Raw genomic sequence first — 57395 nt, forward strand, 5'->3', positions numbered from 1 at the left:
ACCATGGAACTGGGAACTAAATGGGATCTTCTGGAAGATAAACTGAATCTGACGGCCGCCATTTTCCGTACTGAAAAGACCAATACCCGCTACACCGATGCTGATGGTACCACCCGTAATATTGGTGAGACCCGTGTCGATGGGATTGAGTTGGGTATCAATGGAAATGTCACCGAGAAATGGGCAATTTCCGCAGGCTATACCTATTTGGATAGTGAACTGATTGATGGCGGCTTTGAAAATATTGGAACTACAGCAGATCCCGTCTATGTACCAAGCTCGAACAATGGCAATCAGGTTCAGAATGTAGCAGAAAACAGCGCAACTCTATGGACGACCTATCAGATCATACCTCAACTAACATTGGGTGCCGGTGCTATGGCAATGGATAAAGTTTATGGCAATGCCGCCAATACCAAATTTGTTCCCGGTTATGTGCGTTACGATGCCATGGCACGTTATCAGGTGAACCCCAATGTGGATCTACAGCTAAATATCAATAACCTGTCCGATACACGTTATTTTACCAAAGCCTATTCTTCCCACTATGCCACTGAAGCAGAAGGCATCAGTGCCGTTTTAGGCCTGCATTTTAAATACTGATCTGAGCAATCTTCATGATATTAAGGGCTAGTCTGGATTCATCAAACTAGCCTTTATTTTTTGATATGAAAGATTTCATGTATGCATTGCTTAAGAACTTCCAACAAAGCTATTATATAAAGAAATATTTTAGCCTTATCGCTTAATTACAGGAAAATCCAACAAAATTAAAATAGATTATAAAAATATTTTTCCAATTAATAACTTTATAAGAAAATCTTTTTTAAGATACGACTAAAATCCATAGAAAAAGCAAAAACTTTTCACGTTTTCTGGACTAAAATTTAATTATAGGTTCACCATGCAGGTGTCTGGTTGATCCTGATGATCAAAACTTAAAAAATACAGGATTGATCTAATTTATCCTCACCTGCATGTAAACGAATATATAGACAAAATCTATGCTGTAGACCGAGCAACTGCTACACCAAGCGAGTATGCCAGGCTACCTAAGGAGCTCTCTCATGATGTTGGCTGATCCAAGTAAAAAATACCGTCGCATGTATCAACGTGTGGACTTACCAGACCGTCAATGGCCGAACAATGAAATTACTAAAGCGCCAATCTGGATGAGTACTGACCTGCGTGATGGTAACCAGGCGATCTTCGAGCCAATGAACATCGAGCAGAAGTTCAAAATGTTCCAGATGTTGGTAAAAATCGGTTTCAAACATATTGAAATCGGCTTTCCATCTGCATCGCAAATTGATTTCGACTTCACTCGTAAATTGATCGAAGAAGGTCATATTCCGGATGACGTCTACATCGAAGTATTGGTTCAGGCACGTGACCATTTAATCGCACGTACTTTTGAATCTTTACAAGGTGCGAAACGCGCAATCGTGCATATCTACAACTCTAACTCACCGACATTCCGTCAAAAAGTGTTGAACGTAGACGTTGAAGGTGCAAAACAGTTAGCGATAAATGCAGCGCAAAAAGTGAAAGAATACGCAGCAAAACAGCCTGAAACTGAATTTGTCTTCCAGTACAGTCCTGAATGTTTCTCTGCAACTGAATTAGAAGTTGCCAAAGATGTCTGCGACGCTGTGACTGAAATCTGGGAAGCATCTCCAGAAAACAAAGTGATCTTGAACTTGCCAGCCACTGTCGAAGTCTCTACACCAAACGTATATGCCGATCAGGTGGAATGGATGCACCGTAACATCGAGCGTCGTGACGGCGTGATCATTTCAGTTCACTGCCATAATGACCGTGGCTGTGGGATCGCAGCGTCTGAATTAGCAATTATGGCCGGTGCTGACCGTGTTGAAGGTTGTGTATTCGGTAATGGTGAGCGTACCGGTAACGTGGACGTAGCGGCAATTGCCTTGAACATGTATACCCAGGGTGTTGCACCAAACTTGGATTTCTCGAATATCAACGAAATCATTGCGACTGTTGAAGAATGTACGGGCTTGCCAGTCCACCCACGTCATCCATATGCGGGTGACTTGGTGTTCACAGCATTCTCTGGTTCACACCAGGATGCCATCAAAAAAGGTTTCGAATTCCAGAAAAACGAAGAAATCTGGGATATGCCGTACTTGCCGATCGATCCGAAAGACTTGGGCCGTGACTATGACGCTGTCATTCGCGTGAACTCACAGTCTGGTAAAGGTGGTATCGCTTACTTGTTAGAATCGAACTACAACGTGACCTTGCCACGTCGTTTACAGATCGAATTCTCGCAAATCGTACAGCAAAAAACCGATGAAGATGGTACTGAGATTTCCGCACAAGCGATCTGGAGCTTGTTCAAAGAGACGTATGTTGCCGCGAAAGATGCTCATTACTCTGCCAAAAACTACAAATTGTCAGATGAAAATGGCAATCAGGTGATTGAGTTGGATATTGAAGTCAATGGTGAAACTCAGCACTTGCGTGGTGAAGGTAACGGTCCGATCTCTGCGATCTTGGATGCATTACAATTGCCGATTGATGTCTTGAACTATGAAGAACGTAGCATCAGTTCAGGTGCACATGCCAAAGCCTTGGCATTGGTTGAACTTCAAGTAAAAGGCACAGGTAAATCTGCCTTTGGTGCGGGCGTGCATGACAACATCGTGACCTCTTCGATTGAAGCAATTATTGCATGTACCAACCGTCTGATCGATCAGGATGTGTTAAGCACTGAACAGGTGATTGCTGCTGCCGTCTAAATCCGGTATTTGAATTAGCAATAATTCATAGCATTAAAAAGACTTTAGAAGGATACCTGCAAATGGTATCCTTTTATTTATTCATACTAAAGATTTAAGGCGAATCATTCCCGTGTCTTTTCCAGCTGACTCAGTGGGCCTTGTTGTCCCACAAAAGTTCCAATTCGAACAGCCGTTAGAGCTTGAATGCGGTCGCATCCTCCCACGTTTTGAACTGATGGTAGAAACTTATGGCGAACTGAATGCCGATAAGTCCAATGCCATTTTGATCTGCCATGCCCTGTCTGGCCATCACCATGCTGCCGGTTATCATCATGAAGATGACAAAAAACCAGGCTGGTGGGATGCCTGTATTGGCCCGGGCAAGGCAATCGATACCAATAAATTCTTTGTGGTGGCGCTGAATAATATCGGCGGTTGTAATGGTTCTACTGGTCCTACCTCTCCTAATCCCGAAAATGATAACCGTCCATATGGTCCAGACTTTCCGCTAGTCACTGTGCGTGACTGGGTAAAAACACAGGCGATGCTGTCTGACCGTCTGGGGATTGATGTGTGGTATTCCATCATTGGCGGCTCACTCGGGGGCATGCAGGCCTTGCAATGGTCGGTAGATTATCCGGACCGTCTGCAAAAATGTGTGATTATTGCCAGCGCACCAAAACTGTCTGCACAAAATATTGCCTTTAACGAAGTCGCGCGTCAGTCGATTCTGTCAGATCCGGACTTCCATCATGGCCGTTATCTAGAAAATGACAGCTATCCAAAACGTGGCCTGATTCTGGCACGTATGGTCGGTCATATTACCTATCTGTCTGAAGAAGCCATGAAGCAGAAATTTGGCCGTGATTTAAAATCTGGCAAATTCATGTATGGCTTCGATGTAGAATTCCAGGTCGAAAGCTATCTGCGTTACCAGGGTGAACAGTTTAGCCGTAACTTTGATGCCAACACTTACCTGATCATGACCAAGGCACTGGACTACTTTGATCCTTCACGTGAATATCAGCAGTCACTGGTCAAAGCGATGGCACAAACCAAATGTAAGTTCCTAGTAGTTTCTTTCACGACCGATTGGCGTTTCTCGCCTTCACGTTCTGTTGAAATCGTGGATGCCCTCATTACCAATCATAAGCCGGTCAGCTATGTCGATATTGATGCTGAACAAGGCCATGACTCCTTCCTGTTCCCGATTCCCCTGTATGTAAAATCCTTGCGCGCCTTTCTAGGCGGTGAAGAACATCTGCGATCAACACCGAAGGAGGCTGTGTAATGCGTATTGACCAACAACTTGCTGAGAAATGGATCAAGCCCGGTTCACGTATCCTCGACCTCGGTTGTGGTGATGGCGAACTGCTGGCCCATATGAGCAAAAAGCACAATATTCGTGCATATGGATTAGAAATTGATCAAGAAAAGATTGCAATTGCGATCAGTCGCGGGTTAAATATCATCCAGCAGGACTTAAACCTCGGTTTAAGCCGTTTTGCTGACCAGTCTTTTGACTATGTGGTGATGGCACAAGCTTTGCAAGCTGTAGATGCACCAGACGTATTATTGCGTGACATGGTGCGTGTAGGGAAACAGGCCATTATTACCTTTCCAAACTTTGCGCACTGGAAGACTCGTTCTTTCTTGGCATTAAAAGGGAAAATGCCGGTTTCGGAAGCCTTACCCTATATGTGGTATAACACCCCGAACATTCACCTATGTACCTTCCGTGACTTTGAAGCATTATGCGCGGAAAACAACATAAAAATTATTAATCGACTCGCTGTGAATGGGAATCAAGAAGATAGTTTGCTGAGCAAACATCTCCCAAATCTATTTGGTGAAGTCGCAATTTATCGAGTGAGCGCTCTATGAAAAAATTATTATTAAGTACGACGCTACTGGCTGGACTTTTTGGCATGCAGGCCCATGCCGATTACGTTGCACCAACGCCTTCTGTGGCCAGCCAAGCAGCGCAATATTCAGTAATGGACATTCATAGTCTGACTAAAGCGGCTAAAGCAGGTCAGCCTGGTGCACAATTTTATTTAGCAACAAAATACCAGTATGGTAAAGACATTCAGAAAGATGAACGTCAGGCTTTTGCCTGGTATAAAGCAGCAGCAGATCAAGGTCTGGCAGTTGCTCAATTGAATGTTGGCCGTATGCTGGCAGATGGTATTGGCACCAAGAAAGATGAAACACTGGCTCGCCAGTACTTTGAAAAAGCAGCCAGCCGCGGTGATAATCGCGCCAGCTTTAACCTGGCGATGATGGAAGAGAAAAAGAAAAACTATATGGGTGCTTATCAGTGGTATGAACTCTCTACCCGTGACGGCATGCTGGACAATAAAGTGATTACTTTATCTGAAGGCAAAAAAACTGCATTGGCAGCCAACTTGACCCAGGAACAGATCCGTCAAGCACGTGATCGTGCAGACCGTTGGATTCAGGCACAATAAGCTGGATCTGCAAAAGAGCGCCTTCGGGTGCTTTTTTTATGGCCTAAAAACTGCAGCAAGTTGCTACACTACATATATGTAATTTGAAAGATGAGTAATTGATATGGCTTCAACTGACTGGTTATCCCAAGGCACACTGGTACTGGCAAGTAATAATAAAGGCAAGATTGCAGAATTTGAAAAGATGTTTGCAGAACTCAAACTTCCAGTTGAAGTTATTCCTCAAGGTAAGCTGAATATTGAAGACGCAATTGAAGATGGTTTGAGCTTTGTTGAAAATGCCATTATCAAGGCACGTCATGCCTCACGTATTTCTGGCAAACCTGCGATTGCTGATGATTCAGGGATTTGTGTACCAGTTCTGGGCGGTGCACCTGGAATTTACTCTGCACGTTATGCGGGTGAACATGGTGATGATGCAGCGAACAACGAAAAATTACTGGCTGACCTGAAACCACTGCGTAAAGACGGTGAACCGATTGAAGGCATGTTTGTGTGTGTACTGGCCTTAGTTCAACATGCCGAAGACCCATTACCACAAATCTTCCAGGGCATCTGGAAAGGTGAGATCTTGGAAGCAGCCCGTGGTGAAAATGGCTTTGGCTATGATCCGCTGTTCTGGTTACCTGAACTGGGTATTGCGAGTGCGGAAATGAGCAAGGAAGAAAAAAATAAAATCAGCCATCGTGGTCAGGCGATGAAACTGTTTAAGGCGAGTTTGGAAAAATAAATCTAATTCCTAAAGGAGTCCTCCCTCCTTTTAGGAGGGAGTTAGAGGGAGGCCATTTCCTCACCCTTGGGGAGAAGGAGCCCCTCCCTTTTTCAAAGGGAGGTTGGGAGGGATTTAAATAGTAAATTACCTCTCCCTAACCCTCTCCTACAAGGAGAGGGAACTTTCATAACGTTGGCACCACCGCATGTACCACCATCCCATACACCCCAATCAAAATTGCACTCGCAATCGTTCCTGAGGCAATATATTTCGCTGAATAACCTGTGCCCTGATAATGGGTTTCCAGTGCCACAATATTGGCTGCTGGCGGTAATAAAAAGAACATCAGCATGACGGCATACGTTAGAGTAAACTGTGGAATCGGCAAATAAAAATAAGCTGCACCACACAGTAACACCGCAAACAATCCCCGACTAAAAATTAGTTGTAGACTGCGCATTAAATCGAAGCGGCTGATCCGTACATTGCTTAGCCACATTCCTAGCACACACATGCCACTAAAAGTCACCAGCACTTTATTGGCTTGATACAGCATCTCTACCCAAGCCACTTGTTGCCAGTGACTCAAATCCCAAAATGACAATAAAGCTGCCATCGACAAAGCCACCACTGGCGGTGAGAGCAACACATTTTTTAAAATATAACGCGCGTCTTGTCTGGCTTCACTGACTGCCATGACTGCACAGACATTGCCAAACAAAGAACCACCAATGTACAGCGCCACCACGGTACTGGTCGCTTGTGGACCAAAAACGGCCAAGGCAAAAGGAATCCCCAGCCATGCACCATTTAAATAGCTCAGACATAAGGCACGCAGTTTATTTTTAAGGATGCAATAAAATACGGCAAAAAACAGGCAGGAACAAAAGAAGCTAAAGCTGATCAGCCACAAACTGCCTTCCTGGTAGAACACCATGTTGTAAATAATCAGCACCGGAATCAGGACCCGGGCCAGTAAAGCCGCCAAGAAAGGCCGAATCGGTTTTAAATATTGCACGCCCCAATAACCGGTCAGAAAAGACAGGAGCGGAAGAATCAAGGCCATGACAGTACTGCTGGGATTTCTATATCAGGCCATATGCTAGCACAGCATGGTTTTAATCGAATCGTAGATTTTTTGATATGAGCTATTCATCGCACTGATGCTGTGTCGGCAAACTGTCATTAAAGCGTCACTGCATTGTCATACAAGCCTGCTGAGATAGGTGCATGAAATATGGAGGATAAAATAATGGCAGGATTATCAATTTGGCATGTGCTGATTTTTGCAATTGTGGTGATTTTATTGTTTGGCACATCGAAACTGAAAAATCTGGGTAAAGATGTTGGCGGCGCAATTAAAGACTTTAAAAAATCGGTCAAAGATGAAGAAGCTGAACAGGCCAAGTTAGCAGAGCCACGCATCATCGAGGCACAAGTCAAAACCCCTGAAACCTCGATCAAGAGTTAAGAGTTCGCTATGCTCAATATCGGAATGACCGAGCTGCTGATTTTCGGGATTATTGCGCTTTTAGTCCTTGGGCCAGAGAAACTTCCTGAGGCAGTACGTTTTGTCGGAACATGGTACGGCAAGATCAAGCGTATGGTGAGCAATGTTCAGAATGATCTTGATCGTGAATTACGTCTGTCTGAGCTACGCGAACAAATGCAGGCTGAAATGCAGCGGATTCAGCAACTCGAAGCCAAGATGCAGGCACAAATGGCAGATTTACAGCAGCCGATCGCAACTGAGAAATCAAAAGCAAAGCCTCAGCCTGTTCAGGTATCGGTCAGCTATCAGCCGATCGTAGAGCCTGTATCCCCTGTGTATCTACCTAAACCGGCAATAACACAAGCTGCGATTTCCGAACAACGCTATACAGAAATGAAGGTGGCTGTATGACATCCTTACCGACCACACCAGCCTCAAATGATGCTGCAGTGGTAAATCTTGAAGAGATGCCAATTACCCAGCATTTGGTGGTATTAAGAAAGCATCTGTTTAAAGTAGTTGCTGTCCTGATTGGCCTGTTTTTCTGTTTATTACCCTTTGCCAATCAGACTTACCAGTGGCTGTCTGAACCGCTGCGTGCACAGCTACCCGCAAGCTCGACCATGATTGCCACTGATGTGACGGCAACCTTCATGGCACCGTTTAAGCTGAACTTTTTTGTGGCACTGATGATCGCGATGCCGTTCATCTTGTACCAGCTCTGGACCTTTATTAAGCCGGCGCTGTATGCCAAAGAAAAGAGTCTGGCTTTACCACTTCTGATCGGCAGTATCGTGCTGTTTTATACTGGCATCAGCTTTGCATACTTTGTAACATTGCCCTCGATTCTGCATTTTTTTATCAGTGTTTCGCCTGAAACCGTAGCCCCAATGACCGACATCAACAGTTATCTCAGCTTCTGTTTAAAGCTGTTTCTGGTCTTTGGTTTTACCTTTGAAATCCCGATTATTACCTTGGTTCTGATCTTGATTGGAGTGGTTTCAACCCAGACGCTGGTCGAAAAACGCCGCTTTATTATCGTTGGCTGTTTCTTTGTAGCTATGTTCGTGACTCCACCCGATGCCTTGTCGATGATCATGTTGGCCATCCCCATGTGGTTACTGTTTGAACTGGGTTTACTGGCAGGAAAACTGATCGAAAAACGCCGTTTAACCGATCAACAATAACAAGAACCCAAAAACAAAAAGAATGTATTTCACTCAGGCAGCCTTGGCTGTCTTTTTGTTTACATTTACACCAATATATTGATTTATTTAATTTTATTGAAATATAGACTTAACCATTTTGTCATACTTTAGGTCTAATTTATTTCTGACTTAATGAAAAGCAAGCCTTTCACCAGGATCAGAAAAAATGACAGATTATTTAGATTTTAATGATGATTATGACAGCAACAATTCGGGGAATGCAGAGTTCACTCAACTTTTGCAAAAAAATATTAACCGCCGTGAATTGATCAAAAAAACAGCTGGTGGTGCAGTTGCCTTAACTTTAGCAGCTTCTTTAACCGGTTGTAGTGATGACGATGATGAACCAAATAACTCAGACAATCCTACTCCACCATCAACTGAACCAGATTTAACAGCGAAACCAAGCTCGCTAAAATTTAAGGCAGTCGAGAAAAATACTTTAGAACAATTTTCGGTGCCTGAAGGCTACGATTTCAAAATCTTGCACGCTGTAGGCGATCCTCTGAATTCAAGCCTGCCAGTTTGGGATGAAAACAATATTCCAAGTGGTATTTCATATGAGCGTCGTGTTGGTGATAACCATGACGGCATGACCTTTTTCGGTATGAATGCCGCTAAGCAAAATTATGATGCAACAGTATCTGATCAAGGTCTGTTGGTCATGAACCATGAATATTTGCAACGTGGTGATCTACACCCTCGCGGCAATGCTTTTGATCCAAAAGATATTACTGAAGATGAAGCGCTTCGTGAAATATACGCGCATGGTGTTTCAATTGTTCATTTGAAAAAAGACCCAGTCACTCAAGCTGTTAGTGTGAATCTGGACTCACCATTTAACCGTCGTATTACTGCAGCAAGTGAAATCGAATTTAGAGGCCCTGTAAAAAACCATGCCTTGGTACAGACAGCATTTAGCCCAACTGGCTTGATCACACGCGGTACGATTAATAATTGTGGTAATGGTTATACTCCGTGGGGTACTTACCTCACCACTGAAGAAAATTTTAATCAGTACATCGCGCGTCAAACAGAAGATGATGCTGGGGATGTACGTGACGCCATGACTGAACATGCCATCTCTCGCTATAAAGTGAGCAATAAGGCAAGTGGTTATAACTGGCAGAGTATTACAACTCCAACACTTTCATCTGTAGATATGTTCAGCCGTTGGAACACTGCTGCTTTAGCGAACACAGCTCAAGAAGATTATCGAAATACAATCAATACCTTTGGCTGGATCGTGGAAATTGATCCATTCGATAACCGCAGTCGCCCAGTAAAACGTACCGCATTGGGTCGTTTTGCGCATGAAGATTGCCGTGTTAGCCGTGCGATTGAAGGTAAGCCACTTGCATTCTATATGGGTGATGACTCTCAGGGCGAATACATCTATAAGTTTGTATCAGCAACCAATTGGAATCCAAGTGATATCAATGGTGGCTATGCAGCTGGTGATAAATACATGGACCACGGTAAGTTCTATGTCGCCAAGTTTGATTTTAATGAAGCTACGGGTGAAGCGCGTGGTGAATGGCTTGAACTGTCCATGAATAACCCGAAAATTACTAGTTATGAAAAGTATCAGTTTAAAGATCAGGCCGATATCTTGGTACATGCACGTCTAGCTGCCGATGCAGCGGGCGCGACCAAAATGGACCGTCCAGAATGGGTTGCCGTAAATCCTGAAAATGGTGAAGTTTATGTAACTTTAACCAATAACTCGCAACGCGGTACCGGCCATGCCATTGATGCAGCCAACCCACGTCAGTACTCGGACGATGATGATACGACTAATCGCTTGCGCGGTAACATCAACGGCCATATCATCCGCTTCCGTGAAGATCAGGATGATGTCAGCTCGACTGGCTTCACTTGGGATATTTTCCTGTTTGGTGCAGAAGCAGATTCGATTCCTGGGGTTAACCTGTCAGGCTTGACCGATGACAATGACTTCTCTAGTCCAGATGGCATGTGGTTCGATCCACGTGGCGTACTGTGGATTCAAACCGATGATGGTGCTTATACAGATACCACGAACTGTATGATGCTGGCTGCTTTACCAGGTCAAATTGGTGATGGTAGTGTAGCTACAGCTACTGCAGGTGCCGGTACTCAGAAAACACCACTTGGCACTCAACTAGATGACTCCAAGTTACGTCGTTTCTTGGTCGGTCCAGCAGATTGTGAAATTACGGGTGTGACCATGACACCAGACTACAAAGCAATTTTTGTGAATGTTCAGCATCCGGGTGGTACTTGGCCATCAAACCAGCCTGCAAATTTAATCAGTACAGGCAAAGGCTCTCGCCCTCGTTCGGCTACAGTGGTTATTACCCGTAAAGATGGGGGAATCATTGCAGGTGAAGCCTTAGAAACGACTCAAGCTTAATTCTCAAGCAACTTCAAAACAAGGCTGACCTATGTCAGCCTTGTTTTTTGTCCAATGGAATAATTTTTTCAATCACCTGTCCTACATTTTCACCCTGCTGTGATTTTTCTAGCCAGCACCATTTATCATTGGTCATTCTCAAAAAATTAGAACAGCGGGTGCCATAGGCTGGGCTTTGAATAAATGTCGAAGACAGCAGATGTTCCATTTCCACCGAAATCCCTGTTTCAGGTAACAGTTCAGGAATCACTTTACGTTCATCTTCCAGAATATCCCACACGGCATAAGACAGATCAGCTTCCGAAACTGCCTGTTGTTGCAGCATCGGTAAAAATTCCTGAGTAAAGCGCTTGCGCAAATGCCTGGTCTTTTGCCAGTCTTCGCTCATTAGGCCATTTGAGACTACATATACCCCATGTGCCAGTACTTGTGGCGCCTCACCACGATTACTCATATAGACGGCTTGATCACGATCACCGACAAACAGGTTAAAGCCCGCATAATCACATTGACGTTTTTCCAACTCTTGAGCAAACCGGATAGGTTTCAATTCAGATTCCAGAAAATGCTGAATGATATGTCCACGTGAAGTTGGGTAGTTATTCTTGTCATTACCATCCCTGAAATTGGTAATCACTGCCCATCGTCCTGAAGCAGTTATACCCATCCAGGTACCACCAGACTGCAGATCCTGCCCGGCAATAATCGGACTGTTCTCCCATTCATATAATGCCTGTGTTGGACGTTGATAGAACTCATCACGATTTGAAATCAGACATAAAGGCGTTTCATCCAGAACTCGCCAAGCCAGTGCCACAATACACATAATTGATGCTCTCGATCTTTACACATTGAATGTACAACAATTTTCTTCGCTTTCAGCTAAAATCTGTGCAAAACAGAATCACAAGGAACAGGAATGCTCACCTATCCAAACATAGATCCCGTTGCAATTTCGCTCGGGCCTTTGCAAGTCCACTGGTATGGACTGATGTATCTCTTGGCTTTTTTATTTGCCTGGGGACTGGCGACTTATCGCGCTAAACAACGCGGCTGGACACCAGATATGGTCTCGGATCTGATTTTCTTTGGGGCTTTGGGTGTGATCATCGGCGGCCGGGTCGGTTACGTTTTATTCTACGGTTTTTCTCAGTTTTTGGAAAACCCACTCTGGCTGTTCCAGATCTGGACCGGTGGGATGAGTTTCCACGGCGGTTTCCTCGGCGTAATCCTGGCCATGTTATGGTGGTGCAAGAAATACAAAATGGCCTGGTTCCAGACGCTGGACTTTATTGCACCCTGCGTTCCGACAGGTCTGATGTTTGGCCGGATCGGTAACTTTATTGGCGGAGAGCTTTATGGCCGTCAGGTGACTGATCCAAACTTTGCTTTAGGCATGATTTTCCCAACCGATCCGCTGCAGCTGGTACGTCATCCCTCACAACTGTATCAGGCGCTCTGTGAAGGCTTGATTCTGTTTATCGTACTGTGGTGGTTCAGTAGCAAGCCACGTCCACGTATGGCAGTTTCTGCGGTATTCCTGACCGGCTATGGTCTAGCCCGTTTTATCGTCGAGTTCTTCCGTGAACCGGATAATGGTCAGCTATTTATTGGTTGGATGAGTAAAGGACAATTCCTGAGCCTGCCAATGATCCTGATTGGTCTGTGGATGTTGTGGTACGCTTATCAGAAGAAAGTTTATGACTGGGGTCCACAGAAAAATAACGGATAATTTTCCTAAATATTGCGAGGCCTCTGCCTCGCTTTTTTATATTTAAAATATGCTAAAGTGCTTTTTATCTTTTCTGTTCATACATCATCATGCTTGAGTTCTGGTTCAATCCGCAGGTGTCGCTCCTGAAAAAACTGCTGTTCTTTGTTGTGATTGCTGCAATTGCCGTAGGTCTGTACTGGATGGAACCTTTGCCTTTAGATGCCATCCTGATGTTTGCTGGTACTGGAATTATTTTCCTGATTTGTCGTTACTGCAAAATTCATTTCGCAGCAAAAAATCCGACTGGCCTGTTCTATCGTGTCCTGACCTGGATTCCGATTGCCTTATTAATCAGCCTGATTTTTATGAACATGAAACAGGGTGAAATTCTGCTACCGGGCGCTCAGGGAATTGCCTTTATGGCTTTGGCGATCTGCCTGTTTTCGCCTCTGTCTTTGCTTAATCAGAACAAGTCGGATTCAGGTTCCCCACATGCTTGAGTTCTGGTACTCCGAACGCTGCAACCGTCAGCTCAAGCTCATCATTATTATTGCGGTATGTATCGTAATTTACATAGCATCGACTGTAACGAAACTGGGTTCGATATTTGTTGGAATCAGTCTGGCGATTGGAATGCTGATGCACGTCTTGCGTGAATTCAAATTAAAGCTTGCTCCTGAAAATCCTTATGCCGAAGGTTTTCGTGCTTTAACGATGGCGATTCCGATTGTGGCAGTAATTAGCCTGATCGGTTATTTACCTAAAACGGGTGAGATCTGGGAAACTATAGCGCTAGGTCTACAATGCTTGGGCTTTGTGGCAATTGGACTGTTTATCGTGTCGATTTATAATAAACGTGCGAAACGCTTCGAAGATTGAACCATTTCGCGACTTTCATTTTTAAGTTCTGAAATTTTCAGCGTCTGATTTAAAGATATGAATCTAGACGGTAATACGTATATTTCACATCGGAATTACGATAGACCGCATAGCCATTCTGTTTAAAATCAGAAACCCAGGCCGAACCAGAATATGCTGCAATATGACCATACTGATGCTGTGAAGTCCGGTCGATAATGTAGATATCACCTTTTTTCGGACGGTCAAAAGACAGGTTGATTTTTCGATAGCCTAATTGCTGGAGGGTATTGCCCCAGTCAGCTGCGGCAACAGGATGATTCACAATTTTTGCGCCTGAAGACTGCAAACCGACGCGAATACTGCGTGCACATTTCTGTGTACTAGTACTGCGGGTAATGCCTTGCAGGTAGCTGGTGAATTTTTCAATATCGAAACGCTGGCCGTTCATTGCACCGAAAGTCTTGCGAGATTCAGAGCTTTTGTTACGAGCTGACACAGAGGTATAGCGCTGAGGCTGACGTTTGGAATTTTGTCCCGATTGGGAACGAATTATGACGTTCGCTTGAACAGGAGCATGCACTTCGCTCATATTCACTTGATGATCATAAATCATATTGGACCAAGTACTCCTCGCCTGTAAGTTTGGCTTTCAAATCTTCAACACGCGGTGAATACTAGACGGTTAAATGTTACTTTTCACGTTAAAAATGTAAATATATTTTTCCGCATTTGTTTAATTTTACTTAACTTGTTATTTCTTTTAGATTTATAAAATTTACAATTTTCACAAAAAAGTTATAAATTCACTACTTTTCAAATTAATTAGCAGTTCTGCTCAGACTATTTCTAAATCAATATTTGAGCGCCTTTCTGACTAAATCTGTAATTTTACTCACGATAATAAAGTCAACATTTCACTACAGGATTACATCATTCCGGCTAACAACTCTCGTATTAGACTGATTTAGTAAATTTAAATTGAGATGATGAGGAAGAAAAATATGAGTCATGATGTAAAGACTATTTCAAATTTCAATTTAGAACAATATTTAGGGATCTGGTACGAAATTGCCCGTCTGCCTATGAAACACCAACCTGAAGACAGTACTGATATTTCCGCAGCCTACAGCCTGAATGAAAATGGCACAGTCCGCGTCCAGAACCGTTGTCTGGATGGTGCGGGCAAACTGGATGAATCTATTGGGGAAGCCACCATTGTGGATGCTGAGCATGGGAAACTGGAAGTCAGTTTCTTGCCTGAAGGTTTGCGCTGGGTACCTTTTACCAAAGGGGATTACTGGATTCTCAAACTGGATGACAATTATGAAACTGCATTGGTTGGTGAGCCAAACATGAAATATCTATGGCTCCTGCATCGTAAGCCGACACTGGATGAAGCAACCAAACAGGAATATCTGGCCTATGCTAAATCTCTGGGTTATGACCTGTCTGATCTGATCCATACGGTACATACCGGTAAGCCAACAGCTTAAAAAAGATGATAAAAAAGCATCCATCATGGATGCTTTTTTATGCCCTTTTCTCTTATGTTTAATCATTTTCACTGCTATGCGGAAGTGCTCAAAAAAATGTTATGATGAGCGCAATTTTAAATTGCCCAATTCAAAGAAAAGCAATTTGCAACAGATTTTAAGAGAGACCTATGCGCCAATATCTTGACCTTTTACAACATATCCTCGACAACGGCGGCGATAAAGGCGACCGTACCGGCACAGGTACACGCTCGGTATTTGGTCATCAGATGCGCTTTGATCTTTCCAAGGGCTTCCCTTTACTCACCACTAAAAAAGTTCATTTCCGTTCGATCGTGATTGAACTGCTGTGGTTCCTGAAAGGCGATACCCATGTAAAGTATCTTCAGGATAATAAAGTGACCATCTGGGATGAATGGGCAACTGCGGAACAGACCGCGCGTTTTGGTCGTCCAGAAGGTGAACTCGGTCCAGTCTACGGCCATCAGTGGCGTAATTTTGGTGCTACTCAAAATACGGATGGCAGCTACAATCAGGATGGTTTTGACCAGATCAAATGGCTGATCAATGAGATCAAGACCAATCCTAATTCACGCCGTCTGATTGTGTCTGGCTGGAATCCAAATGAAGCGAGTCAGGTGGCTTTACCGCCTTGCCATACCCTGTTCCAGTTCTTTGTACATAATGGCAAATTGTCTTGCCAGCTTTATCAACGCAGTGCTGACGTTTTCCTTGGCGTTCCATTTAATATAGCCAGCTATGCCCTATTGACTCATATGATTGCACAGGTGTGTGATCTGGATGTCGGTGATTTTGTCTGGACGGGCGGTGATACGCATTTATATGCCAATCATTTTGAACAGGCCAAACTTCAACTCAGTCGTGAGCCTTTAGGCCTGTGCCAGTTGAAACTGAATCCTGAAGTTAAAGACCTGTTTGATTTCAAATTCGAAGATATTGAAATTGTCGGTTATGAATCACATCCAGGAATTAAAGCACCAGTTGCAGTTTAATTCTGGTTAAGCCCCGGAAAATATTCAAATCCCACTTTGCTTAAAGTGGGATTTTGCATTTTAATAGCAATAATTTTTATCTGTTTTTGAGTATGGGTATGGCATTTCAGGATTTAGAAGTCGTTCATGTCGTGGCAATGGATCAGCAGCGCTGTATTGGTAAAGACAATGATCTGCCTTGGCATATCTCAGCAGATCTCAAGCACTTTAAGGAAATTACCCAGGGTGGCGTGATTGTCATGGGCCGTAAAACGCTTGAGTCGATGGGCCGTGCGCTGCCTAAACGTGTGAACTGGGTGATTACCCGCGATCCTGACTGGTCTTTTGAAGGCGTCAAAGTCGCGCATACGATTGAAGATGCCCTGACTCAAGCCGTGGCCGATGTGCAGACTTCAGAAAAACCGAATGCTATTTTTATTATTGGCGGTGGTGAAATCTTTAAACAGACTCTGGAGATCGCTGATCGTCTGGAACTGACCCATGTTGAACTGGATGTGCAAGGTCACGCCTACTATCCGGAAATTCCGGCCCAGTTCAAAAAAGTTGCATCAGAACAACATATCGATGACAAAACCGGTATTGCATTTGAGTTCGCAACATACAGAAAATAAAGCCTATTTTCTATAAAAGATTGAACATGCAAGGACAAGACCATTCAGAAAAGCATTGGAGCCTGTGGTTATTAGGGAGTCTGTTTAGTGTATTTGTCCTGTGTTCAAGTCTTTGGCTGAGCCTGATGCTCTGGGTGCAACAACCCTTGGGTAAAATTGGCAGCATCATTCTGATCGGTCTCTGGCTTCTATTTGCCTGTGTGGTCTTGGGCATTTATTTCACCAAGCATCTGATTTCCCGCCAGGTGGATACAGTGCTTTATTTGCTGGCCTTTCTGGTCAGCTTACTGGCTTATTTAAGCATAGAACCTCGTCAGGATCGTGACTGGAATCCTGAAGTTTCCCGACTGCTCTCCTATGAGCAGCAAGGCAATCAAGTCACCTTGCACAATATCCGTAATTTTGACTGGCAAGCAGAGGGGCAATATACCGAACGGTGGGAAAGCCGGAGTTTTGATCTGAATGAAATTACCGGAGTAAACATTATTACCTCTTACTGGATGGGACCTAAAATTGCCCATACGCTGGTCAGTTTTGATTTTGCCAATCAGAAACCGCTCGCCTTCTCGATCGAAATTCGCAAAGAAAAGGATGAGAAATTTTCTGCTATTGGTGGCTTCTTCCGAAAATATGAACTGAGTTTGGTCGCCTCAGATGAGAAAGATATTGTATATACGCGTAGCAATATTCGTGGTGAGCAGGTTTACTTTTTTCCGGTCAAAATGCCGCAAGCAGAAGCTCAGGCCCTATTTAAAGAATATCTGCGTAAGGCTGATGAACTGGCCAAAGAACCTAAATGGTATAACACCTTGAGCAGTAACTGCACGACGCTGGTCTTTGATATGGCTCAGGCAGTATCTCAACAACAGCTTCCTTCAGATTACCGCTTGCTGGCTTCTGGGTATTTACCTGATTATTTATATGATTTAAAAGCGCTAGATCAACGCTGGGATATACAAACCTGGTATCAGCGTGCACACGTTAATCCACGAGTTAGAGATACCGGTCAGATTTCCAGTCAGGAGTATTCACAACGCCTGCGTCAGGGCCTACCTGAGCCGAGTTCCAGATAATTTTCTAAGCTATCCAACTTAAAGAAAGATACAAAATCAACTGGCATATATTGCATTTTTTTGTTTATATACAAATAGCTAACTCAGAATTAGAGTCTCTCTCATGCTAAAAAAATTAACAGCAATCATGATTTTAGGTTCAGTCTTTGCTATATCAGGTTGTGAAACCGTACCGAGTACTTCATCAGTCAAAACTGAAAATAATTTACAGCTCCTGCAAAATCGCACCTGGATTGTGAACCAGATTGGTAATACCGAAATTACTACAACACCGACAACACGCAATATTCCAAGTCTGCAATTCGATGCAGCGACTCAACGCGTGTCTGGCGCAGATGGCTGTAACCGTATAATGGGCAGCTACACTGCCGGCAAAGACACCCTTAACTTAAGCCAGATGGCGAGTACCGAAATGGCTTGTCTGGATAATGCAGGTCTGGATCAGAAATTTAAGGAGGCACTGAGCAAAGTGACTCATTATCAGGTCTATGGTAAAACCCTGAAATTAATGGACCGTCATGGCAATTTACTCATTCAGTTAGAAAGTGCAGTACAGCCTCGCTAAGTTTTGACTACAAAAAACCTGTGTCGTGCAGGCTTTATATCTTTCATACTCATATGAACATTCAATAATCAGCACTCTACAATGATGAGGACTTAACCATGCAACAAGCACTATTTGGTGGTGGATGCTTTTGGTGTACCGAAGCAGTATTTTTACAGCTTCAGGGCGTACAGAAGGTCGTCAGCGGCTATGCGGGTGGACAAAATCCTAATCCGACCTATGAGCAAGTCTGCGGCGGTGATACCAATCATGCCGAAGTGATCCTGATCGATTTCGATGAAAATCAGATTACGTATAGTCAGTTGCTCGAAGTCTTTTTCGCAACCCATGATCCAACGACATTAAACCGTCAGGGCAATGATGTCGGCACGCAGTATCGTTCTGTGATTTATTATTTTAATGATGAGCAGAAAGAAACTGCACAGCTCACAATAGACTCATTGAAAGCTGAAGGATTGAATATTGTGACTGAACTTAGCCCTGCACCGACTTTCTACCCTGCTGAAGAATATCACCAGAATTTCTTTGCCAAGAATCCGAATCAGGGCTACTGTAATTTCGCGATTCCGCCCAAGCTGAACAAATTACAACATAAGTTTATGACGCTGCTTAAAACCCATTAAACTGGTTCTGCTGAATTGAATGCCCTCTTAAATTAAGGCAATAAAAAAGCGACTGATCTCAGTCGCTTTTTTATTGAGAGCAAAAAATTAATTATCGGTTGCAAAGGCAATATCGCTGAGTCCGGCTCCACTCGCGCGTGACATCACTTGAGCAACGGTGTCATAACGTGATTCTTTATCTGCTTTCAATACGATGGTCGGTTGACGCTGTGCCTGGCTCGCCTCATTGAAACGGGTTTCAAGTTGTTCCAAGGTCAGCACATCGCCGTTCCATGCTACATCACCTTTCGCATTGATGCTGATGGTGACATTTTCCGGTGGCAGGTCAATAATTTCTGCAGTGGTTTGCGGCAAGGTTAATGGAATTGATGGGTTCGCAACGGTCGCTGTCACCAGAAAGATGATCATCAATACCAACATAATGTCGATCAGGGGAATGAGATTCATCTCATTCATGCCTGTATCGTTGTCTTCACCCAATTGAAAAGCCATTAAGCTTGACCTCCAACTAAACTGTCTTGTGCTACTTTTGCATCAGCCTTCTTTGCAGAAGAATCCTGTTGCAACATGGTGTCAATCAATAAGCTATGCGCATGGTCTTGCAGTTCATTGCTTAAAGTACGGTTAACACGTACACAGATGTTATATGCAAGTACCGCAGGAATCGCCACAGCCAAACCCAGACCGGTCATGATCAGCGCTTCACCCACTGGAGTGGCTACTTGTGCCAGACCTGCCTGACCACTCTTACCCACGGCAACCAGTGCGTGGAAGATCCCCCATACTGTACCGAACAGACCTACAAAGGGTGAAATTGAAGCGATGGTACCCAAGACAGATACACCTTTTTCTGCATTACCTTTTTCTAATGCGATCTGACGCAATAAAGCCTGCTCAGCTACAGCTTTACGTTGTTCAAATGCCAAAGGAGTCATTTTATTTTTCAATTGCCCTAATGCTTTAGATAATTGAGCATAGGCAATCTGTTTAAGTTGGCGAGTGCCCATCAAACGCAGCACAAAAATGGTCCATGTCGCAATCGACATTGCCAATAACACGAAATACAGTGTTTTACTGACTGCATCAGCGTGTTGCCAATAAACTGAAAAGTTCATATTCGAACTCCTAATGGGTTAGCCGTTATTTGGTAATCTGAAAATCGAAAGGCTGTTCCACACGGGTTGGATAAGCCACACCATTTTCAACATATTTGGTCAGTTGTGCACGACGTACTGCTGATTCGACTTTGCGCGTAACGGCCGGACTACAACTTGAATTTCGTGCGGTCGCAGAGACCACTTTCCCCTGCTCATTTGCAGATACATCTACCACTAGCGAACAGGCTGATTTTAATTCTCCTGCCGAGAGCGACACTTTTGGTGCACGCTGCCACGATACGCCGCCGCCAATTGCAACACTTTTCGGTGCTGGCGGTGCTGGTGGCGCAACCGGTGCAGGCGCAGGTGCCACTTTTTTAGTTTCAGTCACGACCGCAGGAACCACTGGACTTGGTGCCGGTTTGGCCTCAACTGGCGGTGCAGTAACAGGTTTAGGCGTTTCTGCTTTTTTCACCTGCTCAATTTTTTCTACTTTTTTGGGTGGCGGTGGCAGCGGTTTTTCTACAATTTTAACTTCTTTCGGCTTTGGTGGCTCTTGTTTAGGCTCTGGCGGCTTTGGCTTGGGTGGTAAAGGTTTTGGGGCTTCCTGAAGTTTGACAAAACGAACCTTTAAAGGTTCTTTATCGACCTGTTTCAGTTCAGGTGCTTCCATCTGGCTGACTGCCCATAAAAGACCCACGTGTCCAACCAGAACCGCCGCCAGAATAGAAACGACTTTCTTTTTCATCTGATTTGACGGTGGTGGTGTCATGGGAGCAGCAACTTGACTCATTAAATCTATTTACCTCGAAGAGATGATGCGAAACAAACTATCAAGCTCATCGGTTAGCACAATTAAAGTACGCCAATAATAAATGAGAAGTGTTTTCATTTGCAACTACTAATCCCACTTTTCTCCATTATTTTTGTTTCAAACAAAAAAGGCATACTTAAAGTATGCCTTTTTTAAACCGAGATGCAAGCGCTTATTGGAACACGACAGTTTTATTGCCGTCGACAATCACACGGTCTTCCAGATGCCATCTCACTGCACGTGCCAGCACATTACGTTCAACATCCTGACCCAATTCACGCAGCTGTTCAACAGTAAAGTCATGGTTCACACGCTCTACATCCTGCTCGATGATTGGACCCTGATCCAGATCAGCTGTCACATAGTGTGCAGTTGCACCGATCAATTTTACACCTTTGTCATAAGCTTGTTTGTATGGATTGGCGCCCACGAATGCTGGCAGGAATGAATGATGAATATTGATCACTTTCATTTCCCATTTACTTACGAATTCTTCATCCAGAATCTGCATATAACGGGCTAATACCAGCAGATCGTTACCCTGCATCAGTTCATCAATCTGTGCATAGGCCTCACGTTTGTTCTCTTTGGTCACCGGAACCACTTCAAACGGAATACCAAAGTTTTCTACTGATTCACGTAGAGTCTCATGGTTAGATACCACTTTAGTAATTTCACATGGCAGACCGCCGCGTGCATGACGCCATAGCAGTTCAAGCAACGCATGGTCGACTTTAGAAACCAGAATACCGACCTTTTTCACATCACTGACCAGTGCCAGACGCCAGTGCATGCCATAGCGCTCTGCAACATTGCCAGCAAAAGTCTGCAACAGGCTTTCTTTACGGCTTTGCAGATTGTCCAGTTCAAACTCAACACGCATGAAGTAACGTCCGCCCTGCGCTGCTGTCGCGTATTGATCAAGCGCCGTAATGTTGGCACCCTGATGATACAAGAAGCTTGAAACAGCCTGCACGATGCCCGGCTTGTCTTCACAAGTAATCAATAAACGTGCGGTATTAGCAGTCGTCATATTCATGTTGGTTAAGGTCACTAATTAGTTAAATTAAAAAAATAAGCCGAGTATTCTAACGCGTTTCTTAGATATTCTGAATAGTTTGTTCAGATTCAGGCGGTTTAGGCGACGACAGACTGGCAAACAGCTCTGAAGAACCGAACGAGTTAAGTAAGCTTTCATACGTCTGACGGCTTTCACCACGCAGATAAGCACCTTCCAGGAACACCATCTGACGCAGTGCCTGCCAAACCCATTTTTCTTCCAGAGTATTGGAATCGGTAATATGACCCGACATATACAGGAAGTTGGTCCAGTTAGTCAGCACGATCCAGAGGTTAATGATCAGCGCTTCAATTTCTGAATCAGTCATTTCCATCAGGCCGGCATTTACGAAGGCTTTATAAATTTTTTGTCCCTGCTGCATGACCTGTCCGGCAAAACGCGGATAAAGCTTGCGGAAATCTTCGTTATTTTCCACCAGATGGTATACATCACGGTGCAGAAAACGATAAGCCCAAAGCTGACTGCTCAGTACCTGAAAATAATGAATCTTGTCATTGGCATCCAGAGCACGGTCTTCCGGAAGTGCCAGCATTTCCAGCGTCTGATGCTGATACTGCTCCATCAGTTCCTTGATAATTTCATTTTTATTACGGAAGTGATAATACAGATTACCCGGACTCATGCCGAGTTCAGCAGCAATATGGTTGGTGGTTACAGATCGTTCGCCACGTTCATTAAACAACTGCAAGCTGAGCTGTAAGATACGCTCTTTGGTTTTTAACGTTTTGGTTTGGGACATCCTAAAATAACCATTCAGTTCATGCATTAGTAAGGCTAACACACAAAGTAACTTGACTAATTAGAGTATTTGCTCTAAAAATTAATTAATCGATTTTGAATAATAGTAGTGCGCCATGAACAGTCACACAAAAACAACTTCAATGACACCACATTTTCTTGATAGCCAGCACCTCAATGAAATTCTGGCTCAACAAAAATACGCCTACTTACGCTACCCACTGCCGACTGCAAAGGAACGTATCGATCGTTTAGCTCGGCTTAAGCGTATCTTAGTTAAGTATCAAGATCAATTTGCCGATGCAATTAATCAGGACTATGGTAACCGCTCTGTCGGGGAAACCAAAATTGGCGAGTTACTGACTTGTCTTGAACATATTAAATATTACAGCAAAAACCTGACCGGCTGGATGAAACCGTCCAAGCGTCATGTCGGTATTATTCACCAGCCAGCCAAAGCCTGGGTACAGTATCAACCTCTAGGCGTGATCGGCATCATCGCACCGTGGAACTACCCTTTATTATTATCCATCGGCCCTCTGATCTGTGCGTTAGCTGCGGGCAACCATGCCATGATCAAAATTTCCAGTTCATCGGCTGCTTTTGGCAAGGTACTGGAAAAAGCCTTAGCTGAAGCCTTTCCTAAAGAACTGGTTGCCGTGGTGAATGGTGGCGGTACGGTATCTGATGCCTTCTGCCGACTGACTTTTGACAAGATGATTTTTACCGGCTCAACGGCTGTGGGTAAAACCGTGATGGCAGCAGCTGCGGAAAATCTGGTACCTGTGATTCTGGAACTGGGTGGCAAATCCCCTGTACTAGTGCATCCATCCATTGACCTGCGTGATGTAGCTCAGCGTATTGCCGTGGGCAAGCTCTGGAATGCGGGCCAAACCTGCGTGGCACCGGATTATATGTTCCTGCCGCGTGGCAAAACTGCCGAGTTTATCGATCATTTTAAAGCCTGTGTCGAAAGCATGTATCCGGACATCAGCCATAATCAGGATTACACCTCGATTATCAATGACAAGCAGTACAATCGTTTGCAAGGTTATCTGGATGATGCCCGTGAGCAAGGCGCGCAGATTATTGAAATCAATCCGCGTAATGAGTCGCTAGCAGACCTGCGTAAAATTGCACCGACCATCGTGACCAATGTCATGCCAAGCATGCAGATCATGCAGCATGAAATCTTTGGGCCGCTCCTGCCGATCATGGAATATGATCAAATTGACGACGTTATCGACTTTATTAATAGCCGTCCGCGTCCACTTGCATTATACTATTTCGACTTTGATCAGGCGCGTGCTGATTATGTCGCACAGCGTACCCATTCAGGGCATTTCGGGCAAAATACTGTATTAACCCATGTCGCACAGGATGACCTGCCATTTGGTGGTGTCGGTGCTTCCGGTATGGGTAAATATCATGGGCCAGAAGGCTTCTTCAGTTTGTCGCATGAACGGTCAGTAATGTCGAATCCTAAGCTGTATAGCTTGAAATACATTCTGCCTCCGTTTAATAAGCCGATCCATAAGCTGATTTCGAAGACACTTCTTCGATAAATGGTCAAGGCATGAGCTATCACACGGGCTCATGCTTCGTTTTAGACAAAATCGCTTGTCTTTTAAGCGCATTTTTGATATAAAACGCCCCTTGAATGAATTCAATCCGTTTATTTTTGACTGGCCATACAGATTTGCTGTTGGCTAAATCAATGGAGTTACACCATGTCTAAGGTTTGCCAAGTTACCGGCAAGCGTCCAGTCGTTGGTAACAACGTCTCACACGCCAACAACAAAACTAAGCGCCGGTTCGAGCCGAACCTGCACCACCACCGTTTCTGGTTAGAAAGCGAAAAACGTTTTGTACGTCTTCGTTTAACCACTAAAGGTATGCGTATTATCGACAAATTGGGCATTGAAAAGGTTGTTGCTGACCTTCGTGCTCAAGGTCAAAAGATCTAAGTAAGGAGTCAGGACAATGCGTGATAAGATTCGCTTAGTTTCTTCAGCTGGTACAGGTTATTTCTATACCACTACTAAGAACAAACGTACTATGCCGGAAAAAATGGAAATCAAAAAATTTGATCCAAAAATCCGTCAACACGTAATCTTCAAAGAAGCTAAAATCAAATAATTTTAGTTTTTTGAAAAAAGCGACCTTCCCGGTCGTTTTTTTTTGCATTTTTTTTATGCGGCTTGATAAACTTTCTGTTTCTTCTGGCATTTTCTGTGCTTATTTCCCATAAAAAACTGAAATTTCATAAAATTTATTTTAAAGGAGTGTTTAGTGCCACATGACGTAGAGCTCATTATCCTGTTAGCTGTCGGTTTTGGCTTGGCCCTGGTTTTTGGCTATATCGCTGCACGTCTACGCCTTCCCCCACTGATTGGTTATCTGGTTGCCGGGATTCTGATTAGCCCGAACACCCCAGGCGTGGTTGGAGATGTGCATCTGGCGAACCAGCTGGCCGAACTTGGCGTCATGTTCCTGATGTTTGGTGTCGGGATGCACTTTTCTCTGAATGACCTGATGCAGGTCAGGCGTATTGCCTTGCCGGGTGCAGTCTTGCAGATTGCAGTCGCGACACTGCTCGGGGTCGGGGTCTCCATGCTCTGGGGCTGGAATTTTGGCTCTGCCCTGATCTTTGGCTTAAGCCTGTCCTGTGCCAGTACTGTTGTACTTCTCAAAGCCCTGGGTGATCGTGGCCTGCTCGAATCCATTAACGGGAAAATTGCAGTCGGCTGGCTTCTAGTTGAAGATCTGGTTATGGTGCTGGCACTGGTATTATTACCCGCAACTGCAGTACTGCTCGGTGGTCAGGCTCTGGAAGGCAGTAGTAGCGATCAGAATGTCTGGATCACCTTAGGCATTACCTTGCTCAAAGTAGCCGGCTTTATTGCTTTCATGCTGATTATTGGTAAACGTTTAGTGCCAATGATCATGCAGGTGGTGGCACGTTTAGGCTCACGTGAGCTATTTACCTTAACCGTCGTAGCTGCAGCCGTATCGATTGCCTTTGGGGCTTATAAGGTCTTTGGCGTATCCATGGCACTCGGTGCGTTCTTTGCCGGGATGGTAGTGAAAGAGTCTGACTTCAGCCACCGTGCCGAAGAAGAAACCTTACCGCTGCGTGAAATCTTCTCGATTCTGTTCTTTGTGTCCGTCGGTATGCTGTTTGATCCGCGTATCCTGATGGATCAGCCACTTCATGTGTTGGCGGTGCTCGGTATTATCATGATTGGTAAAACCATCGCAGCGATGGCACTGGTGCTGTTCTTCCGCTACCCAATCAATACGGCACTCACCGTCGGTGCATCTCTGGCACAAATCGGTGAATTCTCTTTTATTCTGGCCGCACTTGGTGTATCGCTAAATCTATTGTCACTCGATGGACAAAACCTGATTCTAGCGGGTGCCCTGATTTCGATTACCCTAAACTCGTTTATTTTCTCAGCAGTAGAACCGGTACAAAAATGGATCCGCGAACGTTCGTCTCTGGCGCGCTTATTGGAGCGTAGTGGTGATCCGCTTGCCATGCTACCGGATGAGGTCTCGCAGGACTATCTGCGTGATCAGGTGGTGATTGTGGGGCATGGTGAAGTCGGTCGTCGAATTACCTTATCTCTAATGGAGCAAGATATTAAGGTAGTCATTGCCGAAGAAAACCGTGAGATCGTAGAGAACTTGCGTAAAAAAGGCATTGCGGCAGTTTCTGGTGTCGCAACTGAACCCGGTGTGTTGATTCAGGCTCACATTCAGCATGCACGTCTATTGGTGATCTCACCGATGGATATTATTGATATCCATAAAATCGTGGATATTGCCAAGACCCTAAACCCTGCTATTCAGATCCTGCTATGTGCGGAAAGCAAGGAAGAAGCCGAAGTGATTCGCCGTGACAATATTGGCGAGGTGTACTATGCCAAAGAGGAAATGGCGAGAAATATGAGCAATCATATTTTGAACCAGATCGAGATTGCGCATAACCATCCACCTACGCATTATTCAGGCTGATTTCTTAAAGAAGTTGTCAAAATTGGTAACTTCTTTTTTTATTGATTTAGCTGAAATTTATCAGATCTTAAGTTAATAAAATTTAAAATTACTTCTCTAATCTAACCGACTTAATTTTTCTCTTATTCTCTATTTTTCTCATTTTATAAACACAAAAAAAGCACACTTCAAGTGTGCTTTCCTGCTCGCCAGGGTAGGCAATTTAACTCATATATTTGGGCTCTTCATCCACAACTTCAGCTTGCCATTCATTGACCTGCTGTTCCAGCAAACCATATAAAGCGGCCTGAATCATGTGTTGTGCAATCACAGGCGTTTGATCACCCAACAGGGCTTTGACCTCGTCATTAAACTGAATCATGACTAATGGCTGTTTTTTTGAGCCCGCATTTCGTAATGCCAACGCGCCACCTTCAAGTTGAACGAGTTCCAGAATCGCGTCTTGATTACCAAATAAATCTTTCAACTGTTCTATAGACATATATCCTCCATGTTCAACATGGTGGCAAAGAGCGATTGCACTTTGCATCATTAGAGTAATTGATATAGGGTTAATAATCGCAATTTCAAGTACAGCTGATCAGATTAAAATTCAACCATCTCATTACGAAAACCATCAATAAGCTGCGTCAGGTCACGATGCCATTCTCGTAATATAGCAGTATCAGGTAACCAGGCTTGTGGTGTCTGTGTGACTTTAATGATGAGATTTGAAGAAGTTTCGTCTTCGGGTTGTGGCGAACTTGGCTCTGGCGCATATTGGCAGAGACGGTAAGCACGTTTCAGTTCAGCAAGAAAACCATCTTTGGATAAATGCTGTAATACGGTCACTTCAGGTGATACCTGCCCCTTAGCCGCCATAAGCTCTTCAATCGATTTCAGCGTCGGGCTCAGGTCATTCAGACGATAATAGCGTACCAGTTCCTGCAAAAAGGCCAGCAGCGCCCCATGCAGATGGAATACGGCAGCTTCACGATGAGCTTGTGCCTGCTGCACATGATCAGTCTGTTCAGCCTGCTGACAGGCCATACGGGCGAAATAAAGTTTTTGATTGGTACGGTCCGCATGATAGCGAGCAACTCGTGTCATCGAGATTTCCTAAGCATTAAAACAAATTTTGGCTCTTATAAAGTAAAACGTCCGCTCGCATTACGCAATGCAAGATTGTCTACGCTGTCGATCTATTCTGCATGATCTTGATACTTCAGACTGCTGATATTAACCCTTCAGTAAAAATCTAGGCCTTTTTAAAGGCAAAAAAAAGAGCATCATACATGCTCTTTTTTATCAGCTGTTATTTAAGCCTGTGGCTTTTCTTCAGCTTGCTTCACACGAATCCCCTGACCATGCAGGCGCAGTGTATTTAAACCTTTAATCGCTTTAACAGCTTCACGGCCATGTGGCATTTCTACAAAGGCAAAACCTTTAGACTTGGCTGTTTCTGCATCCATGACCAGCGTACAAGACTCAACAGTACCATATTGCTGAAACAGGGTCAGCAATTCAGCTTCTGTTACAGTGCGCGCCAAGTTACGAACTAAAATTTTCATCGGATAACCTTAAGAAGATAGGCAAAAATAATCAAAAAGCACGTGCCTACTCTACTTTTTGCGTCAAACCCAGAAGGGATAGTTTAATCGAGATCAATCCCAAAATCTAAATTAATCGACTGGCGCTCAATTAAAGCACTTTTCACAGTCTGTTGACGGGTTTTGTAATGGGTTTCTGTGACACATAAATTGCGGGTCAAATCATTGAGAAAATAGCTTTCAATTTTACGCCCCTGCTCATCTACCGTTTCACGCGCCCAGTGATTCAGGTTTTGCTTGGTCAGAATCAGTTCATTCTGTGCACGAGTCAGCGCCACATACAATACACGCCGCTCTTCCTCGACATCATCAAAATCCCCTTGCGCCCGTGCATGCGGATATTGTCCCGGCGTAACATTAGCCACATAACAGACTTTCTGTTCCGTACCCTTGGCCGAGTGAATGGTAATGAGGGTCACCACATCCGTATCCGACTGGCGTTCAATTTCGGAAATAGAGACCGGATCAAGCACATACTCTTCCAGAAACTCACTCACTTGAGCATGCTTGGAAGCCAGCTGTTTTACCAATTCAAAATCTCCCTGACGGCGATTCCAGTCTTTTTTATAGTTCTCGGCCAGTTGTGCTTCAATGGCTTGGACTGCCAGACCAACACAGGCCTGTACTTCGGTTTTGAGTACCGCCATTTGCTTCATAATCAGAATGGTTTCCAGTGGAATCTTGCCAAATTTTTCTAGCTTGTCGGCAATGATATCCATCTCTGGCTCAGCTAAAAGCTGCTGAGACAGCTTACTCGCTCCGACATCACCCACACCATTCCACAACGTTAAAAAACGCATCCAGGCGATATCATCCAGAGGATTCGCCACCACACGCAACAGGCTGAGCAGATCTTTCACATGTGCAGTTTCTAACAGTTTCATCCCGCCGATGAATCGATACGGAACATTGGCCGCGATACAAGCTGCTTCAATATGTCGCGCTGCATAACTGGAACGTACCAGCACCATGTGATCGGACCATTTGCTGCCTTGCAAGTAATGCCGCTCTTTTATATCAATCGCGATCCATTTAGCTTCATCAAACTCATTCGGGAAAATATGCATCTTTGGCTTGATGCCTTCACCGCGATGCGCATCCAGCCGCTTGTCATATTTAATTTCGGACTGATCCAGCAGCCAGTTAGACAGATCAAGGATTTCCTGAGTTGAACGATAATTTTTTTCTAGTTTAAAAATCTGGGCATCCGGTACACGTTCTTTGAAATGATGAATATTTTCAAAATCGGCACCACGGAAACCATAAATTGACTGGGCATCATCTCCAACACAGAATAGGCTAATATGTTCTTTAAGAGGTTCGAGTAATGCCCATTGCAATGGATTAGTATCCTGCATTTCATCCACCAGCATATGCCGACAAATTGAGGACACATATTCCACTAGCCCTTCAGACTGTGCCAAAGCAGTCGCCACCACAGCGAGGATATCATCATAATCCAGAAAGCTACGCGCACACTTACGCGCTTCATATTCCTTCATAATGTCGGCAATCTGGTCTTTGAGTGCCAGATATTCTGGCATCTGCTTTTCCAAAGCCAGACTCAGTTTCTGCCGGGTGTTCCGAGCAAAGGAATACAAATCACATAATTCCTGAGGCTTAGGCAAATGATTGGGGTTCTTCTTGTCATCACGACCGCGAATCAGGCGGAACATCATCAGCTGATCATCACGATCAATAATCGAAAACTGTTCCAGACCAAAAGCTTTCGGAATACGGCGCAGCAGATACATACAGAAGGTATGAAACGTTGATGCACGTAAGCCTTTGGCCTGTTCACCGAGTGCCAGTTCCACCCGTGCCACGATTTCACTCGCCGCACGACGTGTAAAGGTCAGAATCTGAATTTGATTCGCTGGTACGCCTTGATCAATCAGATAAGCTGCACGTGCCACGATAGTTTTGGTCTTGCCACAGCCTGCCCCAGCCAAAACCAAACTGTGCTTTGCTTCTGTTGTCGCAGCTTGCTTTTGTTGCGGATTTAATTCATCTATCAGGGAGGCTAAACTCATAGTGTCTCAATGTACTAGGGAGAAAGATAGTTTAACAGAGCAGGCTAGATTCTGGGTGTTCTGCTGTTATTTTCCTTTTGATTTATTGTAGAACTCTTTTTTTGTTTCATGCATTTAAATACAACTAAGTTGATGTTTTACATTTGATTTTATAAGTTAAATATTGGTATAAAAATTGCTCAATAAATCTCGTATTTTTTAATAAAAACAAGGATGCTGCAACTTGCATACAACCTATAAAACACTCAGCGCTTTGATCATGAGCTTTGGCATGTATTCAAATTTACATGCAGAAACAGTTTCTATAGAAATGACACCCGAAGTCTGCTTAAAAGACCTTGAATATACCGCCCACCTCATCCTTGAAAATGATGCAGGGATTATTGCCAAAAGATGGACCACCTACCCTGAACAGATTCAACAGATTTTCAATCAACAAAAAGAAAAACTTCAGGGTGTAAAAACCGTTGTGGAGTGTCAAAAAATTATTCGACCTTTCATGAAATCCATTCGAAATGGTCATTTAGGTATTAGTATTCATCCAGATGCACAAGCAGCACAACAGCAATCTTCAGACACGCAAGTACCAATTGAAGTGATAACAGAAAATAAAGCTGAGAGAGTTACCACAAAAAAACTATCTGATTCCACCACCTTACTAACCATTTTATCTTTTGACTATGCTCTGTATGAAAAAATTCAGCAGGTGGTATCCAGTAATCAAGATAATCTTTTAAAAGCACCGTATTTGATTATTGACTTGCGTAACAATGATGGCGGCAGTGACCAAATAGCTGAAGTATTATATAAGATTTTAGGGGAAGCGAAGTACTGGAATACCTCTCCACAAATTTATGCCTCCTCTACCAATATTGACGGATGGGAAGCATACAAAAGCTTTTTAACAGATGAAGATTCACTGACTCATCTCAATAAAACAATTAAAAAAATGCGTGAACAGCAAAATCAATGGGTCAGTATGAGTTCATACAAAGAATCGCAAGAGGTGGTTACAAGCAAAGATATTTTAGCAACACCGCAAAAGGTGGTAATCTTGATCGATAAAAATTGCGGTAGCTCATGCGAACAATTTGTATTAACTGCGCAGCAAAATCCTCGTGTGGTCACGATGGGGCGGCCAACCTATGGCGCTCTTGATGCCTCAAATGTGATGGAAAAGACCTCGCCTTCCAAGCAACTTCAAATTTACTATGCATCAACCTATATTCACCGCCCTGCAGGTAAAGAAATTGACGGCGTTGGCATCCCGCCAGCCATCAAACTACCAAAACCACAAAACCAAGCTGAATATAGTGCCGAAATTCAACTTGCACAGCGTTATTTAGAACAAGGTCTATAATGACTATGATGTCTAGCTTTTAAACCTATTGTACTAAATCCAAATCAGCACAAACTTTCGAAACTGCTAATTGCAGATTTACTTCTGCATTTTTTAAGGCTTCTTCTAAAGGACAATCTGGTGGATTAATACCAATAATCTGGCTAAATCCTGATTCAAACAGATCCTCAATTCCTTCACCGACTAGACCCGCAAAAGCAATCACAGGTTTATTCAATTGTTTGGCCACTTGTGCCACCCCAAATGGTGTTTTACCGAATTTGGTTTGAAAATCAATTTTACCTTCACCAGTCAGGACATAATCTGCCTGAGCTATTTTCTCGCTCAATTGAACCTGTTCAATCATCAGTTCCACCCCGGAACGAATAGAGGCAGCGGTGAATGCCATTAAACCAAAACCCAGTCCACCGGCTGCACCCGCACCTGCAACATGACGATGATCATGGCCAATCTGCCTAGCGGCTACATCGGCAAAATGACCAAGGTTTTGATCCAGCTGCTTGACCATTTCCGGCATTGCCCCTTTCTGTGGGCCAAAGATTATCGATGCACCATGTGGTCCACACAGCGGATTATTGACATCTGATGCAATGATTATTTCAGTATCTGCTAAACGTGGATCCAGTCCAGATAAATCCATTGATTTGACCAGATCTAAGTTTCCACCACAGACCTGAATTGGCTCACCTACATGATTTAAAAACCGCACGCCCAGTGCCTGAGCCATCCCTGCACCAGCATCATTGGTAATACTGCCACCCAGCCCAATGATGATTTTTTTCACTCCCAGATCCAATGCCTGTTTAATCATCTCTCCTGTGCCATAGGTTGACGTGAACATCGGATTACGCTGTGAAGGTGGTAATAAATGAATGCCATTGGCCTTGGCCATTTCAATCACGGCGGTTTGACCTGCGTCCATTAAACCCCAATAGGTATGAATACGTTGCTCAAACAGTGGCCCGGTCACTTCACATGGAATTTGCTGTCCCCTTAGGCTTGAAATTAGCGCATCGACAGTTCCTTCACCACCATCAGCCATCGGTACCTGTATGATACAGGCATCCGGAATGACTTTCTGGATACCCCGCTGCATTGCTCCACATGCCTGTTGAGCACTCATACTTTCTTTAAAGGCATCTGGTGCAAGAACAAAGATTTTTGACATATAGCGACGATCACTCTTTTTGGTATCTCTACAGTATCAAAAAGAGTGTATATAATGCTCTTAAAACAAAGGATTAAACCTTAGATGAACTTTTCGGAACCTCACGGCGAATATAGGAAGCAAGCATCAGGTAGTTAATACCCTGAAATAAAATATCAACGGCTAGAAACAAGCCCAACACCCAGAACGGAGCATCTGGTGTCCGCAAGATCATGATTCCGGCCAGGAGAGTCAGTATGCCGGAAAACAGGATCCAGCCCCATCCCGCCATTGGCCGGAATACAAAGGCATTTATTAAGCGGATGACTCCTGCAATAATCAGGATAATGGCCAGAACATTGGTTAGAACGATCGCGGTTTGCACGGGTGTGGTAAAAGCAAAATATCCGGCGACTAAATACAGCAGGCCAAATAAGGCCCAGAACCAGCGCATACCGCCCTCAAAAATCTTGAAGGATGCGATAATATGTAAGACCCCACCGACCATCATCAGCACGCCAAATATAAATACTGCAGATAAGGTTGCCACAGGTAAGGTCGCCAATAAGATCAAACCAAAAATAACCAGCAAAATACCAAAGAGCAGATACCATTTCCGGTTTCGATGTAAGGAATCGAATACAAGGTCATTACCTACTGTTTTCATTTTTATTCTTCTTGATGCTGTTCGTTTAATTTATCTTAAGCGATTTAATTGACCATACTGTATAAAAAATGCAACTTTCATGTCATGACTTCAAGCTGGCAACAGCTATGGGGTCAGTGACAAGGAGGTTGTTATTCTTTCCACCCAAGTTCAATGGCTGTGATCGCATTAATTAATGTCTGCTCTAAAGCATCTGGCATTTTGCTGGTCGTTTGAGAAGTGGGAATATGACCTGCCATCAGCTCTGCTTTGGCTTGCGGAAACAAAGGTTGCTGATCTGGAAATGCATAACCCACCGGATAAAGCGGCTGTCCTGTCGCTAAATCATATTTGTCCGAGGCCCCAAAAGCATGCAGCAACTCATGTACCAAGACAATTTTATTCTGTTCAGCCTGTTTTTTGGAGGCAAATAAATTGACTGATCCAATCCGGCCTTTTTGCAAGGCAGTTGAATGCCTTAATTGCTTGGTTTGTGCAGGATCATAATAATTTAAATATAAAGTCACACTAGGTGAACCATCAGTACTTTGATGCTGTTTCCAGGCATAAAAACGGAATTTCAAACTCCATAAAACGGTATCGATGAGTGAGGCCTGCTCAGGGACTTTCGGCGGTAAAGCGTTAAGTTCACGACCTAAATTAAAATAAAAATAAGTTGGCTGACCACGATATTGCTGTGCTGCTTTTTCCAGATATTCCCTGGCTCCATTCAGATCCTGACCCGACAGTTGCTGGATATATTGCTGTGTGGTCGGCAATCCATCAGCATTAATCGGATGTAGCAATACCATAACCGGTTTGGACCAGTTCTGATTTTGGTCCCGATAGGCATTGACTGCAACAATCAACAAGATGATTAATAAAATCAGAATCCGAATCTTTTTCCACATGTCATTTACACGCTCTGTTTTTTTATTTTTCTTAAATACATCTGGCTCATTTCAATCTTGGTTTCAAAAAGATTTAGAGTTTTAATTAAACCTGACAATTTGGCTCTACCATAGTTACGAGAATCAAAATCAGGTTTTACTGCACTGATATACTGTCCCACCATACTTAAATTCGCCCAACCATTTTCATCCGCATTATCTTTTACAGCTTTATAAATCAGATTCAGCGTAGCTCGATCCATCCCTTCAGGAAGATTTGAATTTTCCTTAGTTGGAGTCACCATCTTATGGTCTAAAGATTTGTCAGAGCTTACTCCTTTCTTCGGGGAAGTATTAGCGAGTTCATCCTCTTCCTGCTGCTTGATATCAATGTCTGCAATTAAGTTTTCCACATAAATAAACTTATCACATGCTTTTTTAAAGGCTTCTGGAGTCGTTTTCTTTCCAAAACCATATACACTCAAGCCATTTTCACGGATTCTTGATGCTAAAGGAGTGAAATCACTATCACTGGAGACGATACAGAAACCATCCAAAGCACCTGCATATAACAAGTCCATGGCATCAATAATCAGGATCATATCCGTGGCATCTTTACCCTTGGTATAGGCGAATTGTTGTACCGGAGTAATAGCAAGTGGAAGTAGCACATCTCGCCATTTCTTTAAAGTTTCGCTACTCCAGTCCCCATACACACGTTTGACACTGGCAATGCCATATTTCGCGACTTCTTCTAAGACTGATGAAATGGCATTGATGGAAGAATTATCGGCATCAATTAATACAGCAAACTTTTTGGTCTGAATATCCACATTTACCCCAAAATATTATTTTTAATTTTTTCTATAAATGATTCTGACATAAAAAATGCCGACTTTCGTCAGCATTTTTTCAATCTTGAAGTTTAGGCCTCAACCCATTTGCCATCCTGATAGACCAGCGACCATTTGGTTTGCTTGCCTTCAGGGGTTTCCGAACCAATATATTGAGACTGGTTCTTACGGCTGAATTTCACCAAGGTTGGATTTCCTTCAGGATCCACATCTGGTGCCTGCAAAATAAACTGATATTTTGGATCTAGCTGATCCGCTACAGTACGCAGTTCTGCAACCTTCGGTGCGCGAGTTTCACGGACTTTCGGGAACTTGCTCGCGGCCAGGAACAGACCGGCGGCACCATCACGCAGAACAAAGAAATCATCATGCTTGGTTGAACGTAAGTGTTCCATCTTGATCGGATCAACACGCGGAGGCGCAGGTTGACCATTCTTCAAGACTTTACGGGTATTCTCACAGCTGGTACAGGCAAAATATGGACCAAAACGGCCAGTTTTCAGCTGCATTTCACCATCACATTTATCACATAGAATGGTTGGGCCATCATAACCCTTAATCTTGAATTCGCCTTCTTCCAGCTCATAACCTGTACAGTCCGGGTTATTACCACAGATATGCAGTTTACGGCCGCCATCAATCACATAGCTGTCCATTGCAGTGCCACAGACTGGACAACGTTTTTTCGACATCAGGTCAGCAGTTTCTGCTGCATCATCATCAGACAGTGCAGCCAGAGATTCAACCGGAGTCAGGTTCAATGTACCTTTACAACGTTCTTTCGGTGGCAAGTTATAACCCGAACAGCCCAGGAATACGCCTGTTGTACCGGTACGGATCTGCATCGGACGGTCACATTCTTTACAATGGACTGCTTCAACTTCGACAGGCTGATTGCGGCGCATGCCGTTTTCACCCTGAGCATTGGTCAGACGTTTTTTGAAGTCACCATAGAAGCTGTCTAACAGATCTTTCCAGTTACGCTCACCATCTGCCACTTTATCCAGCTGACCTTCAAGGTCTGCAGTAAAGTCATAGTTCATCAGGTTATTGAAGCTTTCATCCAGACGATCGGTGACGATCTCACCCATCTTCTCGGCAAAGAGACGACGGTTCTCCAGTTTTACGTAACCACGATCCTGAATGGTCGAGATAATGGCAGCATAAGTCGAAGGACGACCAATACCTTTTTTCTCAAGCTCTTTTACCAATGATGCTTCAGTAAAACGTGCCGGTGGTTTGGTAAAATGTTGAGATGGATCTAGTTTTTCCAGCTTCAGCACTTCACCAACTTTCACAGCAGGCAACAGTACATCATCATCAGATTTGTTCTGGCCACGAACTTTGGTGAAACCATCAAATACTAAGGTACGACCTTTGGCTTTCAGTTCAACACCATTCGCATCCACTAAAATAGTCGATGATAAATATTCTGCTGGTGTCATCTGACAAGCTACAAATTGACGCCAGATCAGGTCATACAGACGCTGTGCATCACGTTCCACTCCAGCCAGACTATCGCCTTTCAATGCCACATTGGATGGGCGAATGGCCTCATGGGCTTCCTGCGCACCAGCTTTATTACCATAACGGTTCGGCTTGGCTGGCAGATATTTCTCGCCATATTCAGACTCGATATGACCACGCACCATATTGACTGCATCATCACTCAGGAAGGTGGAGTCAGTACGCATATAGGTAATGAAACCAGCTTCATACAGGCGCTGTGCCAGCATCATGGTTTTCTTTACCGAGAAACCTAGACGGGTACTTGCGGCCTGTTGCAAGGTAGACGTGATATACGGCGCACTTGGATTCACCTTGGTCGGCTTATCTTCACGGCTAATAACTTTATATTCAGCGTCTTTAATCAGATTCAGTAAAGCATCTGTTTCAGCTTTATTATGCAGCTTTAAAGTCTTGCCATTTTGCTTGACCGCTTCCAGACGAATATCATCTTTCTTGGATTTGGTATCTGCAAAAACCTGCCAGTATTCTTCAGGAATGAACTTACGAATTTCACGTTCGCGTTCCACGACCAGCTTTACAGCGACAGACTGTACACGCCCCGCAGACAGACCACGGGCAATTTTTTCCCATAGCAGTGGCGAAATCATGAAGCCGACGACACGATCCAGGAAACGGCGTGCCTGCTGGGCATTGACCTTATTGGTATCTAGACGTGAGGGCTGTTTAAACGCTTCCTGAATGGCATTTTTGGTAATTTCGTTAAAGACCACACGTTGATAGCGTGAATCATCGCCGCCGATCACTTCTTTTAAATGCCAGGCAATCGCTTCCCCTTCACGGTCCAAATCCGTTGCGAGATAGACTTCATCGACTTGCGATGCCAGTTTTTTCAGTTCAGCGACTACGCCTTCCTTGCCCGGAAGGACTTCATATTTGGCTTTCCAGTCATGTTCTGGATCGACACCCATCCGGTTAATCAACGCCTGCTGTGATTTTTCCGCTTTTTCTGCTTCAGTCAGCTTGGTTCGGGTCACCGGTTTTTTCTCTGCAGTTTTCGCAGAGCCGCCCGTTGGCAAGTCACGCACATGACCCACCGAGGATTTCACGATGTAGTTTGAACCGAGATACTTGTTGATTGTTTTCGCTTTTGCAGGCGACTCCACAATCACCAAGGCACGTTTACTTCCAGCGTCGGAAGACTTCGCCGTGCTGCTTTTTGATGTGGACCGAGGAGCGTTCGCCATATTAACCGTTTAATCCTGTTTATTTCTAAAATTAAAGTTCAGCCAAAGAATGTAATAGTGCCTTGATGTCATCAAGTTGTGTGGCTCTAAGATCAGATTCTTCATCCCAATAGAGTCCTACACAGTTTGCCTGCATATCAATAGCATAAATGCCCTTTAATGCAATGGGAAAATCTTTAAATTTGTCATCCCCATACACCAGTTCAAGTTTGTTATCAACCACGCGGGCACGCATCAGCGGTAAACGGGCATCTGGAAGCAGCACACTATAATAGGCCACCATACTGGCACGACTTTCAGTCGCCTTGGGAATGTTGGTCCAGTCCGGTGCAACCACCAGACGTGGATGTAAGCCCATCTTGCGGGCTTTATCACGCATAAGTCCTAATGCCTTTTCTCTAGGACTCACACGCAGACCAAAAATAGACCCCAGTACGAAAACGATGATGACAACTGCCACCCAGATTCCGGTATTTTCCATAGTTCAACCTTTATGTTCTTATATTAGATTTGCATAAGCCCGCTATAAAAGGCAAGCACCGCTGGATAAATTTAATTTCCCAGCAGCTGCGGACTATAAATAATTTCCCGTTTATTTAACTGTATTAGCTGATGTTTGATGAGTAAATCGAGTGATTCTCGTACCTCTTCCTTAGGCACGCATCGCTCTAGTAACGCCTCGAAACTGGCAATAAATTTAGGCCGACGTTCTGCAAAAACATTGAGATAAGGCATCAGGCGCAGACGTAAATGACTTAATTTTCTTTCAGTCACTTCATCTTGAGTTTCGACGGTTTCGACGGTTTCGACGGTTTCGACGGTTTCGACGGTTTCGACGGTAGCTAAATGCTGTTTATAAAATTTTTCAATTGCTGCAGTCTGATATTGAAGCTTACCAGACTGATTTTTAATAATTTTTATTCTAATTAATTCATCTACTAAAAGCTGAGCATATTTTTCTTCCACTTTTAAATTGGCTTTAAGCGAGTTGATTAAAGTTTCTACTTTTGCAGGCTTAGAAAAGTTACTTCTCACTAAATTGGAGCAGTATTGAAAAATCAGTTTTTGAATGTCTATTTCTGCTTTTATTTGCTGAGCAATATTTGGATTGACTAATGGTTTAGCTGAAATAACTTTAGCCTGAAATTTCGCAATTTTAAGTAAGTCCGCCACATATTCCATAGAAAAGTCATTCGACATAATCTCGAAGCAAACTTCAGAGCTTTTATATTGGGTAGAAAGCTGTCCAGCAATAAAACATAGGCCAAAATCAGCAGCGTCTTTACCTATTTTAGGCATCTTCAGGACTTTTAGTTTTCCTGCACTGATTGCAGGTGCAAGCCTGACGACACCATCCAGACTAAACCCCATGGGCGTTTTGGCATAGACCAGATAAACATATTGATATTGGGCAAGATATTGAAGGAGCTCTGTTTCAGTTTTAGGTAAGTTTTCAATATCCAATAAAAGTATTTTTTTCATATGCCCTCATGAGATTATTCTAATTTAGAAACATCTCATGACTATATAACACTTCGTGACCATTCCAATAAATATATCCTTTTTCAATCAACTCTTTAAGTAAAAGACGGACATCGGATTTTGGAAATAACTGCTCGAGCAAATCACGTAATTCATAAATATCTTTAGGCTTATTTCCCTGTAATTCGCGCAGCTTGCGTGCAACTTCGAGCTGTACCGGATCAATTTTATTAAAGTTTTTGAACAGGCCTTGCTGGGCAGACTGGATTAGAGATTGAGCAGGTTCAACAACAGGCTCTTCAGGATTAAGCTTCGAGACCACCTGATTCAAAGCTGGTTTTTCAATGGGTACATGTTCATTGAGATCCAGCTGCACCCACTGTTTCAGCACTTTTTTACGGAAACTGATTTGCTCGTCATAACGTTTGACTATTTTCAGATTAATCAGCATGCCAACTACATGCTGGGCTTTGCCTGGTAAAACTTGCAGAATATTGGTGACAGAATTTTTTAAGGTTTCGAGCGTGGTCGGTTTACCACTCATCTTGCCGAGCGCATCACAATATTTTTTCACCAGCTGCAAAGCCGGTTTAGCTTTAATGGCTTCAATACTTGGCAACTGGATTTTGGGTTTATCTTGAGTCTCTGTTGATGCATCCTCTGGCAACACCTGAATCAGGCTGCAATCAATATCTGAAGCCTGTAGCATCTGCATTAGCATTTCACTGCTATCCATCGCAGAGATCAGCTCGACCTGAGTATCTGCTTCCAGCAAAGCCATCAACTGGCCCACAATCACGGCATATTCATATTCCTTATGCTCTGCTTCCGGGACATCCAGAATGATAATTTGTCCACTGCTGATCCAGCTCGCCAACTCAGTCAGTTCTTCTAGAGCAAACTCGAATTTTCCGGCACAGTTAAACAAATACAAGGTCGGATAATGTTCAACAATGTCACGTAACAGTTTGGCTGTAGGAAAGTTATTTTCGAGATCAAGAAGGACAACTTTTTGGCGCATAAGGCAAGATTAAAAACTGAGCTAGAAAAATACTATTAGAGTAGGAAGTGTGTGAAAGGTCAAATAGTTTCCTCCTTCCATGACGATATTTAGATTTTAAAGATCATCTTGGACGAAGTAAAAGTGGCGACTTGGTTTAGGTTTATCGAGCTTCACCTACTTAAAAGAAAACCCTCACGACTGGAGGGCTTTCTTTTTGTTTTCTTTTTAAAAATTATTTGTAAATTAATAATGCGGTGGACGGTTGGTGACCGGATCAAAAGCATCAATCCCTTCGGACAAATCTGCAGACTCAACACGTTGATATAACAACTGCATTTGTTTTTTTAAATCGGCAATTTCCAGATTCTGGCGAGTGACCTGCTGATTCAGCTGTTCAACTAAATCATCTAAAAATGCAATTCGCACTTGCAAATCTTCAATGGGTGCGGAAAATGACGCCTGATCATTTAGATTTTGTTGTTTAGTCATTTTAAGTCCTCATTTGGGATTTCAGGAAACATTAACATTATGGCCTATATTACTTTAAGGGATGTCCAACTGGCATTTGGCGGACCTGCCTTGCTCGACGGCGCCAACTTTAATTTGGAACGCGGTGAACGAGTATGTTTGATTGGCCGTAATGGTGAGGGTAAGTCTACCTTACTTAAACTGATTGAAGGAAGTTTACTCCCGGATAGTGGTGAAGTTTCGTTACAAAATGGCATCACCATTTCCATGCTGGCCCAAGACGTGCCAATGGATTCCGGCAAGGTTGCAGATATTGTTGCCGACGGCGCTGGTGAAGCTTCAGAAGTGTTGCGTGCTTACCATGAAGCCAGTGAAGCTTGCGTGCTCGGTGATATGGAAGCCTGTGACCGCATGGGACATTTGCAGCATCAGATGGATCAGCTGGATGGCTGGGCTTTAGAAACTAAGGTTAATTCAATCCTAAGTAAAATGGGACTGGATCCTGAAGCGGATCTGGCCGATTTATCTGGCGGTCGTAAACGCCGTGTCCTGTTGGCACGTGCCCTGCTCACCCAACCTGATGTGCTGTTACTCGACGAACCGACCAACCATCTGGATGTCGAAAGTATCGAGTGGCTGGAAAAATTCCTGCTCGAGCAGAACAACCTGACCTTACTGTTTATTTCGCATGACCGTGCCTTTGTGGACAGTATTGCGACCCGTATTGTCGAGCTGGACCGTGGTATTTTGCGTAGCTATGAAGGCAACTATTCACGTTACCTCGACCTGAAAGCTCAGCAGCTGGAAGCAGAAGAAAAACAGAATGCCCTGTTCGAGAAAAAACTGGCTGAAGAAGAAGCCTGGATTCGTCAAGGTATTAAAGCGCGCCGTACCCGTAACGAAGGTCGTGTCCGTGCTCTGAAAGAATTGCGTGAAGAGTCTAAAGCACGCCGCTTCCAGCAAGGCAAAGTCAACATGTCGACTCAGGAAGCACAGCGTTCAGGTAAAGTGGTGTTCGAGATTGAACATCTGAGCGTGAAGTTTAGTGACAATGCACCGATCATCAATGACTTCTCGGCGCTGGTAATGCGTGGTGACCGTATTGGTCTGGTGGGTGATAATGGTGTCGGTAAAACTACACTAATCAAAGCCATTCTGGGAGAAATCGAGCATGGCGGTACAGTCAAAACCGGTACCCAGTTGGAAATTGCGTATTTTGACCAGCTACGTAATGTGCTGGATCTGGAAAAATCAGTTAAAGATAACGTTTCGGAAGGTTCAGATCATGTCGATGTGAATGGCCAACGTCGTCATATCTATAGCTATTTACAAGACTTCCTGTTCTCCCCAGAACGTGCCCGTACGCCAGTTAAAGCCCTTTCAGGTGGTGAACGCAACCGTATTCTGCTCGCCAAACTATTACTGAAACCATCCAACCTGATCGTGATGGACGAACCGACCAACGATCTGGATATGGTGACGCTAGAACTGCTGGAAGAAATGCTGGCGGAATACAAAGGCACCCTGCTACTGATCTCGCATGACCGTGCTTTTATGGACAATGTCGTCACATCAACCTGGGTCTTTGATGGCAAAGGCAATATTGATGAATATGTCGGTGGCTATCAGGATTATCTGGAACAACGTCCAGATCAAACTGTGGTTGACCAGAAAATGGCAGTCAAAAAAGCTCAGGCCAAAGCCGAAGCAGCGGTTACACCTGCAGCATCGGCTCCGAAGAAAAAACTCAGCTATAAAGATCAGCGTGAACTGGAAATGTTACCGGCTGAAATTGAAGCACTGGAAAAAGAACAAGCTGAACTTTCCGATAAACTGGCGGATGGCTCGTGGTTTGTCACAGATGCAGCAGCAGCGACCAAGGCTTCTGAACGTTTAGGCGAAATTGATGAGATTTTGCTAGAAAAAATGGAACGTTGGGACGAACTGGAAAATATGACCAAAGGCTAATCTTTAAATCGCCTAGTCACTAAGCATCTGTATTCGTACAGGTGCTTTTTTATTTTACAGTTTTTTATTTCAAAAAGCTCTTCTGCTACACTGCTGACATCTTTGATTTTAAATATTGAATTTATGAGTCGAACGCCAGAATACCAACCCGGTGAATTTCAATGGTCATTCCTGTTACCGCAATACTGGGGTATCTGGGTGGGTATTGTATTTCTGATGATTCTGGCCATCTTACCTTGGGCGATTCAGCATCGTCTGGCAGATCTACTCGGCCAGATGGCATTTAAATATTTGAAATCTCGCCGTGAAACCACGCTTCGCAATCTGGAAGTCTGTTTCCCGGAATGGTCAGCTCAAGAAGTTCAGGACAATGCCCGTATGGTCTTTATTGACCAGATGCTCGGTGTATTTGAAACCTTGAATGCCTGGTACTGTCCAAAATGGTTTAAAGGCCGGGTACAAATTGAAGGGTTGGAACATATCCAGCAGGCTCAGGCAGAAGGTAAAGGGGCTTTATTGCTCGGTACCCACTCGACTTTGCTGGATGCTGGTGGTTATTTATGTGCACAGTATTTTGAGCCGGATGTGGTGTATCGACCACAAAATAATCCCTTGCTCGATATGCTGATTTACCGCTGCCGTGCCACCATTTATGCCAACCAGATTGACCATGATGATATGCGCGGTCTGGTGCGTAACCTGAAAAATGGCCATGCTATCTGGTACAGTCCGGATCAGGATTTTGGTTTAAAACAAGGCGTAATGGCGCCCTTTTTTGGGGTACCTGCGGCCACAGTAACTGCACATCGTCGCTTATTGAAAATGACCAAAGCCGCTGCAATTCCACTCTATTTTTATCGAACTGGTGATATTAAAGATCCATGCTACTGTGTGTTGATCGAGCCTGCGGTAGAGAACCTGCCAAGTGCGGATGAAGTCGATGATGCAACCCGGGTAAATCTGATTATTGAACGCCAGTTGCGCATTGCACCGACGCAATATATGTGGTTCCACCGTCGCTTTAAGACCCGTCCTGAAGGCTATGATAAAATCTATTAAAAACTAGAAAAAATATGGACGGTATTATTGGCAAGACAACTCAATGATCGGTTCCCTGATAAATCCACATTGCTTGTGTATGCCCTGCACGCTCAAAACCTAGAGCTTTATAAAATTCAGTGGCATGCTGATCAGCTACCAGAATTTTCTGATGAAATCCTGAATAACGTTGCAGCATTTCTTGCATGATCAGACGACCAATGCCCTGTCGCTGCACCTCTGGGTGAACCAATAAATGCGGGAAATACACCACCAGATAACCGTCTGAAATCGCATTTCCCAAGCCGAACAGCCGACCGTTGATACGTGCCGTCACCAGACTATGAGAATGCTGCAAAGCCTGTAAAAGTAATTGAGGTTTTTCTGCAGCTGACCATTGATTGACAAGATAGAGCTGTAGCACTTCGGATTCATTGACTGAATCATGATCAGAAATCATAACTTCCATTCAGGTAATATCCATTTTTTAATTTAAATTTTATTTTAATAATCAAATAATTATAATAAAAAAATAAGCTGAAAATAATTTAACCCGGGTTCTACATCCTGTAAAACCCGGGTTAATGAGGTTGTGCTTTCATATGTTATAATTGCTTCTTCGTTGTTGTGATTTCCCTTTCAGCATCATTTCCATGATGTTTTCATTCAGCTTCGTCTTCCTTATGAGAATATCCTTTCTCGACTCCCTGTGCTGATGAGCTTAGAATACGTGGATTCCTCTGTACTGCCCATTCGCAAGAAGCGGAAACTGCTGTAAGCAATATCGTACACTTTTCAGCTAAAACTATAAGAATTTCCCCTCATTCTTATAAGCCATCGCAATCTTATCAGTGACTTTTTTCTCTTCTTTCTCTGCCTTTTCAATTCCTTCCTGAATCGCTTCTTTGGCTTCCTGATCATCCTGATCCGTTTCTTCCAGCGCTTCCTGATGATGCTCAAATACCCGCCCAGTTTGTAAAACCAGATAAACCGGAAAATGATCTGACCCGACGTGTTTTAAACGCTCCATATGCACCAGAGCGAAATCGGTGCTGTGAAACACATGGTCAAGCGACCAGCGTAATAAAGGATAATCGGCATGGAAGGTATTTACATAGCGTCGACCGACACGTGGATCCAGCAAACCGCTGATACGCTGGAATAAACGTGTCGTGCGTGACCAGGCCACATCATTCAAATCTCCCATCACAATGCAGCTTTCATCCAGATCCTTAATCTGATCCCCTACAATCAGCAGTTCTGCATCACGTAAGGTTGAATCTTTGGCTTCAGTTGGACTTGGCGGTTTCGGATGCAGACAATAAAGCTGTACCGGCTGTCCGGAACGTAACATGACCTTGGTATGAATCGAGGGAATTTCATCACTCAGAATAAATTTAACCTCGGTTTCACTCAGCTCAAGTTTGCTGTACAGATGCATGCCATACAGATTATCCAAAGGTACGGGCACCCGATAGGGATAATCTGGCTCAATGACAGCCAATGCATCCTGCCATGCCTGATCGGTTTCCAACGTTAAGACCAAGTCTGGCTGATGGGTCTGGATCTGTTCAATCAGTAAATGATATTTAGTATTGGTGGTCAGAACATTTGAAACAATCAGGGAAATCTGACGATCCGGATCCAGCTGATCCTGCTTGACCTGCTTGACCTGTTTTTTCCAAACAAAGGTATAAGGCAAGACCATTTTCAGCTGATACGCCAAAGCAGCGATCAGGCCGACAAAAAGCAGCTGATTGAAGGCCGTCCATGGGTGATCGACCAGGAGAAAAAGAACAAAGGCAATGAAGCCCAAAACCAGAATCTGTAAACGTGGAAAATCTGCACCACGAATCCACCATTCATCTCGGGGAATCAGCGACCAGAAACTTAACCAGATGACCACGATTGCCATGATCTGGATAAACCCTACCATAAGATACACTCTTTACTAAGTTATTATTTTTTCTAAAAGAAAAATTGCTTTATCAATTTTGTATGTATCATAAAGCAGATATTTCGCTCAAGAATATTGATGTTTTGATTGTGTAGCTCTTGCAGTCACGTCCCTTTTTGATACACTCGAATCCCTTTTGATTTTTTAACGCACCGAGGCAAAGTGACATGAAAGTAGGTCTGGTCGGTTGGCGCGGGATGGTGGGTTCCGTCCTTATGCAACGTATGGTTGAAGAGAATGATTTTGCTCATTTTGAGCCATTCTATTTTTCTACCAGTAATGCGGGTGGTGAAGCTCCGGCATTTGGTGGTAAGACTGCCCCAGCACTTATGGATGCAACAGACATTAACAGTCTGAAGCAAATGGATGTCATTATTACCTGTCAAGGTGGCGATTACACCACTGAAGTTTTCCCAAAAATCAAAGCTGAAGGCTGGAATGGCTACTGGATTGATGCAGCATCTACCCTGCGTATGGATGATGAAGCAATCATCGTACTTGATCCGGTGAACATGCATGTGATCAAAGACGGTCTGGTCAAAGGCACCAAAACTTTCGTGGGCGGTAACTGTACTGTTTCCCTGATGTTGATGGGCTTAGGTGGTCTATTCCAGAACAATCTGGTGGAATGGGCAACTTCAATGACTTATCAGGCAGCTTCTGGTGCTGGCGCGCAAAACATGCGTGAGCTGATTACTGGTATGGGTTATTTATATAACAATACCAAAGACTTGCTGGATGATCCACGTTCTCCAATTCTGGACATTGATTCTAAAATTGCTGAATTGCAACGTGGTGAAGGCTTCCCGTCTGCAAACTTCGGTGTACCTTTAGCAGGTTCTCTGATTCCATACATCGACAAGCAGCTGGAAAGCGGCCAGTCTAAAGAAGAATGGAAAGGTCAGGCTGAAACCAACAAGATTCTAGGTAACCAGCAGATCGTACCGATTGATGGCCATTGTGTACGTATCGGCGCAATGCGTTGTCACTCTCAGGCATTAACCCTGAAACTTCGCAAAGACGTTCCACTGGATGAGATCGAAGATATCATTGCAAATGCAAATGACTGGTCTAAAGTTGTGCCAAACACTCGTGAAGCCTCAATGACTGATCTGACTCCTGTTGCAGTGACTGGCACATTAACTGTACCTGTTGGTCGTCTGCGTAAACTGAACATGGGTAAAGAATACCTAGGTGCATTCACAGTAGGTGACCAGTTACTTTGGGGTGCTGCAGAACCTTTACGTCGTATGCTGCGCATCTTGATTGACTATAAAAACTCTTAAGTTTCCGTCAGGAAATAAAGCATGAAGCCGATCTTTATTGATCGGCTTTTTTGTGTAACTATTGCGTAAGTATTTTACAAAAAACAAACATCCCGTTAATCTATAATTTTCGCTATGCGATAATGACTGAGCTCACAGATGACTGTATATAACAAATTAAAGCTTGCCATTTTAGCCATTGTTGCTTCACAAAATATCTATGCGATTAATGTAGATTCGGTACAAATCCAGTCTGCACCTGGGGAATTGCTTTATGCGGAAATGAATTTCCGTCAATCAGATATTAACTTGCCCATTGAGGTAAGTTTAGCCTCGCCAGAAGACCTGATTTCTATGGGCGCATCGCATCAGCCACCGGGTCATTTGAATTTTTTCACCCGTCGCAACAGTAATGGAACTGGGGTTATTACCATTACCTCCTCGCGCCCGGTTACTGATCGTGAATTAAATATCATTGTTAAAATCAAGGAAGGCAATGCAGCACGCCTACAGCATATCCGTACTGCATTAAGACCTAAAACTGATTTGTTACAGGCCAGCCTGAAACAGACTGAACAGCCCCTCGCGCCTGTCGTAGTCGTGAGTGAAAAAGATATTGCCCTGAACTTACCGGTGAGTACGCGTTATACCAATGCACAATCCAAACCAACCACCCCGTTTGTGGCAGAAAAACCGTTAGCCTTACAAAACACAGCACCTCCTGCATTATCAGCCAGCTCTATCCCTAAAACAGCGTTAGCTGCTGTGACCCATGAGCCGACATCGAGTATTGCAGCTCAAGTCACAAGCCCAACAAAACTTAATACTGAAACTGCGGTAGCAGCGACAAGTCATAGTTCACAGCAAGCTGGCAATGTAAACACTGCGCCAGTGAATACTTCATCCAAAGCAGCTCACGCGACTGCGGCTCAAGCAGATGCAACGTCAAACTTACAGGCTGCAGCTACAAAAATTCAGGCTGAAACAAAACCAGCTGAAATTACAATAGATCCAACAAATAAAAATGCAGCCTCAGCGCAAGTTTCTGCACCGACAAGCACTGAAAACCAGATGGTGTCCAGTGATCCACTTGTCAAAAAATATGCAGAACAACAGGCTCGCAAGCAGGCGGCATCCAGCACTGCACAGGACAAACCAAATTTAGCGACTAAAACTCAGGCACAGCCGGCAGCCATCAAACAAAGCACCTCAACCCAGATCAAGCCGACGTATGTGGTACAGTCAAATGAGTCGCTTTGGGGCATTGCTTCCAGGATTGCCAATGAACAGCAGCGTCCAGTAAGTGAGGTCATGCAGCAGATCAAGCGTGAGAATGAACATGCTTTTATTGGGGGTGATGCTAACCGCTTGCGTAAAGGCGCAGCACTTAATTTAGCGACCGTTCATACTGCGAAAACTCCGATACAGGCCTCAGCAATTAAGTCTGCTCAAGCACCCTCTAAACCTGCTGCAAAAACCAAATATCGCCTGAATGAGGCTGAAATGAGCCTGGTTGCCGAGAATCAGCGTGATTCCGGCCAGGTTTCTGCCAACTCAAACACAAAAGAAAATCGAACTTCGAAAGAGTTGTCATTAAAAGTTATGACAGCCCGTGAAAAAACCGTTAAATTACAGAGAAACGTAACTGAACTAGAATTGGCACTCAATCAGAAGGATCACAGAATTCAATTATTAAATGCTCGTCTTGCCCAGCTGCAACAACAGCTTAAAGCACAACAGGCAGATAAAAAGCCAATTAATTAAAAAGTTACACATGACGATTTATTGGGATAGGCGAACTTAAGGACTCTATCCCCAAGGGGTAAAACATGCTGATTTATGTGATTCCATTAGTGATATTGATCATCGTATTAATTGTCATAAAAAAACGACAAGATGCTCAAGAATCAGATAAAGCAAAAACTAAAACTGTAAAAGTGAAAAAACCTGGCGCTGCGTCAAAATCCACTTCACAAAGAACCAAAGTGGTCGAGCCAGCCGGAGTCGTTAAAAAATCAGCAACGCCTCTATCAGCAGAGACACGCAAGAAAATTGAAGGTCTGATTCAGGAACGTAATTTCTTTGCAGCTGAAGCGCAAATCAATCAGGCACTGAATCGCGATAATTCTCAACATGAGTTGTATTTACTGCTACTCGACATTCATATCCTGCAAAAAGATGAATTTGCGATTTCACAGCTGATTAACCATGTCCGTTCTCTAGGACTGGAAGATATTCTGACTCAGGCTGAGGTCAAAAAGCGTGAGTTCGAAAACTCTTCGGTAGCTGTTCAGGATACTATTGATTTCCCAAGTGCTCAGCCACAAACCCCTCCTGTACAGGAAAGCAAACCTTCTACAGATGCCTTTGCAGACCTGGTTGCCGCTCCCGCTTCAAACGAACAGGCATTTGATGCCTTACAACAGGAACTGCAACCGAGCAAACCAGCTGCTGTAGCGGAACCAGTACCTGATATCCAACCCTTAGAGTTCAACTTTGAACCGAAGATTCCAGCGGCTGAGCCAGTAAAAACGGAAGAAGTTCCGCCTGTATCAGATAATTCAGTTGAATTTGATCTTCAGATGAATACTGCTGAAACCCAGACTGCTCCAACAGCAGCAACTGAGTCAGCACCGGTTCTGGATTTTAAGCTTGAGCTTGAACCATCTATATCCTTAAAAACAGAATCAGCGCCTGCAACAACAGAAGAAATCCAGCCTTTAGATTTCTCTTTCTCTTTAGACACTCCAATACCTGCAGCAGAAAAAACAGCCGAACCTGCGACTGAGTTTGACCTGTCTAGCCTCGATATTGCAACGCCTGCAACTGAAACGCCTGCTGCGACTGAAACATCTGGACTAGATTTTAAACTTGATAATGTCGAAGCTGTAAAAGAGGCTCCTGTTTCTACAGGGGTGAATTTTGAGATTCCGACAGCGCCTGTGACTTCAACAACCGATCAACATGATCCATTGGTGCAGTCCTTCCCGGAACTGATGGAAGTTAATGAAGCGGACCTTAACCTGGAGCTGGCACAGCAATATATCCAGTTAGGCGCTTATGCAGCTGCCCGTGAAGTCATAGCTGAACGTGAAGCTGAATATACAGCAGCACAACGTCAGCAAGCCGATCAGTTGCTGAATCAAATCGCATCTTAATCAATTTCCCTTTACACTAAAGCAGTCACATTTGGCTGCTTTTTTTATGATGAAAGATATTGCACTGATTTATATGGGCGGCACCTTTGGCTGTGTCGGTGATCCGCTCGCCCCTATGTCTGCCGATTTATTTATTCCAAAACTGGAACAGCTACTTACAGATCAACCGTTCATTCAGTATTACTGCGCTCCTGTGATTAAGGACAGTAGTGCCTGTACTGCTACAGACTGGTTAGAACTGGTGCAATTTATCCAAAATCTGCAATCTGAACAGCAGATACAACATTTTGTGATTATTCACGGGACAGATACCCTGAGCTATGCCAGCGCAGTATTGGCACATTTTATGGGGAATTCGGCTCATATTGTGCTGACTGGCAGCCAGTATCCCCTCCTGAATGCTGAAGGCGATGCGCAACGCGAATTTAGCGATGCCATGGACAATCTGAGCTTTGCGCTCGCTTCAGTAACTCAGTGTAATGCAGGTGTTTATCTGGCTTTTCATCAGCAACTGATTCATGCTCAAACTGCCTTAAAGCAACATACCACTGAGCTGAATGCCTTTACTGGTCTGGATGCGCATATCGCTATTCAGGCCAACCAGCAAAGTCATCAGGTTACAGCAGACGATATTGCCAAAGCTCTGGATTTTAACTGTATGAGCTTGATGATGCAGCCGATCGATTTAGTTCAACAGTTCAATAATCTGAAAAATATTTTGGCCTATCCTCCGCATTTTCTATTCCTGCAAGGCTTTGGAACCGGCAATCTGGCCGTCAATCCAGAGATCGTAGATTTTATCAATCAGCTCTATGCCAAAGGCTGTATCTCGGTCTTAACTACTCAAGTGCCTTTCGGTGCCACCGATCAGCGTTATGCCATTGCTGAATGGGTGCATGATTGCAAAATTCTACTCAATGAAAGTTATGGCCATGCTGATCTTTATGCAAAAGCCCTAAAAATGTATTTACAATATGACACGGTAGAACAATGGCATGCCCATTGGTACGATTAGTCAGGTTTCGAGGTCATTATGCAGCGTTTTGCGGTGGGAATTGAGTTTTGTGGAACGAATTATCGAGGTTGGCAGACTCAACAACCGGGCGTAATCAGTGTTCAGGAAACCATCGAGAAGGTTCTCAGTAAAATTGCCGATGAACCGATTATTCTGCATGGTGCAGGCCGAACCGATGCCGGCGTGCATGCGACCAATATGGTCGCACATTTTGATACCCATGCCTTGCGTTCTGAACGAGGCTGGTTAATGGGCTCAAATAGCCAGTTACCTAAGGATATCTCAATCCAATGGATCAAGGAGATGGATGATGGCTTCCATGCACGCTTTAAAGCACAGGCACGCCGTTATCGTTATATTGTCTATAACTATCCGGTACGCCCTGCCTTGCTGCATAAACAGGTCACTCATATTTACTATCCACTTGATGTCAAAAAGATGATTGAAGCGGCTGCAAAGTTTGAAGGCACACATAACTTTGAGAGTTTCCGTGCAGCAGCCTGCCAGTCCAATCAGCCGGTACGTCACGTCCGTCACTGCCGCCTGATCCAGCATGGGCCTTATCTGATTCTAGATATTCAGGCGGATGGCTTCCTGCATCATATGGTACGCAATATCATGGGCTGTTTGCTGGAAATCGGCCAAGGCATGTATGGGGTTGACCATATTGACCATATTTTTGCAGCAGAAGATCGTAAAGCAGCCGGTGTTACCGCACCACCGGACGGTCTGTATTTTATCCAGGCTGAATATCCAGAGTATTTTGACCTACCCAAAGTACCTTTGGGTCCATACTGGTTAAATATGCCGGAATAAGCTAATTATTTTTAATTTTTAAATCCCTCCTAACCTCCCTTTGAAAAAGGGAGGAACTCCTCTCCTTTATTAAAGGAGGGGTTGGGGGAGGATTTTAGATTTTAAAGATTAACGTTGTTTCCGCTTTCGATATTCAACCGGTGTTTCATTGGTCCAGCGTTTAAACGCACGGTAAAAAGTACTTGGCTCCGAGAATCCAGTCAGATAAACAATCCGCTCCACACTTTCATTGGTACTCGCCAATAGACGTTTAGCCAGACGACAGCGATAATCAGACAGAATCTGCTGGAAACTGGTATTAGCCTCACTGAGCTGGGTACGTAAACGGCGTGGAGTAATATTCAGTTGAGCGGCTACAGTTTCTAGCGTTGTTTCACCACTTTCTAAAGTAGAGCCAATAGCCCGACGCACTTCCCCGACTAAATCGTAACGAGCCAGTTCCTGTAATTTTTCAATTGCCAGCTGTTCATGTAGCTGCAACAGTTCCGGCTCTGCCTGCCAAAGCGGGAAATCCAGAATACTGGGATCAAAATACAAACGGGTTTCTTTCTGGCCCAGACTTACCGGACATTCATAAACCCGGAAATATTCTTCATCTGCCGCGCCTTTGGAAAAATTGAAATCGATATAGATCGGTTCAAAACGGCCTTCAGTAATAAATTTAAAGAAACGCAACACACCTGACATCGCACATTCGGTAAAGTGACGATTGACCAGACTTTCAGCAAAAGGCTGTTCACCATTGGTCAGATAGCAGCGATCATCTTCGACCACCAGCTTGGCATGAAAGGCATCACTGATCAGACGCTGATAAGCCAGTGCACGTTTCAAGCCTTCACCAAAATTCTCTGATGAAATAAACAGATGCTCGATCACCTGTCCGCGATAGAGCGGCAAATGTTCACCCAGATGCAATCCGATATCCGGGTCCTTACTGACCTCTTCTGCTGCAACCCAGAAGGCATACTGAGCACTAAGCGGAGTACGGTCATTGGTCTCCACCTGATTTAAAGCGACTCCTGCTTTTGTCAGAAGTTCTTCTGTTGGCAAACCTGCACGACGAATCGCCTGATAGCCTAAACGCAATACGACTGATGCATCCGTTAGCTGACTCACTCAAAAACCTTCCTTGTATGTACTTCATTTATACTTAAAAAGATTGAAATTAGATTAACTGTGATTGACCAAACTGACAACAGATACCACACGCTTTTTAGTTAAAAAGTTTAAACTCACACTTCGCTTATTTTACTGACAGATGATCAGTCTAACGCCCGTTACACCTTGTGTTTTGCGAAAAAATTGACTATAATTTGCGCCTTTCCAATTTATTCATTCAGGTAGGCTATGGCCAATAAAGAGGAACTCATCGAGTTCGAAGGCGTTGTCACCGAGACGCTTCCTAATACTATGTTCCGTGTACGTTTAGAAAACGGTCACGAAGTAATTGCCCATATTTCTGGTAAAATGCGTAAACACTATATTCGTATTTTGACTGGCGATAGCGTGAAGGTCGAAATGACTCCTTATGATTTGACTAAGGGTCGTATCACATACCGTGCGCGCTAAGTTTTAGCGGAAGCAAAAGCCACTTATCCAGTGGCTTTTTTATTGCCTTTTCTTTTATATCAACTCCCCTGCACATTCCCTATACTGCATTCGAAGATAATAATTTCTATTTTTCCTCTAATAAAAACAGTGAATCATTCATGCAAAAAATCTTGCTTTCTCTGATCCTAGGAATCAGCCTGACTGCCTGCGCCACTACCAATTCGACAAAATTACGACAAATAGATCAGCAGTTATAGCAATATATCGGCCAATCTGCAGAGTCGATTCGCAAGGATCTGGATTTAACTGCACTCGGTTTTAAGACCTCAAAAGCACCTGTACAAACGGAAAAATGTCTGAGTTATACCGTACTTCGCACCATTGAACTTCCGCTGGGAACACCGGCCATTCAGCAAAGTGTCAGTATAGATGCCCCTGTACGACTCGCAACTGCACCCGGCCCGGGTTATCAGGTTGAAATGCCCTGTCAGATTCATTTTCAGCTAGAACAAGGGATTGCTCAATCCGTGCAATATAGCGGACGTGCCTGTTAAGACTTATTTTTGCGTTTTATTCATTTTAAAGTGGATATAAGAGCGTTCTAAGTTGTCTTGAATTTGACAGCTACAGCTAACTGCCTGATTGATCCTGTCTTGCCTAATAATAAATTACAACAGTTCCTCTCACACTTTGCTACTACACTGTTTTTAAGCGTTCCTTGAGTAGGAGTGATGTGATGTTGTTAAGCAAAGGTACTTCTCTGGTATTGGGCTTGAGCATCCTGTTGCTCGGTCTGTCAGGGTGTGCACAAACACCTACGATCAGCCAGACTGACCGTGAAACTTATTTACAGCAATTTATTGGGCAGAGTAGCCAGTATATTGATCGCAATTTAGATCTGAAACGTTTGGGTTATCAGCAAATCAGTGAACCTGAGCTCAGCTCCCAACAGCTCAGCTATGTCGTGGAACGTCCTGTGACCGTTCCCTTACCGATTGCCCAGTTTCCGGCAGCAGGTACTGGCACAGTTCCGGTTCCAGTCACTGTGAGTCCTGCATCAGGTTATGATGTGAATTTGCAATGCAAGATTACCTTTTTGCTCAAAGACAATATTGCAACTTCTGTCAGCCTTTCGGGTCGAACCTGTTAATCAAAATCAGTCGTAAAAAACGCAGCTCAAGGCTGCGTTTTTTACGTGGAACTAATGTGTAACTTAGTTCAATGCAGTTACCACTGCCTGACCCATTTCCACAGTACCCACTTTAGTCATGCCTTCAGACATGATGTCAGCAGTACGCAGACCTTGGTCTAAAACATTACCTACCGCATCTTCAATCGCTTTAGCTGCAGCTTCTTCACGGAAGGTATAACGCAGCATCATGGCTACCGACAGAATGGTTGCCAATGGGTTTGCCAGGTTTTGACCTGCGATATCTGGTGCAGAACCATGGCAAGGTTCATACATACCCTTACCATTTTCATCCAATGATGCTGATGGCAACATACCGATTGAACCAGTCAGCATTGCAGCTTCATCAGACAGGATGTCACCGAACAGGTTAGACGTTACGATCACGTCAAACTGTTTAGGCGCACGTACTAATTGCATCGCAGCATTGTCTACATACATATGAGACAGGTTAATATTTGGATATTGCTCTTCTTTCATTGCAGTCACGGTCTGTTTCCAAAGCTCAGTCACTTCAAGCACATTGGCTTTATCAACTGAACATACTTTACCGCCACGCAGACCAGCAAGTTCGAACGCAACTTTGGCAATACGCTTGATTTCAGACTCTGCATAAACGTCAGTGTTGAAACCTTGTTTTTCGCCATTTTCCAGTTCACGGATCCCGCGTGGTTGACCGAAGTAAATACCACCAGTCAATTCACGTACGATCAGGATATCCAGACCAGAGACAATTTCCGGTTTCAGGCTAGAAGCATCAGCCAATTGCGGATAAAGAATCGCTGGACGCAAGTTTGCGAACAGATTCAATTCACTACGTAATTTTAACAGGCCACGTTCTGGACGGATTGAACGCTCAATCGTATCCCATTTTGGACCGCCTACAGCACCGAGCAGAATCGCGTCTGCTTTTTTCGCCTGTTCAGACGTTACGTCTGGGTAAGGTGAACCATGTGCATCAATCGCAGCACCGCCTAAAAGACCTTGTTCCCATGTTAAACCCAGATTGAATTTTTCATTAACTCGTGTAAGCACCTGTTCTGCGGCTTTTACAATCTCAGGGCCAATACCGTCACCAGCTAAAATCAAAATTTGTTTAGACATGAGCTTTTCCATTTATAAGGTCAGGCATCCACCTGACTAAGTTAAATTTTTTTTTCTACAAACTCTGCAATGCCATTGATGACATTATAAGGTTTGCAAAAACGACGAATCACTTTCTGCTCTTGCAACAGGTCCACACACAATGGATCAGGTGCAGAGGCATTTAATAAACTGGTGCTACGTGCATTTCGGTCACGGAACATTTTCAGGGTATAGCGTTTATTCGCATTAAACTGCTGGAACAGATGCAAGGTTTCGGCCTTATCCTTGCTAATCGGATAGAAACGCACCACCAGTTCATGCTGCCCTTCCGGCACAGATAAATAAATTGGATTATCCTGTTTCAGGTTTTTGGCCTGCAAACGAACCAGACGCTGATCCAGCGCTTCTGGGCTGATTCGCTTGGTGGCCTCATCCACAATCATGGTCCGATTTAAACGTTCAAACTGACAATCCGGTGTGCCTGCACAATAAATCAAGGCATTGGATTTGCTTTCTGCATCTTCTTTGGCGTGTTTAAGTTTGAAGGTATCAATGCTCTGACACGCGGTCATCAGCACTGATACTGCACTTAGAGCAAGCCACTGTTTCCAATACGTTGCCATGATGTCTGTATTAACCTATCAAAAAAAATTAATAATCTTCTGATATTAGCAAGGCCTTCGCAGTCATGCCATGACAATTTTTGCTGTTTTATGAATGAATTTCAGCAAATACCCATGGGCGTGATTGTTTGGTTTTTTCTTCATAGGCCCGAATATCATCTGCCGCCTGCAAAGTTAAGCCAATATCATCCAAACCATTTAACAAACAATGCTTACGGAATGGGTCCACTTCAAACTTGAAACTTTCGCCATTTGGTGTACGAACTTCCTGCGCTTCCAGATCAATCGTTAGCTGATAACCTTCAGCTGCTGCACATTCTTTAAATAACTGATCAACCGTTTCTTCCGGCAAGATCACCGGCAACATGCCATTTTTAAAACAGTTATTAAAGAAAATATCAGCAAAGCTTGGTGCAATCACAGTACGGAAACCGTATTCATTCAATGCCCACGGCGCATGCTCACGGCTTGAACCGCAACCAAAGTTAGCACGAGAAATTAAGATGGATGCACCTTGATAACGTGGCTGGTTTAACACGAAGTCCGGGTTAATCGGACGAACCGAGTTATCCTGACCCGGATAACCTTCATCCAAATAACGCAATTCATCAAACAGGTTTTCACCGAAACCGGTACGTTTGATCGATTTCAAAAACTGTTTTGGAATAATTAAATCTGTATCGACATTGGCACGGTCTAAGGGTGCAACAATACCTTGTTCAACGGTATAAGCTTTCATATTTCTGCTCCTGCGTACCAATTAAAATGAACGGACATCAACAAAGTGACCGGCAATCGCCGCCGCCGCCGCCATG

The 57395-nt window shown here is 43.9% G+C and carries 61 protein-coding genes (2 of these 61 cut by a window edge); 33 read left to right on the forward strand and 28 right to left on the reverse strand.

Annotated features, from left to right (window positions below):
- The 6 genes from FTV13_RS02630 to rdgB form a co-directional block, all read left to right on the forward strand.
- Positions 1–603, forward strand: partial view of a TonB-dependent siderophore receptor gene (locus FTV13_RS02630; protein WP_180010900.1) — the final stretch only. 1716 nt of this gene lie to the left of the window's left edge; 603 of the gene's 2319 nt are visible here — the last part of the coding sequence; its start codon lies beyond the left edge, outside the window; the stop codon is at positions 601–603.
- 464 nt (positions 604–1067) lie between these two features.
- The gene (gene leuA / locus FTV13_RS02635; protein ID WP_034704399.1) at positions 1068–2765 is read left to right on the forward strand and encodes a 2-isopropylmalate synthase; all 1698 of its coding nucleotides are present in this window, start codon (positions 1068–1070) and stop codon (positions 2763–2765) included.
- A 112-nt stretch (positions 2766–2877) separates the two neighbouring features.
- Complete coding sequence (locus FTV13_RS02640) at positions 2878–4038, forward strand: homoserine O-acetyltransferase (RefSeq protein ID WP_034704397.1); 1161 nt, start codon at positions 2878–2880, stop codon at positions 4036–4038.
- Positions 4038–4631, forward strand: a complete 594-nt coding sequence (gene metW, locus FTV13_RS02645) for a methionine biosynthesis protein MetW (protein ID WP_004781976.1) — start codon at positions 4038–4040, stop codon at positions 4629–4631. Before FTV13_RS02640 ends, metW begins: the two co-directional genes overlap by 1 nt.
- Positions 4628–5218 (forward strand): tetratricopeptide repeat protein, encoded by a 591-nt coding sequence (locus tag FTV13_RS02650; RefSeq protein ID WP_166136288.1) that lies wholly within the window; start codon positions 4628–4630, stop codon positions 5216–5218. Before metW ends, FTV13_RS02650 begins: the two co-directional genes overlap by 4 nt.
- Positions 5219–5321: 103 nt before the next feature.
- Positions 5322–5948 carry an RdgB/HAM1 family non-canonical purine NTP pyrophosphatase gene (gene rdgB, locus FTV13_RS02655; RefSeq protein WP_179992405.1) on the forward strand — a complete coding sequence of 209 codons (627 nt, stop codon included), beginning with the start codon at positions 5322–5324 and terminating at the stop codon, positions 5946–5948.
- Between the two features lie 166 nt (positions 5949–6114).
- Here the strand turns inward: rdgB and FTV13_RS02660 are convergent, their stop codons facing one another.
- Positions 6115–6996, reverse strand: a complete 882-nt coding sequence (locus FTV13_RS02660) for a permease (protein WP_159123603.1) — start codon at positions 6994–6996, stop codon at positions 6115–6117.
- Positions 6997–7182: 186 nt separating this feature from the next.
- On the opposite strand from FTV13_RS02660, the gene FTV13_RS02665 reads away from it, so the two are divergent.
- From FTV13_RS02665 to FTV13_RS02680, 4 genes are all read left to right on the forward strand, one after another.
- Positions 7183–7401, forward strand: coding sequence for a Sec-independent protein translocase subunit TatA (locus FTV13_RS02665; protein WP_159123604.1), 219 nt, complete (start codon positions 7183–7185; stop codon positions 7399–7401).
- A gap of 9 nt (positions 7402–7410) precedes the next feature.
- On the forward strand, positions 7411–7833 hold the full coding sequence (tatB, locus tag FTV13_RS02670) for a Sec-independent protein translocase protein TatB (protein WP_179992406.1): 423 nt from the start codon (positions 7411–7413) through the stop codon (positions 7831–7833).
- On the forward strand, positions 7830–8609 hold the full coding sequence (gene tatC / locus FTV13_RS02675; protein ID WP_179992407.1) for a twin-arginine translocase subunit TatC: 780 nt from the start codon (positions 7830–7832) through the stop codon (positions 8607–8609). Before tatB ends, tatC begins: the two co-directional genes overlap by 4 nt.
- Positions 8610–8796: 187 nt before the next feature.
- Positions 8797–11025: a PhoX family phosphatase gene (locus tag FTV13_RS02680; protein WP_159123607.1), complete on the forward strand. Its 2229-nt coding sequence runs from the start codon at positions 8797–8799 to the stop codon at positions 11023–11025.
- A 34-nt stretch (positions 11026–11059) separates the two neighbouring features.
- On the opposite strand, the gene FTV13_RS02685 is transcribed toward FTV13_RS02680, so the two are convergent.
- Positions 11060–11851, reverse strand: coding sequence for an NRDE family protein (locus tag FTV13_RS02685; protein ID WP_180010902.1), 792 nt, complete (start codon positions 11849–11851; stop codon positions 11060–11062).
- A gap of 93 nt (positions 11852–11944) precedes the next feature.
- Here FTV13_RS02685 and lgt point away from each other — a divergent pair, with 93 nt between their 5' ends.
- The 3 genes from lgt to FTV13_RS02700 all read left to right on the forward strand — a co-directional run bounded on the left by lgt (position 11945) and on the right by FTV13_RS02700 (position 13618).
- Positions 11945–12757, forward strand: a complete 813-nt coding sequence (gene lgt, locus FTV13_RS02690) for a prolipoprotein diacylglyceryl transferase (protein WP_180010904.1) — start codon at positions 11945–11947, stop codon at positions 12755–12757.
- Between the two features lie 89 nt (positions 12758–12846).
- Positions 12847–13239, forward strand: coding sequence for a hypothetical protein (locus FTV13_RS02695; protein WP_159123610.1), 393 nt, complete (start codon positions 12847–12849; stop codon positions 13237–13239).
- A complete protein-coding gene (locus FTV13_RS02700; RefSeq protein WP_180010906.1) occupies positions 13232–13618 on the forward strand; it encodes a hypothetical protein in 387 nt (128 codons plus the stop codon). The genes FTV13_RS02695 and FTV13_RS02700 overlap by 8 nt, the downstream gene beginning before the upstream one ends.
- A 49-nt stretch (positions 13619–13667) precedes the next feature.
- Here the strand turns inward: FTV13_RS02700 and FTV13_RS02705 are convergent, their stop codons facing one another.
- Positions 13668–14213: a CHAP domain-containing protein gene (locus tag FTV13_RS02705; protein ID WP_179992412.1), complete on the reverse strand. Its 546-nt coding sequence runs from the start codon at positions 14211–14213 to the stop codon at positions 13668–13670.
- Between the two features lie 388 nt (positions 14214–14601).
- On the opposite strand from FTV13_RS02705, the gene FTV13_RS02710 reads away from it, so the two are divergent.
- The 6 genes from FTV13_RS02710 (at position 14602) to msrA (ending at position 18978) form a co-directional block, all read left to right on the forward strand.
- The gene (locus tag FTV13_RS02710; protein WP_179992413.1) at positions 14602–15093 is read left to right on the forward strand and encodes a lipocalin family protein; all 492 of its coding nucleotides are present in this window, start codon (positions 14602–14604) and stop codon (positions 15091–15093) included.
- Positions 15094–15263: 170 nt separating this feature from the next.
- Positions 15264–16106, forward strand: coding sequence for a thymidylate synthase (gene thyA, locus FTV13_RS02715; protein ID WP_180010908.1), 843 nt, complete (start codon positions 15264–15266; stop codon positions 16104–16106).
- Between the two features lie 98 nt (positions 16107–16204).
- Positions 16205–16717 carry a trimethoprim-resistant dihydrofolate reductase DfrA40 gene (gene dfrA40, locus FTV13_RS02720; RefSeq protein ID WP_179993111.1) on the forward strand — a complete coding sequence of 171 codons (513 nt, stop codon included), beginning with the start codon at positions 16205–16207 and terminating at the stop codon, positions 16715–16717.
- Between the two features lie 26 nt (positions 16718–16743).
- Positions 16744–17790 (forward strand): DUF4105 domain-containing protein, encoded by a 1047-nt coding sequence (locus tag FTV13_RS02725; protein ID WP_180010910.1) that lies wholly within the window; start codon positions 16744–16746, stop codon positions 17788–17790.
- 103 nt (positions 17791–17893) lie between these two features.
- Entirely contained in the window at positions 17894–18355 is a 462-nt protein-coding gene (locus tag FTV13_RS02730) for an META domain-containing protein (protein WP_004781908.1), read from the forward strand.
- 98 nt (positions 18356–18453) lie between these two features.
- Positions 18454–18978 carry a peptide-methionine (S)-S-oxide reductase MsrA gene (msrA, locus tag FTV13_RS02735; RefSeq protein WP_004781907.1) on the forward strand — a complete coding sequence of 175 codons (525 nt, stop codon included), beginning with the start codon at positions 18454–18456 and terminating at the stop codon, positions 18976–18978.
- A gap of 87 nt (positions 18979–19065) precedes the next feature.
- Here msrA and FTV13_RS02740 read toward each other — a convergent pair whose 3' ends face one another.
- The 5 genes from FTV13_RS02740 to FTV13_RS02760 all read right to left on the reverse strand — a co-directional run bounded on the left by FTV13_RS02740 (position 19066) and on the right by FTV13_RS02760 (position 22709).
- Positions 19066–19470, reverse strand: a complete 405-nt coding sequence (locus FTV13_RS02740) for a biopolymer transporter ExbD (protein ID WP_159123616.1) — start codon at positions 19468–19470, stop codon at positions 19066–19068.
- Positions 19470–20093, reverse strand: coding sequence for a MotA/TolQ/ExbB proton channel family protein (locus tag FTV13_RS02745; protein WP_004781903.1), 624 nt, complete (start codon positions 20091–20093; stop codon positions 19470–19472). The genes FTV13_RS02740 and FTV13_RS02745 overlap by 1 nt, the downstream gene beginning before the upstream one ends.
- Before the next feature lie 25 nt (positions 20094–20118).
- Positions 20119–20868, reverse strand: coding sequence for a TonB-dependent receptor (locus FTV13_RS02750; protein WP_180010912.1), 750 nt, complete (start codon positions 20866–20868; stop codon positions 20119–20121).
- A gap of 193 nt (positions 20869–21061) precedes the next feature.
- Positions 21062–21928 carry a formyltetrahydrofolate deformylase gene (purU, locus tag FTV13_RS02755; RefSeq protein ID WP_004781900.1) on the reverse strand — a complete coding sequence of 289 codons (867 nt, stop codon included), beginning with the start codon at positions 21926–21928 and terminating at the stop codon, positions 21062–21064.
- A gap of 61 nt (positions 21929–21989) precedes the next feature.
- A complete protein-coding gene (locus FTV13_RS02760) occupies positions 21990–22709 on the reverse strand; it encodes a TetR/AcrR family transcriptional regulator (RefSeq protein WP_034580311.1) in 720 nt (239 codons plus the stop codon).
- A gap of 115 nt (positions 22710–22824) precedes the next feature.
- Here FTV13_RS02760 and FTV13_RS02765 point away from each other — a divergent pair, with 115 nt between their 5' ends.
- The 4 genes from FTV13_RS02765 (at position 22825) to FTV13_RS02780 (ending at position 26728) form a co-directional block, all read left to right on the forward strand.
- Positions 22825–24273 (forward strand): coniferyl aldehyde dehydrogenase, encoded by a 1449-nt coding sequence (locus FTV13_RS02765; protein ID WP_180010913.1) that lies wholly within the window; start codon positions 22825–22827, stop codon positions 24271–24273.
- A 165-nt stretch (positions 24274–24438) separates the two neighbouring features.
- Positions 24439–24675, forward strand: a complete 237-nt coding sequence (rpmB, locus tag FTV13_RS02770; protein ID WP_000048256.1) for a 50S ribosomal protein L28 — start codon at positions 24439–24441, stop codon at positions 24673–24675.
- 16 nt (positions 24676–24691) lie between these two features.
- Positions 24692–24847, forward strand: coding sequence for a 50S ribosomal protein L33 (rpmG, locus tag FTV13_RS02775; protein WP_001205031.1), 156 nt, complete (start codon positions 24692–24694; stop codon positions 24845–24847).
- Between the two features lie 153 nt (positions 24848–25000).
- Positions 25001–26728, forward strand: coding sequence for a cation:proton antiporter (locus FTV13_RS02780; protein WP_159123619.1), 1728 nt, complete (start codon positions 25001–25003; stop codon positions 26726–26728).
- Positions 26729–26930: 202 nt separating this feature from the next.
- On the opposite strand, the gene FTV13_RS02785 is transcribed toward FTV13_RS02780, so the two are convergent.
- The 4 genes from FTV13_RS02785 to FTV13_RS02800 form a co-directional block, all read right to left on the reverse strand.
- The gene (locus FTV13_RS02785) at positions 26931–27209 is read right to left on the reverse strand and encodes a hypothetical protein (RefSeq protein ID WP_004781893.1); all 279 of its coding nucleotides are present in this window, start codon (positions 27207–27209) and stop codon (positions 26931–26933) included.
- A 104-nt stretch (positions 27210–27313) separates the two neighbouring features.
- Positions 27314–27817: a DUF6586 family protein gene (locus FTV13_RS02790; RefSeq protein WP_159123620.1), complete on the reverse strand. Its 504-nt coding sequence runs from the start codon at positions 27815–27817 to the stop codon at positions 27314–27316.
- Between the two features lie 209 nt (positions 27818–28026).
- Positions 28027–28278: an RNA-binding protein gene (locus FTV13_RS02795; protein WP_180010915.1), complete on the reverse strand. Its 252-nt coding sequence runs from the start codon at positions 28276–28278 to the stop codon at positions 28027–28029.
- Positions 28279–28361: 83 nt separating this feature from the next.
- On the reverse strand, positions 28362–30350 hold the full coding sequence (locus FTV13_RS02800) for an ATP-dependent helicase (protein ID WP_180010917.1): 1989 nt from the start codon (positions 30348–30350) through the stop codon (positions 28362–28364).
- A 223-nt stretch (positions 30351–30573) separates the two neighbouring features.
- Between FTV13_RS02800 and FTV13_RS02805 the strand changes: the two genes are divergently transcribed.
- Positions 30574–31710, forward strand: a complete 1137-nt coding sequence (locus FTV13_RS02805) for a S41 family peptidase (RefSeq protein ID WP_180010918.1) — start codon at positions 30574–30576, stop codon at positions 31708–31710.
- A 25-nt stretch (positions 31711–31735) separates the two neighbouring features.
- Here FTV13_RS02805 and FTV13_RS02810 read toward each other — a convergent pair whose 3' ends face one another.
- The 9 genes from FTV13_RS02810 to FTV13_RS02850 all read right to left on the reverse strand — a co-directional run bounded on the left by FTV13_RS02810 (position 31736) and on the right by FTV13_RS02850 (position 40935).
- On the reverse strand, positions 31736–32878 hold the full coding sequence (locus FTV13_RS02810; protein WP_179993118.1) for a glycerate kinase: 1143 nt from the start codon (positions 32876–32878) through the stop codon (positions 31736–31738).
- 73 nt (positions 32879–32951) lie between these two features.
- The gene (locus tag FTV13_RS02815) at positions 32952–33524 is read right to left on the reverse strand and encodes an HdeD family acid-resistance protein (RefSeq protein WP_179993119.1); all 573 of its coding nucleotides are present in this window, start codon (positions 33522–33524) and stop codon (positions 32952–32954) included.
- 131 nt (positions 33525–33655) lie between these two features.
- Entirely contained in the window at positions 33656–34414 is a 759-nt protein-coding gene (locus FTV13_RS02820; RefSeq protein WP_180010920.1) for a hypothetical protein, read from the reverse strand.
- Positions 34415–34419: 5 nt separating this feature from the next.
- A complete protein-coding gene (locus FTV13_RS02825; RefSeq protein ID WP_180010922.1) occupies positions 34420–35226 on the reverse strand; it encodes an NYN domain-containing protein in 807 nt (268 codons plus the stop codon).
- Positions 35227–35318: 92 nt separating this feature from the next.
- Positions 35319–37961 carry a type I DNA topoisomerase gene (topA, locus tag FTV13_RS02830; RefSeq protein WP_180010924.1) on the reverse strand — a complete coding sequence of 881 codons (2643 nt, stop codon included), beginning with the start codon at positions 37959–37961 and terminating at the stop codon, positions 35319–35321.
- Between the two features lie 31 nt (positions 37962–37992).
- Positions 37993–38442 carry an ammonium transporter gene (locus FTV13_RS02835; protein WP_179993121.1) on the reverse strand — a complete coding sequence of 150 codons (450 nt, stop codon included), beginning with the start codon at positions 38440–38442 and terminating at the stop codon, positions 37993–37995.
- A 71-nt stretch (positions 38443–38513) separates the two neighbouring features.
- On the reverse strand, positions 38514–39443 hold the full coding sequence (locus FTV13_RS02840) for a PIN domain-containing protein (RefSeq protein ID WP_180010926.1): 930 nt from the start codon (positions 39441–39443) through the stop codon (positions 38514–38516).
- 19 nt (positions 39444–39462) lie between these two features.
- Entirely contained in the window at positions 39463–40464 is a 1002-nt protein-coding gene (locus tag FTV13_RS02845) for a hypothetical protein (protein ID WP_179993123.1), read from the reverse strand.
- A gap of 225 nt (positions 40465–40689) precedes the next feature.
- Positions 40690–40935 carry a SlyX family protein gene (locus FTV13_RS02850; RefSeq protein ID WP_004781873.1) on the reverse strand — a complete coding sequence of 82 codons (246 nt, stop codon included), beginning with the start codon at positions 40933–40935 and terminating at the stop codon, positions 40690–40692.
- 39 nt (positions 40936–40974) lie between these two features.
- Between FTV13_RS02850 and FTV13_RS02855 the strand changes: the two genes are divergently transcribed.
- The gene (locus tag FTV13_RS02855) at positions 40975–42882 is read left to right on the forward strand and encodes an ATP-binding cassette domain-containing protein (RefSeq protein ID WP_180010928.1); all 1908 of its coding nucleotides are present in this window, start codon (positions 40975–40977) and stop codon (positions 42880–42882) included.
- Between the two features lie 123 nt (positions 42883–43005).
- On the forward strand, positions 43006–43941 hold the full coding sequence (locus FTV13_RS02860; RefSeq protein WP_180010930.1) for a lauroyl acyltransferase: 936 nt from the start codon (positions 43006–43008) through the stop codon (positions 43939–43941).
- A gap of 40 nt (positions 43942–43981) precedes the next feature.
- Here FTV13_RS02860 and FTV13_RS02865 read toward each other — a convergent pair whose 3' ends face one another.
- A complete protein-coding gene (locus tag FTV13_RS02865; protein ID WP_180010932.1) occupies positions 43982–44389 on the reverse strand; it encodes a GNAT family N-acetyltransferase in 408 nt (135 codons plus the stop codon).
- 336 nt (positions 44390–44725) lie between these two features.
- Positions 44726–45856, reverse strand: a complete 1131-nt coding sequence (locus FTV13_RS02870; protein WP_180010934.1) for an endonuclease/exonuclease/phosphatase family protein — start codon at positions 45854–45856, stop codon at positions 44726–44728.
- Positions 45857–46044: 188 nt separating this feature from the next.
- On the opposite strand from FTV13_RS02870, the gene asd reads away from it, so the two are divergent.
- The 5 genes from asd (at position 46045) to truA (ending at position 52131) form a co-directional block, all read left to right on the forward strand.
- A complete protein-coding gene (asd, locus tag FTV13_RS02875) occupies positions 46045–47163 on the forward strand; it encodes an aspartate-semialdehyde dehydrogenase (RefSeq protein ID WP_180010936.1) in 1119 nt (372 codons plus the stop codon).
- 138 nt (positions 47164–47301) lie between these two features.
- The gene (locus FTV13_RS02880; protein ID WP_180010938.1) at positions 47302–48906 is read left to right on the forward strand and encodes a FimV family protein; all 1605 of its coding nucleotides are present in this window, start codon (positions 47302–47304) and stop codon (positions 48904–48906) included.
- A gap of 65 nt (positions 48907–48971) precedes the next feature.
- Positions 48972–50300: a fimbrial protein FimV gene (locus tag FTV13_RS02885; protein WP_180010941.1), complete on the forward strand. Its 1329-nt coding sequence runs from the start codon at positions 48972–48974 to the stop codon at positions 50298–50300.
- Between the two features lie 46 nt (positions 50301–50346).
- Positions 50347–51315, forward strand: coding sequence for an asparaginase domain-containing protein (locus FTV13_RS02890; RefSeq protein WP_004781859.1), 969 nt, complete (start codon positions 50347–50349; stop codon positions 51313–51315).
- An 18-nt stretch (positions 51316–51333) separates the two neighbouring features.
- The gene (gene truA / locus FTV13_RS02895) at positions 51334–52131 is read left to right on the forward strand and encodes a tRNA pseudouridine(38-40) synthase TruA (RefSeq protein ID WP_159123637.1); all 798 of its coding nucleotides are present in this window, start codon (positions 51334–51336) and stop codon (positions 52129–52131) included.
- A gap of 108 nt (positions 52132–52239) precedes the next feature.
- On the opposite strand, the gene FTV13_RS02900 is transcribed toward truA, so the two are convergent.
- Entirely contained in the window at positions 52240–53247 is a 1008-nt protein-coding gene (locus FTV13_RS02900) for an AraC family transcriptional regulator (protein WP_004781856.1), read from the reverse strand.
- A 231-nt stretch (positions 53248–53478) separates the two neighbouring features.
- Here FTV13_RS02900 and infA point away from each other — a divergent pair, with 231 nt between their 5' ends.
- Positions 53479–53700 (forward strand): translation initiation factor IF-1, encoded by a 222-nt coding sequence (gene infA / locus FTV13_RS02905; protein WP_001284370.1) that lies wholly within the window; start codon positions 53479–53481, stop codon positions 53698–53700.
- 718 nt (positions 53701–54418) lie between these two features.
- Entirely contained in the window at positions 54419–54832 is a 414-nt protein-coding gene (locus FTV13_RS02910; protein WP_159123639.1) for a hypothetical protein, read from the forward strand.
- 63 nt (positions 54833–54895) lie between these two features.
- On the opposite strand, the gene leuB is transcribed toward FTV13_RS02910, so the two are convergent.
- From leuB to leuC, 4 genes are all read right to left on the reverse strand, one after another.
- A complete protein-coding gene (gene leuB / locus FTV13_RS02915) occupies positions 54896–55975 on the reverse strand; it encodes a 3-isopropylmalate dehydrogenase (RefSeq protein ID WP_180010943.1) in 1080 nt (359 codons plus the stop codon).
- A 41-nt stretch (positions 55976–56016) separates the two neighbouring features.
- A complete protein-coding gene (locus tag FTV13_RS02920) occupies positions 56017–56580 on the reverse strand; it encodes a hypothetical protein (RefSeq protein WP_179992832.1) in 564 nt (187 codons plus the stop codon).
- 88 nt (positions 56581–56668) lie between these two features.
- Positions 56669–57319 carry a 3-isopropylmalate dehydratase small subunit gene (gene leuD, locus FTV13_RS02925; protein ID WP_005232352.1) on the reverse strand — a complete coding sequence of 217 codons (651 nt, stop codon included), beginning with the start codon at positions 57317–57319 and terminating at the stop codon, positions 56669–56671.
- Positions 57320–57340: 21 nt separating this feature from the next.
- A protein-coding gene (gene leuC / locus FTV13_RS02930) for a 3-isopropylmalate dehydratase large subunit (RefSeq protein ID WP_180010945.1) crosses the window boundary here: on the reverse strand, positions 57341–57395 show its end. It continues 1379 nt past the right edge of the window; only the last 55 of its 1434 coding nucleotides appear in the window; the start codon falls outside the window, past its right edge — the gene reads right to left on this strand; its stop codon occupies positions 57341–57343.

Origin of the sequence: Acinetobacter sp. YH12235 (genome assembly GCF_013417705.1) — a bacterium.
GTDB lineage: Bacteria > Pseudomonadota > Gammaproteobacteria > Pseudomonadales > Moraxellaceae > Acinetobacter.

What these genes read in the sequence shown, in the direction of transcription:
- leuA (WP_034704399.1), top strand. Translation starts at nt 1,068, where the DNA reads ATGATGTTGGCTGATCCAAGTAAAAAATACCGTCGCATGTATCAACGT.
- metW (WP_004781976.1), top strand. Translation starts at nt 4,038, where the DNA reads ATGCGTATTGACCAACAACTTGCTGAGAAATGGATCAAGCCCGGTTCA.
- FTV13_RS02650 (WP_166136288.1), top strand. Translation starts at nt 4,628, where the DNA reads ATGAAAAAATTATTATTAAGTACGACGCTACTGGCTGGACTTTTTGGC.
- rdgB (WP_179992405.1), top strand. Translation starts at nt 5,322, where the DNA reads ATGGCTTCAACTGACTGGTTATCCCAAGGCACACTGGTACTGGCAAGT.
- FTV13_RS02660 (WP_159123603.1), bottom strand. Translation starts at nt 6,996, where the DNA reads ATGGCCTTGATTCTTCCGCTCCTGTCTTTTCTGACCGGTTATTGGGGC.
- FTV13_RS02665 (WP_159123604.1), top strand. Translation starts at nt 7,183, where the DNA reads ATGGCAGGATTATCAATTTGGCATGTGCTGATTTTTGCAATTGTGGTG.
- tatB (WP_179992406.1), top strand. Translation starts at nt 7,411, where the DNA reads ATGCTCAATATCGGAATGACCGAGCTGCTGATTTTCGGGATTATTGCG.
- tatC (WP_179992407.1), top strand. Translation starts at nt 7,830, where the DNA reads ATGACATCCTTACCGACCACACCAGCCTCAAATGATGCTGCAGTGGTA.
- FTV13_RS02680 (WP_159123607.1), top strand. Translation starts at nt 8,797, where the DNA reads ATGACAGATTATTTAGATTTTAATGATGATTATGACAGCAACAATTCG.
- FTV13_RS02685 (WP_180010902.1), bottom strand. Translation starts at nt 11,851, where the DNA reads ATGTGTATTGTGGCACTGGCTTGGCGAGTTCTGGATGAAACGCCTTTA.
- lgt (WP_180010904.1), top strand. Translation starts at nt 11,945, where the DNA reads ATGCTCACCTATCCAAACATAGATCCCGTTGCAATTTCGCTCGGGCCT.
- FTV13_RS02695 (WP_159123610.1), top strand. Translation starts at nt 12,847, where the DNA reads ATGCTTGAGTTCTGGTTCAATCCGCAGGTGTCGCTCCTGAAAAAACTG.
- FTV13_RS02700 (WP_180010906.1), top strand. Translation starts at nt 13,232, where the DNA reads ATGCTTGAGTTCTGGTACTCCGAACGCTGCAACCGTCAGCTCAAGCTC.
- FTV13_RS02705 (WP_179992412.1), bottom strand. Translation starts at nt 14,213, where the DNA reads ATGATTTATGATCATCAAGTGAATATGAGCGAAGTGCATGCTCCTGTT.
- FTV13_RS02710 (WP_179992413.1), top strand. Translation starts at nt 14,602, where the DNA reads ATGAGTCATGATGTAAAGACTATTTCAAATTTCAATTTAGAACAATAT.
- thyA (WP_180010908.1), top strand. Translation starts at nt 15,264, where the DNA reads ATGCGCCAATATCTTGACCTTTTACAACATATCCTCGACAACGGCGGC.
- dfrA40 (WP_179993111.1), top strand. Translation starts at nt 16,205, where the DNA reads ATGGCATTTCAGGATTTAGAAGTCGTTCATGTCGTGGCAATGGATCAG.
- FTV13_RS02725 (WP_180010910.1), top strand. Translation starts at nt 16,744, where the DNA reads ATGCAAGGACAAGACCATTCAGAAAAGCATTGGAGCCTGTGGTTATTA.
- FTV13_RS02730 (WP_004781908.1), top strand. Translation starts at nt 17,894, where the DNA reads ATGCTAAAAAAATTAACAGCAATCATGATTTTAGGTTCAGTCTTTGCT.
- msrA (WP_004781907.1), top strand. Translation starts at nt 18,454, where the DNA reads ATGCAACAAGCACTATTTGGTGGTGGATGCTTTTGGTGTACCGAAGCA.
- FTV13_RS02740 (WP_159123616.1), bottom strand. Translation starts at nt 19,470, where the DNA reads ATGGCTTTTCAATTGGGTGAAGACAACGATACAGGCATGAATGAGATG.
- FTV13_RS02745 (WP_004781903.1), bottom strand. Translation starts at nt 20,093, where the DNA reads ATGAACTTTTCAGTTTATTGGCAACACGCTGATGCAGTCAGTAAAACA.
- FTV13_RS02750 (WP_180010912.1), bottom strand. Translation starts at nt 20,868, where the DNA reads ATGAGTCAAGTTGCTGCTCCCATGACACCACCACCGTCAAATCAGATG.
- purU (WP_004781900.1), bottom strand. Translation starts at nt 21,928, where the DNA reads ATGAATATGACGACTGCTAATACCGCACGTTTATTGATTACTTGTGAA.
- FTV13_RS02760 (WP_034580311.1), bottom strand. Translation starts at nt 22,709, where the DNA reads ATGTCCCAAACCAAAACGTTAAAAACCAAAGAGCGTATCTTACAGCTC.
- FTV13_RS02765 (WP_180010913.1), top strand. Translation starts at nt 22,825, where the DNA reads ATGAACAGTCACACAAAAACAACTTCAATGACACCACATTTTCTTGAT.
- rpmB (WP_000048256.1), top strand. Translation starts at nt 24,439, where the DNA reads ATGTCTAAGGTTTGCCAAGTTACCGGCAAGCGTCCAGTCGTTGGTAAC.
- rpmG (WP_001205031.1), top strand. Translation starts at nt 24,692, where the DNA reads ATGCGTGATAAGATTCGCTTAGTTTCTTCAGCTGGTACAGGTTATTTC.
- FTV13_RS02785 (WP_004781893.1), bottom strand. Translation starts at nt 27,209, where the DNA reads ATGTCTATAGAACAGTTGAAAGATTTATTTGGTAATCAAGACGCGATT.
- FTV13_RS02790 (WP_159123620.1), bottom strand. Translation starts at nt 27,817, where the DNA reads ATGACACGAGTTGCTCGCTATCATGCGGACCGTACCAATCAAAAACTT.
- FTV13_RS02795 (WP_180010915.1), bottom strand. Translation starts at nt 28,278, where the DNA reads ATGAAAATTTTAGTTCGTAACTTGGCGCGCACTGTAACAGAAGCTGAA.
- FTV13_RS02800 (WP_180010917.1), bottom strand. Translation starts at nt 30,350, where the DNA reads ATGAGTTTAGCCTCCCTGATAGATGAATTAAATCCGCAACAAAAGCAA.
- FTV13_RS02810 (WP_179993118.1), bottom strand. Translation starts at nt 32,878, where the DNA reads ATGTCAAAAATCTTTGTTCTTGCACCAGATGCCTTTAAAGAAAGTATG.
- FTV13_RS02815 (WP_179993119.1), bottom strand. Translation starts at nt 33,524, where the DNA reads ATGAAAACAGTAGGTAATGACCTTGTATTCGATTCCTTACATCGAAAC.
- FTV13_RS02820 (WP_180010920.1), bottom strand. Translation starts at nt 34,414, where the DNA reads ATGTGGAAAAAGATTCGGATTCTGATTTTATTAATCATCTTGTTGATT.
- topA (WP_180010924.1), bottom strand. Translation starts at nt 37,961, where the DNA reads ATGGCGAACGCTCCTCGGTCCACATCAAAAAGCAGCACGGCGAAGTCT.
- FTV13_RS02835 (WP_179993121.1), bottom strand. Translation starts at nt 38,442, where the DNA reads ATGGAAAATACCGGAATCTGGGTGGCAGTTGTCATCATCGTTTTCGTA.
- FTV13_RS02840 (WP_180010926.1), bottom strand. Translation starts at nt 39,443, where the DNA reads ATGAAAAAAATACTTTTATTGGATATTGAAAACTTACCTAAAACTGAA.
- FTV13_RS02845 (WP_179993123.1), bottom strand. Translation starts at nt 40,464, where the DNA reads ATGCGCCAAAAAGTTGTCCTTCTTGATCTCGAAAATAACTTTCCTACA.
- FTV13_RS02850 (WP_004781873.1), bottom strand. Translation starts at nt 40,935, where the DNA reads ATGACTAAACAACAAAATCTAAATGATCAGGCGTCATTTTCCGCACCC.
- FTV13_RS02855 (WP_180010928.1), top strand. Translation starts at nt 40,975, where the DNA reads ATGGCCTATATTACTTTAAGGGATGTCCAACTGGCATTTGGCGGACCT.
- FTV13_RS02860 (WP_180010930.1), top strand. Translation starts at nt 43,006, where the DNA reads ATGAGTCGAACGCCAGAATACCAACCCGGTGAATTTCAATGGTCATTC.
- FTV13_RS02865 (WP_180010932.1), bottom strand. Translation starts at nt 44,389, where the DNA reads ATGGAAGTTATGATTTCTGATCATGATTCAGTCAATGAATCCGAAGTG.
- FTV13_RS02870 (WP_180010934.1), bottom strand. Translation starts at nt 45,856, where the DNA reads ATGGTAGGGTTTATCCAGATCATGGCAATCGTGGTCATCTGGTTAAGT.
- asd (WP_180010936.1), top strand. Translation starts at nt 46,045, where the DNA reads ATGAAAGTAGGTCTGGTCGGTTGGCGCGGGATGGTGGGTTCCGTCCTT.
- FTV13_RS02880 (WP_180010938.1), top strand. Translation starts at nt 47,302, where the DNA reads ATGACTGTATATAACAAATTAAAGCTTGCCATTTTAGCCATTGTTGCT.
- FTV13_RS02885 (WP_180010941.1), top strand. Translation starts at nt 48,972, where the DNA reads ATGCTGATTTATGTGATTCCATTAGTGATATTGATCATCGTATTAATT.
- FTV13_RS02890 (WP_004781859.1), top strand. Translation starts at nt 50,347, where the DNA reads ATGATGAAAGATATTGCACTGATTTATATGGGCGGCACCTTTGGCTGT.
- truA (WP_159123637.1), top strand. Translation starts at nt 51,334, where the DNA reads ATGCAGCGTTTTGCGGTGGGAATTGAGTTTTGTGGAACGAATTATCGA.
- infA (WP_001284370.1), top strand. Translation starts at nt 53,479, where the DNA reads ATGGCCAATAAAGAGGAACTCATCGAGTTCGAAGGCGTTGTCACCGAG.
- FTV13_RS02910 (WP_159123639.1), top strand. Translation starts at nt 54,419, where the DNA reads ATGTTGTTAAGCAAAGGTACTTCTCTGGTATTGGGCTTGAGCATCCTG.
- leuB (WP_180010943.1), bottom strand. Translation starts at nt 55,975, where the DNA reads ATGTCTAAACAAATTTTGATTTTAGCTGGTGACGGTATTGGCCCTGAG.
- FTV13_RS02920 (WP_179992832.1), bottom strand. Translation starts at nt 56,580, where the DNA reads ATGGCAACGTATTGGAAACAGTGGCTTGCTCTAAGTGCAGTATCAGTG.
- leuD (WP_005232352.1), bottom strand. Translation starts at nt 57,319, where the DNA reads ATGAAAGCTTATACCGTTGAACAAGGTATTGTTGCACCCTTAGACCGT.